This window comes from Shewanella putrefaciens, from assembly GCF_016406305.1.
GTDB classification, from domain to species: domain Bacteria; phylum Pseudomonadota; class Gammaproteobacteria; order Enterobacterales; family Shewanellaceae; genus Shewanella; species Shewanella putrefaciens_C.
In genome coordinates this window covers 1-57,671 of the sequence record NZ_CP066369.1, presented here as the reverse complement: position 1 = coordinate 57,671, position 57,671 = coordinate 1, and the positions used below count along the sequence as shown (strand labels likewise).

Here is a 57,671-nt window from a genome sequence, read left to right as displayed (position 1 = left end):
AGCATGTATGGCATGCCATGGTCCTGATGGTAAAGGCGCAGAGCTTGCTGGCTTCCCCGCTTTAGCTGGCCAACACGCTAACTATATCAAAATCCAACTGACTAAGTTCCGCGATGCGGGCCGTAATAACGATCTCAACGGCATGATGCAAGATGTCGCGAAAAAGTTAAGCGACAGCGACATTGACGCCCTTTCTAAATATCTGTCTAGCTTGAAATAACACTCAGGTGCGTAGCTCAGTCCCTTTTAGTCAAAGAGATTGAGTGAGCACCAGACCCGCAAGGATGGTTTATAGCCTAAACCATCCTTGCGGTCATTTCCCCCTCCCATTCTGCCAGTCCGCTTTGAGTCATATTTATCCGTAAACACGTATCGCTAGCAGTTCTCCCCCCCCTACAACCTTGTACCACCAGCCAAACACCAAAAGTCATTTCATAAATAATCACATGTTTATACCCAAACAACCGAAAGGTGCAGAATTCAGCGTGAACTTAACGCACTTTAAGATAAAGAGTGCTGTACACACCCGATGAAAATTGGGATGTTTTTGCAGAAACGACGGCATTATCATTAGGTTCACACTAGCATGTTTACGTTGACGTAAACTGATTAAGATTCCTGCTTGACATAGATCACAGATTTGGGGTTTAATAAGCCCCGTACCGAGATAAACCCATCTGTTTGTACAAAAAGATTAATAATAACTTGCAGATTTCGGTATAATTAACATTCAAGATATAAGAATAAATATATTCAATAACAATAATATAATTAAGACCACTCTCTAATAATAATAAGAGTCGTGATTTCAAGTTGAAATCCAGGTCAGTACATTTTTGTAAGGGATGGCCGATAACGCCAATTTGCGCTAAGCAAAACGCCTTACACTCAGGGTAACTTGCCCCATCAGGACACAGTTTGAATGATTCAAATTGTAGCAAAGGAAGCTAATAAGCTTAGGATGCACTGGCTGGAAGCTTGTTATCACTGGAAGGTACTTTAAGCAACATGGATGGTTAACTGAACGTCAATGATGACGCTGCTATACAAGATGTGTCTTGAGACCATCTACGGAAACTGTGGTCAGGATGGCGACAGAAAATAAATTAAGTGTCTGGAAGACCGATAACTAAAATGTTGCAGGGAAAGCAGTAAAAAAAAGAAGGATACCGACCGGGAAAGTCGCATAGCAAGTATGGATACTTGGAATCAGGATAAGGTGCTAGATGCACCCTTTGTAAGGCGGCAGTTTAACTGCCGCCTTTTTCTTTATTGTCATTTGCAATCCACAGCTGTGCCGAAAATGTGCACTAATCCAATATAATTGGTACAATCAACGCCTTAATAATCTTTCTAGCTGACTCAATGCGCAGATGCCCCCTTTGTCATAACAGCCAAACTTATATACTCCTTCAGGATAAAAAACGGAGTTTTTATGTTTGTATGACTTGCGGGTTAACCTTTGCAGATGCCAGTAGCCATCTTCCCCCCGCAGCAGAAAAACAAAGATATGGCCGCTCTAGGGTCGCATCTAAACAGCGGCAATTATCACAGTTTATTTTGCCTCTATTAGAACAGCTGCAATATCAGCAAGCCGGCAGCTTATTAGGACTCAATTTTGGCCGCATACTCGATCAAACGAGTCTGGCCACCATCGAATCCGCGGGACATACCCTGAATCAATACGACCCTTTTTTTGCGCCGGATCACGACACCCTAAAACAAGAATATGATTTTATCTGTTGCTACCGAGTTTTTGAGCATTTTCAGTACCCCATCAAAGAATGGAGTCTACTCACTCGTTTACTCCGGCCAGGCGGCTGGTTAGCGATCAGTACGCCTTTATTAGTTGATTTGGAAGGGTTTGCTAAGTGGCACTATAAGAACAATCTTACCCATGTGAGTTTCTACCAAAGGCAAACCTTTGAGCACTTAGCCCAAAATAGTCATTTTGAACTATTATTTGCCGCGAAAGACCTCGTTTTGATGCAAAAAACATCATAATCTGGTATAACACCCGACCTAATTTAGCACCTTGTTGATAGGGTGATTCCATATCTGCAAGGCCACACGTTGTAAACAATTGAGAAAACCATGTCTCGTAGCAAGAAAACACGCAAGGGCGGCGAGAACAGCCCGAAGTTACAGCCAAGAGTGAAGAAGCAAGATCGCGCTGTAGCCACAGGCAAACGTAAAGAATCGGGCAATAAATCAGGCAGTCGTCATAACGAAGGCCTTATCTTGGCTCAAGCGCCCCAGCAAAATGCGGCGCAAAAAAAGGATCCGCGCCATGGCAGTAAAAAGCCTGTGGCTTTAGCGATTCCGGTGGTGGCTGATACAGTTCAGACGGCGAAGGTTAAACAGCCTAAATTAACCGATGAGCAAAAACTGCTGAAACTCGAAGAAGATCCAAGACTGAACCAGTTACTCGATATGCTGGAAGAAGGTCGAGATCTCAACGATGCAGATCAAAAATGGTTAGATCAACAGCTGAATAAGATTGAAGCTCTGATGATTAAGTTAGGTATTAGTGACGATATCGATGATGATGCACCCTCATCATCCTCTAAGTCCTTGTCTGACGATGAGTTATTCGACAAATTCGAATCGGGCGCTGACTTACTAAAAGATTATCAAGACAAGTTCTAAACCTCTCAGTGCTAGGGCATAGGGGTCTCAGTTTTTTAGCTGTGCTCCCTATGCCATTCAGATAAGGAGTCTTTGTGTCTACGGCCATTGTCATTCTCGGTTTTATCATCATAGTAGTGCTAAGTAGCTACGCCACTTACTTACTCTTAAAGTTGCAACGGCAAAAAAAGCGACAGCAAGCAGCCCTTGTGGAACGTGAAGCCGTAGCAAATGCAAAACGCGCCCAAGTTTTAGATGATATTCGCTATATCGCTACAGCTATGATTGAAGACCGCTGTGAGATCTCCGAAGGCGTGGTCAGAATTGGGCGATTATTTGAAATTTTATCCCTGAGTGAACGGGTCGCACCTGAGTTTCCCGCATTATTCCAACACTTTGAGTTAATTAAAGATCATCCTATCATGGAGGCTCGTCAAGCCTTGCCTAAGCAGGAAAGGATGAAATTAGACTTGATCAGAATGAAGTCAGAAGCCGCATTAGAGCAAGGCATTAGTGATGATGCGAAAAAACTGTCGGCGTACCAACCCAAAGCGATGCATTAAACAAATGAATTTCTAGACTTCAAGACCACTTATGCTGTGGTTTTGAAGTCATCTAGACAAAGCTCGTACCAATCTTACGCCCCTCCTCCCGTGAGCCTGCGCACAAAACCGCCAAATACCGACAGACAAGCGTACTTTTTTGATAGATATTGCGTAACTTCTAAAAAGACAGACGTCATTTTTACAACATAGATCAAGGTTATTTACCAAAGAACCTTGCATACTTCGCTTGTTGCTAATTTACCCTCGGAGGACACGCCTTGAAGCAGCCCACTCAGATTAGCTGGGATCAATCGATGATCGAAAAATATAACTACAGCGGTCCCCGTTATACGTCTTACCCAACGGCGCTCGAGTTCGATGACTCATTCACCGAACAGAACCTGCTGACGGCCATTGAAAATAGCAAAAGCGATAAACTGTCGCTGTATATTCATATCCCATTCTGCGCCAAGCTTTGTTATTACTGCGGCTGCAATAAAGTCATCACCCGCCACCAACATAAAGCCGATCAGTACATTGAATATTTAAGCCAAGAAATTATCAAACGTGCGCCCCTGTTTAAACATTACAGCGTGACCCAAATGCATTGGGGCGGCGGCACACCAACCTTCTTAAATCCAGAGCAAATTCTTAAGCTTACCGCTTTAATCAAGGCCAATTTTAACTTTGCCGCTGAAGGTGAGTTTTCGATTGAAGTCGATCCTCGCGAAATTGAACTTTCAATGCTCGACACTTTGAAAGAAGCAGGCTTTAACCGAATTTCTATCGGTGTCCAAGACTTTAATAAAGAAGTGCAAATTGCCGTTAATCGCGAACAAGACGAGCAATTTATCTTCGACTTGATGGCCAAAGCGAAAGCCATGGGCTTTGTGTCGACCAACATAGATTTAATCTATGGCTTGCCACACCAAACGCCAGAAACCTTTGCAGCGACTATGCAGCGTGTTTTAGATTTGTCCCCTGACCGTCTGTCGGTATTTAACTATGCTCACTTACCTGCGCGCTTTGCCGCTCAACGTAAGATCAAAGACGAGCATTTACCTTCACCAAAGCAAAAACTCGAAATGTTGCACCAAACGATCGAGACCTTAACTGGCGCCGGTTACCAATATATCGGCATGGACCACTTTGCTAAACCCGATGACGAGTTAGCCAAGTTACAACGCGAAGGCAAACTGCACCGCAACTTCCAAGGTTATACCACCCAAGAAGAATGTGATTTATTAGGTCTTGGCGTGTCGTCTATCAGTCAAATTGGCGACTGTTACGCGCAAAATCAAAAAGATATCCGTCCTTACTATGAAGCCATAGATAAAGACGGCCATGCTTTGTGGAAAGGTTGTAGCCTGAACCGCGATGATGAAATCCGCCGTGTTGTGATTAAACAGCTGATTTGCCACTTCGATTTAGATATGGCGAAAATGGATGAAAAACTGGGAATTCAGTTTGAAGAATACTTCGCTGAAGACTTGAAACTACTACAAACCTTTATCGACGATAAATTAGTTGAAGTGGTCGACAGAAAAATCACTATCAGCCCAACGGGCCGCCTACTGATCCGTAATATCTGTATGTGCTTCGACCTTTACTACCGTCAAAAAGCGCGTCAGCAACAGTTCTCCCGCGTGATCTAACGCTTAGCGAAAATCCAATAAAAAATCCGACTTAAGGTCGGATTTTTTTATTGCGATTAATTAAACCTTTTACGCTTTAGCGGCATACAGCGCCTTACGCTCACTGTCCGATAAAAATGCCATTTCAACACCGTTACGTTGCACCTGCGCTAACTCAGCATCGGTTAACTTGAGTTCAGATTTGGCGATACGATACTCATGCTTAATATCGATAGCGCTCACACCGGGATCATCGGTATTTAGGCTTATCAACACGCCTGCATCCATAAAGGTTCTGAATGGATGCTCAGCGTAAGAAGCCACAGTAGAAGTATGCAAGTTACTGGTTGGGCAAGATTCGATACCAATACTGTGCTTAGCAAGATATTCCATCAACTTAGGATCGTGAATCGCGTTCACCCCATGACCAATTCGAGTTGCGCCAAGTTCTTGAATCGCTTGCCACATACTTTGTGAACCCGCAGCTTCACCGGCGTGAGCCGTAATCGCAAGGCCAGCATCACGAACACGTTTAAAGTGATCGTTAAATAACTCGCCAGGGAAGCCTAATTCATCACCGGCTAAGTCCATAGCCACGAGATGTTGTTTATGGGCGAGTAAGCCTTCAAGTTCTTGAGTACAAGCGGCTTGACCGAATGAACGTGACAAAATACCAATCAAATTGATCTTCACGTTATAGTCTTTTAAGCCCGCTTTAACGCCGTCAACTACCGCTTCAACTACGCCTTCAATCGGTAACTTATGGTTCATCGCCATATAGTAAGGACTAAAACGTAACTCAGCGTAATCTAAGCCAGACAACGCCGCATCGGCAACATTTTCATAGGCGACGCGTTTAACCGCATCCAAATCTGCGAGTACGGCAACCATCCAATCGAGCTTCTTTAAGAAGGCGACTAGGCTAGTTTCTTTCCCCTGAATTTGCACAAAAGGTGTGAGCGTCTCTAAAGAATCGGCAGGTAGCGCAATGCCGTGTTGGTGTCCTAGTTCCCAAATGGTATTTACCCGCACATTACCGTCTAGGTGACGATGCAGATCCACCAATGGAATGGATGTATCAATCATATTTAACCCCTATTTGAACTACCCAGCCAATGCTTTTGTTATTTGGTCGCGGGCGGACCCTAAGTTTAACACGCATTTTTAGGGGCATTTATGAGTCAAAGGTATTTAAATTCACATTCAGTCACAATTCCGCTTAATATCCATACAAGGATCTGCCTAAATCCTCAGGCATAATGAGTTCAATAACAACGAAAATATCAGAGAATGACCATGCATAAACTCTTAACCCCTAGCCTATTGATTTGTGCTTTAAGCGCCTGCAGCGTCGGCGCTCCTCAGGGACAAAATCCTGCATCAGCAGTCATCGCGACGTCCCCATCTCAAGCCAGTCCAATCTCACCAGCACTACAAGCCATTATTGACCAAAGCTGGCAATTACAGCTCAGTGCCAGCCCAGAGATGGCCTATGGCATGGGAAACAAGAGTGCGGCAGGAAAGCTTCAAGATCTTTCTCCCGAAGCCTTAACCAAACTCAATCAAGGCCAGATTGCGATTTTAAGCCAATTGAAAGCGCTCGATCGCAGCCAACTGAGTAAAGAGGATAAGATTAATGCTCAGATACTCGAAGATCAGATCCAAAACGATGTAGATCTCTATAAATACAAAGATTATTACCTGCCAATCACGGCTGAAAGCGGCTTCCACGCCTATATTTCATCGATTGCACAGGCTCGCTTTAATACCCTAGAAGACTATCAAAATTACATCGACAAGCTAAAAGCCCTACCCACCTACTTTGCCCAGCAGACCCATTGGTTAAAACAAGGCTTAGCCGAAGGTATAACACCGCCTAAAGCCACGTTAACTGGGTTTGAAAACAGTATCAGTGCCTATATAGTTCCCGTTGAAAAAAGTAGTTATTTCAAGCCATTTACTCAATACCCAAGCCATTTTACTGCCGCGCAGAAAGCCCAATTAACGCAAGAAGGCCGAGCTCTAGTCGAAAAGACCGTCTTACCTGTTTATCAGAATTTCTATGACTTTATGACACAGGAATATATGCCCAATACACGGGAGAACATTGCCGCCAGCAGTCTACCCGCAGGGAAAGCGTTTTATGAGAATCGCGTCCGTTACTACACCACCCTCGATATGACATCGGCGCAAGTGCATGAACTTGGCTTAAAAGAAGTGACACGCATCCGCCAAGAGATGGAGCAAATCATCGCATCCGTTGGCTTTAAGGGCAGTTTTGCCGATTTTTTACATTTTCTACGCACCGATCCCCAGTTCTACACCACCAGTGCCGATCAGTTACTCAAAGAGGCCGCATTTATAGCGAAAAAAGCCGATGCCATGCTCCCCAAATATTTTGGTAAACTGCCTCGCCAACCCTATGGAATCGCCCCCGTTCCCGCTGAAATCGCACCTAAATATACCTCTGGCCGCTATTCGGGATCTAACCGCGATGACGAGCCTGGTTATTATTGGGTTAATACCTATGCCCTTGATAAACGACCGCTCTACGAATTAGAAGCCTTAACCCTGCATGAAGCCGTCCCAGGGCATCATCTGCAAATATCACTCAACTCAGAACTCAGCGCATTACCCGATTTTCGCCGCTATGGTTATATCTCAGCCTTTGGTGAAGGTTGGGGTTTATATAGTGAATATTTAGGGTTGGAAGCGGGATTCTACCAAGATCCTTACAGTAACTTTGGCCGCCTCACCTATGAGATGTGGCGTGCAGCGCGTTTAGTCGTAGACACAGGAATGCATGCCCAGGGTTGGAGTCGAGAGCAGGCCATTGATTTTATGGCCAGCAATACCGCCCTATCATTACACAATGTCACCACTGAGATTGACCGCTATATCACTTGGCCAGGGCAAGCATTGTCCTACAAGATTGGTGAATTAACGATCAAGCGGTTACGAGCTAAGGCAGAACAGGAACTCGGCGACAAATTCGATATTCGCGCCTTCCATGATGCCGTGCTCGCAAATGGTTCAGTCCCCATGCGAATACTCGAAGCGCAGATAGATGACTTTATCGCAACTCAAAAAGCCAAGTCATAAAACTAGCTGCATAGGAGTCTGCATTTTCAGACTCCTATAGTTCTCTGTTACACTCTAGCAAACCTTTTTGCCAAGATATGTGCGACAGCGTATGAGCCAAGCTACCCCTGTATTTTCAACCGAACACGATTTAAATACCTCAGAGCAGCAAGCCTTCTGGCAAACCGTAGTCCAAGGAACATTAACAGCAGCCGATGGCATCAGTTTGGCCTATATGGTGGCATTACATCCCAAAGCGCACGCCAGCATAGTCCTTAGCAGTGGCCGAGTTGAATCCTATTTAAAGTATCAAGAACTGGTATTTGACTTGTACCAACAGGGTTATTCTGTTTATGCCATAGATCACCGCGGACAAGGGCTGTCGGCACGCATGACTATCAATCCACACATGGGCCACGTGCGTAGATTTAATGATTATATCGATGACTTTGCGCTGTTTATGCACAAAATCGTACTTAAACAAGCCGCGCAACCTCTGTTCCTACTCGGACATTCTATGGGGGGCGCCATTGGCACTTTATATTTAAAACAGCATCCAGATATTTTCACCGCGGCGGCATTTTCCGCGCCTATGTACGGTATTAAACTGCCAATGCCAAAGGGGTTTGTTCGCTGGTTGGCGAGTAAGTTAGACACTAGCCTTAATGGTGGCGAACCTAATTTTGTGCTCAGTGGGCAAAATTATAAAGCCGTGCCATTTAAAGGAAATGACTTAACCCACAGCCAGGCAAGGTATCAAGCCTATAGGGAATTATATGAAGCAGCCCCTAAACTCCAACTCGGCTCGCCGACCAATCGCTGGCTAACTGAGTCTTTAGATGCGGCGGATTCCTGCGTATTGGCCACGGCACATATCCGCACTCCCATACTGATCCTCCAGGCCAGCGAAGATAAGATTGTTGATAATGCAGCACAAAATCTTGCCGTCAGTTCTCACTGCCAATTAAAAGTGATTGCGGGGGCTGCCCATGAGATTTTTATGGAAAAAGACGCCTATCGAAATCAGGCCTTAAATTATGCGCTCGAGTTCTTTATACGCTACGTAATAAAGGACGAGGACAAACAAGCTGTTTAAAATCAGTGTAATTGAGTGGCCGACTAAAACAATAGCCTTGATATGCACAGCAGCCAAGGGCTGCAAAAACCTGTTGCTGCTTAACTGATTCAATCCCTTTAGCCACTAGTTGTATCTCAAATGCCTGTAGCGACTGGATTAAAGCACTTTGCCACAGCGATGAGGCCATAGCCGCGCAGTTGATATTCAGTTTCACTTCACTTATGGGGTATTTCATTAGGCAACTTAAAGCGCTTTGACCCACACCAAAGCCATCTAAGACAATGGGCACACCTGCAGCGAACAATTTACTAATACGTTCATTCACAAAGGTTTCTTGCATTAAAAATGTCGTTTCAGTGAGTTCAACCCCCAACTGATTCGCACTAAGGGCATAGGTATCAACCAGCGCTAATAAATGCTCAATAAAATCAGCTTGGCAAAATGATAATGAGCTAATGTTGACTGTCATTCGTGGCAACACTAGACCTTGGCCTTTCGCGTGCTGCAGTAACAGGCAGGCTCGTTTAAAGACGCTCAGATCTAAGGCCGCAATCAAACCACTACGCTCAGCCAGATGGATAAATTCAGCCGGTGCAATCACTTCGCCATTAGCTAGATACCAGCGGGATAATATTTCCGCAGAAACAATATCCCCATTCACATCAACAACTGGTTGGAACACCAATGACAACTTATCTTGCTCTATCGCCGTCTTCAACTCTTGCTGCAGGAGTTCATCACGACTTTGACGTTTATCTAAATCCACATGATAGAAAGCACAACCCGCTTGATCCTGTAGCTTGGCAGCTTGCTTAGCGAGTTTTGCGCGATATAACACGGTAGAGGGCTCTAAGGTTTCAACACTATCGAGCAAATAAATCCCCACATTGGCATTCAGTTCGAAATGATGTTCAGCATAATGGAAGGGACGAGCTATGATTTGCCTTAGTTCTATCGCCAAAGCTAAGCCACGGCGCCCCGCCATTTCTGCATCGACACCCAACTCTTTTGCCAACAGAACAAAACGTCCCGCCTCTAAATGGCCAACGATAATATTCTCAGCAAAATAACTCGATAATCGTGCGCCAAGCTGGGCAAATAACCGTTCAAGTTCATGTGGCGTAAGGGAGTCAGCCACCCCAAAGCACTCGACTTCAACAAAGAAAAATCCGCCCCAATGGCCCGAGCTATTCCGTTGAACAAGAAATTGAGACAAACGGTCCATAAATGTCGCGGGTAACATGCGGTGCCCCGCAACAGAATTTTCAACGAGTTGGGCGATTGCAGCATGGTTCTTCTCACTCTCAGAGACGTCCATATGAATGCCTATCATACGTGTCGGACGCCCTTGATGATCCCAATCGACTAGCATGCCGCGATCGAGCACCCAAATATAATGACCATCCCTGTGTTTAAGTCGATGTACACTCTCAAACTCTTTACTCTTACCACTCAAATATTCCTGCAAGCTATCTAAAACCGTTTGCCGGTCCTCAGGGTGTAAACGCGTCTCCCAAATCTGAAAAGAACCCTCAAGTTCATCCGGCGCATAGCCAATCATCTCCTTCCAGCGATCCGAGAGAAACACCTCACCCGTGCCTATATCCCAATCCCAAATTCCATTTCGTGAACCTTCCACGGCAAATAGCCAACGCTGTTCGCTGTCATTCAATTGCTTAACGGCACGACCTAAACGTTCATGAACCTGTTGCAGGCTAGATTGAAGAGATAAAACCTCCGTAGAACTCCAAGGTATTTGAGTCGAAAATGCTGCGGTGCCGACCTGTTTAGCCGTCTCGCTCAAAATTTTAAATGGACGGATCAAAAGGTAATAAAGAATTAACGTAAAACCTATCAATAACAAACCGCCGAGTCCCCAGACACGGATAAAACGTTGCTGTAATTTGGCAGAAGCTTCAGAAACTAGGGGAGCAAGATCGGATTCAAGGTAGATCAACTCCACAGCACCAGGAAATTGCGGCACTACCGGATAATAAGCTTGAATCGTTAACCGTTCGAGATTGACGGATATCTGTTGTAGGGAGGATTGCACAACGGCATGATGTTTCGTTACATCATAGCCATCAATTACTTGGATAGCATTGCTATCACGCCAAACCGTATGATTAGCGAAACGAATCCGACTGTCCGCATCGACTAAAATATACACCATAGTGCTCATATCCAGCGCGGCCAAGGAGACTTCCTGCTCAATACGCTCCACATCCTGTAAAGCTTGTGCCGATTGCACAACCGTCTGCATTCTGAATAATTGCTGCTTAATTTGATTTACCTGACGCTCGGCAAGCTCACCACGAACTTGATCACTCTCATACAGGTACTCACCCACGACTAACACTAAATAAAGTGTCAGCATACACAGTGGGATCAATACCGCGAGAGAAAGTTTACGAAGCATCGGCGCCCGACAACCTTTAATAAAATGAAGAATAGCCCTGTATGCTAACGGGAAAACACCGACTAAGCAAAAAGACTTAATTGAAAACTATAGCAATCCTCAACGAAATATTGAAATTCCGCTGAAACATCAAAATATAAAGGTAGAATAATAAGGGATTTCAGGAAATTGGAGTTCAGATATAAAAATCACAGACGCAAAAAAGCCAGCTTATTCAGCTGGCTTCGTTGCATCTTTACAAGATAATTAGGCGCTTGGCGATGACCTACTCTCTACTATCCCCGAAGGGGATACATGGGGGCGAATCATCATTGCCTAAAATGCGCAGCATTTTGATGATGAGTCGCGCGGAGCAATTTATTGCGTAGCCGGAGAGTCCGCTTAGCGGCGGGTCGACATCGAGGTTGGTTTTCGCGGAGCGTATAAACACAAAAGCCCTAGCGGTTTAGGCTAGGGCTTTTGTGTTTATTTGGATGCTTGGCGATGACCTACTCTCACATGGGGAGACCCCACACTACCATCGGCGCGATTGCGTTTCACTTCTGAGTTCGGGATGGGATCAGGTGGGACCACAATGCTATTGTCACCAAGCAAATTCTTACTGGTTAATTGTCCGTCTGACGGCATTGTCTCCTCGCTACTGTGCTCATGTACTAACGTACACTCCGCGCCTCGCTCGTCACGGCTTTGTCAGCCTAACAATTTCCTGCGTAATTAACCTTTTAATTTTAATTTGAAAAGCTGTTTGTTTTTGAGTTCACACTTCATTAAGTGCATATATTCTGTCTAAGTTCGCTTAGCAAAACCCATCTGGGTTGTATGGTTAAGCCTCTCGAGTCATTAGTACATGTTAGCTCAACGCCTCACAACGCTTACACACCATGCCTATCAACGTCCTAGTCTCGAACGGCTCTTTAGAGGTCTTATAGACCTAGGGATGACTCATCTTGGGGCTCGCTTCCCGCTTAGATGCTTTCAGCGGTTATCGATTCCGAACGTAGCTACCGGGCAATGCCATTGGCATGACAACCCGAACACCAGCGGTTCGTTCACTCCGGTCCTCTCGTACTAGGAGCAACTCCCCTCAATCATCCAACGCCCACGGCAGATAGGGACCGAACTGTCTCACGACGTTCTGAACCCAGCTCGCGTACCACTTTAAATGGCGAACAGCCATACCCTTGGGACCGACTTCAGCCCCAGGATGTGATGAGCCGACATCGAGGTGCCAAACACCGCCGTCGATATGAACTCTTGGGCGGTATCAGCCTGTTATCCCCGGAGTACCTTTTATCCGTTGAGCGATGGCCCTTCCATTCAGAACCACCGGATCACTATGACCTACTTTCGTACCTGCTCGACGTGTCTGTCTCGCAGTTAAGCTGGCTTATGCCATTGCACTAACCGTACGATGTCCGACCGTACTTAGCCAACCTTCGTGCTCCTCCGTTACTCTTTGGGAGGAGACCGCCCCAGTCAAACTACCCACCAGGCACTGTCCCTAACCCCGATAAGGGGTCTAGGTTAGAACATCAAAACTACAAGGGTGGTATTTCAAGGACGACTCCACGAGAACTAGCGTTCCCGCTTCAAAGTCTCCCACCTATCCTACACATGTAGGTTCAATGTTCAGTGCCAAGCTATAGTAAAGGTTCACGGGGTCTTTCCGTCTAGCCGCGGGTATACGGCATCTTCACCGCAATTTCAACTTCACTGAGTCTCGGCTGGAGACAGCGTGGCCATCATTACGCCATTCGTGCAGGTCGGAACTTACCCGACAAGGAATTTCGCTACCTTAGGACCGTTATAGTTACGGCCGCCGTTTACCGGGGCTTCGATCATGAGCTTCTCTTGCGATAACCCAATCAATTAACCTTCCGGCACCGGGCAGGCGTCACACCGTATACTTCCTCTTGCGAGTTTGCACAGTGCTGTGTTTTTGATAAACAGTTGCAGCCACCTGGTATCTGCGACTCCCGTCAGCTTAGAGAGCAAGTCTCATCACCAACAAGAGCGTACCTTCTCCCGAAGTTACGGTACCATTTTGCCTAGTTCCTTCAGCCGAGTTCTCTCAAGCGCCTTGGTATTCTCTACCCGACCACCTGTGTCGGTTTGGGGTACGATTCCCGCTAACCTGAAGCTTAGAAGATTTTCCTGGAAGCATGGCATCAACTACTTCAGTCCCGTAGGACCTCGTCATCAGCTCTCGGCCTTAAGATTTCCCGGATTTGCCTAAGAAATCAGCCTACCACCTTAAACGCGGACTACCAACGCCGCGCTAGCCTAGCCTTCTCCGTCTCTCCATCGCAGTTAGCGGAAGTACAGAAATATTAATCTGTTTCCCATCGATTACGCCTTTCGGCCTCACCTTAGGGGTCGACTCACCCTGCCCCGATTAACGTTGGACAGGAACCCTTGGTCTTTCGGCGAGGGGGTTTTTCACCCCCTTTATCGTTACTCATGTCAGCATTCGCACTTCTGATACCTCCAGCGTGGGTTACCCCTTCACCTTCATCGGCTTACAGAACGCTCCTCTACCGCGCAACCCTAATGGGCTGCACCCGTAGCTTCGGTGGTATGTTTAGCCCCGTTACATCTTCCGCGCAGGCCGACTCGACTAGTGAGCTATTACGCTTTCTTTAAATGATGGCTGCTTCTAAGCCAACATCCTAGCTGTCTAAGCCTTCCCACATCGTTTCCCACTTAACATACACTTTGGGACCTTAGCTGACGGTCTGGGTTGTTTCCCTTTTGACGACGGACGTTAGCACCCGCCGTCTGTCTCCCGAGTAGTACTCATTGGTATTCGGAGTTTGCAAAGGGTTGGTAAGTCGGGATGACCCCCTAGCCTTAACAGTGCTCTACCCCCAATGGTATTCGCTCGAGGCGCTACCTAAATAGCTTTCGAGGAGAACCAGATATCTCCCGGTTTGATTGGCCTTTCACCCCCAGCCACAAGTCATCCGCTAATTTTTCAACATTAGTCGGTTCGGTCCTCCAGTTGATGTTACTCAACCTTCAACCTGCCCATGGCTAGATCACCGGGTTTCGGGTCTACACCTTGCAACTCAACGCGCAGTTAACACTCGGTTTCCCTACGGCTCCGCTATTCGCTTAACCTTGCTACAAAATGTAAGTCGCTGACCCATTATACAAAAGGTACGCAGTCACGGTCTCAAGAACCGCTCCCACTGCTTGTACGTATACGGTTTCAGGTTCTATTTCACTCCCCTCACAGGGGTTCTTTTCGCCTTTCCCTCACGGTACTGGTTCACTATCGGTCAGTCAGGAGTATTTAGCCTTGGAGGATGGTCCCCCCATATTCAAACAGGATGTCACGTGTCCCGCCTTACTCGTTTTCATCAATGGTTAGTTTTCGTGTACGGGGCTATCACCCTGTGCCGCTGCGCTTCCCAACGCATTCCACTAACACCCCACTGACTTAAGGGCTAATCCCCGTTCGCTCGCCGCTACTAGGGGAATCTCGGTTGATTTCTTTTCCTAAGGGTACTTAGATGTTTCAGTTCCCCTCGTTCGCCTCATGTAGCTATGTATTCACCACATGATGACCGCTTATGCGGCCGGGTTCCCCCATTCGGACATCGTTAGCTCAAATGCTTGTTACTAGCTCGCCAACGCTTTTCGCAAGTTACTACGTCCTTCATCGCCTCTGACTGCCAAGGCATCCACCGTATACGCTTAGTCGCTTAACCATACAACCCAAATGGGTTTCACTTGCGTGAGCCACCTGAATTGTTGCGACCAGCTGGTTTTACTTGTCTCACTTCTGACCAAAGAAGTGGACGCGCCTTAGACTTGAATATTCAAGACACTTAATAAAGTGTTTGAGAACTCAATGTTCAATGCTTTCGCATTAAACTTTTTTCGTATCAACACAACGACAGACATCATTGTGTTTAATACTATCAGCTTTCCAAATTGTTAAAGAACAAGCATCGTCGTTAAGACGTGCCACTCGCTCTACAAGAACAAGTTATCTGTGTGAACACTCAAAAACACGGATGTTTTTGTGTCGACTCGGCACGGATGCCATGTTGTCGACCCAACAAGCGTAAGTTAGTCGTATAGGTAAGGAGGTGATCCAGCCCCAGGTTCCCCTAGGGCTACCTTGTTACGACTTCACCCCAGTCATGAACCACAAAGTGGTGAGCGCCCCCCCGAAGGTTAAGCTACCCACTTCTTTTGCAGCCCACTCCCATGGTGTGACGGGCGGTGTGTACAAGGCCCGGGAACGTATTCACCGTGGCATTCTGATCCACGATTACTAGCGATTCCGACTTCATGGAGTCGAGTTGCAGACTCCAATCCGGACTACGACGAGCTTTGTGAGATTAGCTCCACCTCGCGGCTTTGCAACCCTCTGTACTCGCCATTGTAGCACGTGTGTAGCCCTACTCGTAAGGGCCATGATGACTTGACGTCGTCCCCACCTTCCTCCGGTTTATCACCGGCAGTCTCCCTAGAGTTCCCACCATTACGTGCTGGCAAATAAGGATAGGGGTTGCGCTCGTTGCGGGACTTAACCCAACATTTCACAACACGAGCTGACGACAGCCATGCAGCACCTGTCTCACGGTTCCCGAAGGCACAACCGCATCTCTGCAGTCTTCCGTGGATGTCAAGAGTAGGTAAGGTTCTTCGCGTTGCATCGAATTAAACCACATGCTCCACCGCTTGTGCGGGCCCCCGTCAATTCATTTGAGTTTTAACCTTGCGGCCGTACTCCCCAGGCGGTCTACTTAATGCGTTAGCTTGAGAGCCCAGTGTTCAAGACACCAAACTCCGAGTAGACATCGTTTACGGCGTGGACTACCAGGGTATCTAATCCTGTTTGCTCCCCACGCTTTCGTGCATGAGCGTCAGTCTTTGTCCAGGGGGCCGCCTTCGCCACCGGTATTCCTCCAGATCTCTACGCATTTCACCGCTACACCTGGAATTCTACCCCCCTCTACAAGACTCTAGTTCGCCAGTTCGAAATGCTATTCCTAGGTTGAGCCCAGGGCTTTCACATCTCGCTTAACAAACCGCCTGCGCACGCTTTACGCCCAGTAATTCCGATTAACGCTCGGACCCTCCGTATTACCGCGGCTGCTGGCACGGAGTTAGCCGGTCCTTCTTCTGTAGGTAACGTCACAGCTACAGTTTATTAAACTGCAACCTTTCCTCCCTACTGAAAGTGCTTTACAACCCGAAGGCCTTCTTCACACACGCGGCATGGCTGCATCAGGGTTTCCCCCATTGTGCAATATTCCCCACTGCTGCCTCCCGTAGGAGTCTGGGCCGTGTCTCAGTCCCAGTGTGGCTGATCATCCTCTCAGAACAGCTAGGGATCGTCGCCTTGGTGAGCCATTACCTCACCAACTAGCTAATCCCACCTAGGTTCATCCAATCGCGGAAGGCCCGAAGGTCCCCTCCTTTCCCCCGTAGGGCGTATGCGGTATTAGCAGTCGTTTCCAACTGTTATCCCCCTCGACTGGGCAGATCCCTAGGCATTACTCACCCGTCCGCCGCTCGCCACCTCAGGAGTAAACTCCCTTGTGCTGCCGCTCGACTTGCATGTGTTAGGCCTGCCGCCAGCGTTCAATCTGAGCCATGATCAAACTCTTCAATTAAAGTTTTGTTGCTTTCGTCTTGCGACTTCAGCGGCTCAACGAATTCTGTTCGACTCCTATTTATCCGAAAATAAGTAGTAAGTCTTTGTACATATTGCTATGAACACTCATCACTCTCGTGAAAGAATTGGTTGATTTAAATTTTTGACTGCCAACCCGAAGGTTAAGCAGTTTCGATTAACTCAACACCTGTGAGTGTCCACACAGATTTCTTGTTTTATCTTGTTAAAGAGCGTTGACCACATACCGTTGCCGGCGGGTCGCGCTGATGCTTCATCAGCTCAGGGTCGTGCATTTTACGCATTTCCCGTTTCGCGTCAAGGAGTATTTTCAACTTCTTGCTGCGGTTGAATTAAGTGCCATTCTCAACAGAGAGTAAGCCATTCAATTCAATCTAACTCGTCAGCTGGCTTTCGCTGTCTGCCGTGTCAGTGGATGCGCATTATAGGGAGATTGAGAAAGTGCGCAACCCCTATTTTTAAGATAATTGTCATTTTCTCACTGTTCGTTGGATATTTGACCTGACCAGCTAGTTTTTAACCTTTATAATGCAAAAAACCACTCAATTAGGGACTTTTCTATGTCAGGGCCACTCAGAACTTACCAAGGTATTCATCCTCAATTAGGCAATAATGTGTATGTAGATGAAGCTTCGGTGCTTGTTGGCGATATTGCGTTAGATACTGATGCCAGTATTTGGCCTATGGTGGCGGCGCGTGGTGATGTTAACCATATTCGTATTGGTAAGCGCTCGAACGTGCAAGACGGTAGCATATTGCATGTGACGCGTAAGTCAGCTGCTCGTCCCGATGGTCATCCACTGATTATTGGTGATGATGTGACTATTGGTCACAAGGCGATGCTTCACGGTTGCAAAGTCGGTAATCGAGTATTGGTGGGCATGGGCGCGATTATTCTCGACGGTGCGATTTTAGAAGATGATGTGATCTTAGGTGCGGGCTCTTTAGTGCCACCGGGCAAGGTATTACAGAGCGGCTATTTATATGTAGGTAGCCCAGCTAAGCAGGCTCGTCCATTAACACCTGCCGAAATTGCCTTTTTGCCAGAATCTGCCGACAACTATGTCAGACTGAAAAACGAGTACTTAGTTGAGTTACAAAACATCTAGTCACTTAGCGCTAATCTCTTATAGTTAGTCGCTTAGTGTCACTAGAGCGATATAAGAAATGCGGCAGAGACTTATCCCGTCTCTGCCGCCTTTTATATTTGCACTCGATCTAATTTTGGCATCTAACACCGTTTTAACTGGCTATATGGTTAGCGATGCTGCAATAGCAATTAAATCCATTTCAATTAAGCCATCAGTTGTTGCATCGTGTTTATGAGAACCAGTTATTTTCATGTACCCTATCTCTTAAATTCATCTAGCCTAAGTGTACGGCCCCAAACTCATCGAACTCTTCGGCTTCGATTAACTCTTCCGCCATTTCTTCGGCATCAAATCTCACCGCATCAAACAATGCCAGCATTGCGGCGGCTTCATCGGTGCTCGGCTGCTTGGAGAAATCATTCAGCTCGGCTAACTTATTCGCACTGATATAGCATTTGATGTTCATTCCCTGCGACTGCGCGATAAAACAGACTCGCTTGTGGGCGTCGTCCCAATACTGCAGTTCGGGGAAAAGAATACTTTGATTCATGCTTCCTACTTAGGCTCAGCCTTTAATTTGTCCCGCAACAGAGTCAACACTACTTGAGTATCGGGCTCAATACCTCGCCATAGGGTAAAACTTTTAGCCGCTTGTCCAACTAACATACCTAACCCATCAATGACTTTCGCCGCACCTTGGGAGAGCGCCCATTGGTTAAAAGCGGTAACTGAGGCGCCATACATCATGTCATAACAAACCGTTTGCGTGGTGATGATATGCGCTGGCACGGGGGGCAACTCACCCGCAAGGCTAGCCGAGGTTGAGTTAATGACGATATCGAACTCGCCCGCAAGTGCACTCATTTCTACGGCGGAGACTCTATTCGCAAAAGCACCTTCATCAACAGCAGTAAAGATATCGACCAGAAGCTGCGCCTTAGTATGGGTGCGATTGCTAATCGTTAGCTGTGCAATTCCGGTATTTAATAACGGTAGAATACAACCGCGGGCCGCACCACCAGCACCAATAAGTAACACGCGCTTACCTTGCAAACTGTCTAAGTTAGCGATGAGATCGGCCACCAGCCCTAAACCGTCGGTATTATCGCCACGAATAGTGCCGTCGGCCAATACGCTTAAAGTGTTTACCGCGCCGGCAAGCTTGGCCTCAGGGCTGAGACTGTCACACAGTGCAAAAGCTTGCTCCTTAAAAGGTACGGTCACATTCGCCCCTTTGCCGCCCGCATTGAAAAACGCCGTCAATGAGGCTTCAAAACCATCCACTGGAGCAAGAATGGCTTCATAAGTTAATGACTCTTGAGTGGGCGCAGCAAATTGTCCATGGATAAACGGCGATTTACTGTGGCTAATGGGATTACCAAACACTGCGTATCTGTCTGTCATAGCGATATTAAATTTCAGGTTCAATGGCTTTGCAGTCTACCGTGCTTTTGAGCCCACGCAAGCCGAATTATGTTCAACTAAATTTCGCGTAGGGTTTCACGCTATAATGCGCCATCGGCTCAATACTCTCTATTTTAGTGAACGACTATTCCAATGAACTGGCTTAAAAAGATTTTTAGTAAACACACTCCACCACAGGATGATCGCGATCCGAGCCAATCAAACGCCTATGACTTAATTGGCGGCGAAAAAGTGCTCCGCGCTATCGCCAAAAGTTTTTATCGGAAGATGGCAAGTTCGGCCGAAACGACAACACTGTTTGCCATTCATAGGGCGCCAATTGCGGAGTCAGAGCAGAAGTTGTTCGAATTTTTAAGTGGTTGGCTCGGCGGGCCGCAACTCTACCAGCAAAAATATGGTCACCCCGCATTGCGAGCACGACACATGCATTTCGCCGTCGATGAGGCGATGCGCGATCAATGGCTGTTTTGTATGAAGTTTGCGATTGAAGAGAACATTAAAAAGCCAGAGCATCGAGCCGCCATTTATGAGGCGATTTCAACTCTGGCCGATCATATGCGTAATCAATAAAGTGGATGCTGTATCCCCTTTATAAGATTAATGGCTAAACCCAGTCGCGGGGTTTGAGGTAGTTATCGTACAAATCTGCCTCAGGGCTTCCCGCCTCCGGTGTATAGCCATATTGCCAACGCACTAATGGCGGCATCGACATTAAGATAGACTCGGTACGGCCACCCGTCTGCAGGCCAAACAACGTGCCCCTGTCGTAAACTAAGTTGAACTCAACATACCGACCACGACGATAGAGTTGGAACTGGCGCTCACGCTCACCGAATTCAGTATCTTTACGGCGCTCGACAATCGGCGCATAGGCGGTTAAGAAGCCATTACCCACGGCTTGCATAAAGCTAAAGCTTTGATCGAATCCTGCTTGATTCAAGTCATCAAAAAACAGTCCGCCCACGCCGCGGGTTTCATTGCGGTGCGGTAGGAAGAAATACTCATCGCACCACTTCTTATACTTGGGATAAACCTCATCCCCGAAAGGCGCACAAATATCCTTAGACGTTTGATGCCACTCGCGCACATCTTCCTCAAAGGGATAATAAGGTGTTAAGTCAAAACCACCGCCAAACCACCACACGGGATCGGCGCCCTCTTTTTGGGCGATAAAGAAGCGCACATTAGCGTGAGTCGTTGGGATATAAGGATTGTTAGGATGAATAACTAAAGAAACGCCCATAGCTTCAAAACTACGGCCCGCTAACTCAGGGCGATGCGCCGTAGCCGACGCAGGCATAGCAGCGCCAGTCACATGGGAAAAGTTAACCCCAGCTTGCTCGAACACCGCGCCTTGAGTTAATACTCGGCTGGTGCCACCACCGCCTTCGGCACGGGTCCATGAGTCGGCGACAAAGGTCGCCTGGCCATCTAACTTTGCTAAACCTGCACAAATTCGGTTTTGTAGATCGAGTAAAAACGCTTTTACCACCGCAGCATCTGGCACACTCATCTTTTTATGATCCTTACTGTTATTCACTTATTGTCCATTTCGTAAAATTTTGCCGCTACGCGCATCTATGATGGTCGAGGGCTGACGTTGTTCGCCAAGTTCACCTAGCACCAGTGCATCAATTTTACCTTCAAAATCGGCAAGAATTTCAGCGGCAGATAATGCGGGGTCTTCACCCGCGAGGTTAGCACTGGTCGACACTAAGGGTTTATTGAACGCGCGGCACAGGGCTTGAACCCCTGCATGGGCCGATACGCGCACGGCGATAGAGTCAAATTCACCACAGAGGTATTTTGAAACCTGCGCTTTGATTGGCATGACAAAGGTAAAAGGCCCCGGCCACTTGGAAAATGCGAACTCGAGCTGCTCAACCGTTAATTGCGACTCATCAACATAAGCTAAAAGCTGCTGAAAATCACTGGCGACTAAGATCAGTCCCTTTTGCCATGGGCGCTGTTTTACAGCCAATAACTTTTGGATAGCGGTGTCATTATCTGGGTCGCAACCTAGGCCATAAACGGCCTCGGTTGGATAAGCGATAACACCACCGTTAAGCACAATATCTTTTATGTCAGATGGGTGCAGCTGCAACATCTTAGGATCACCTTTTGAGTATTGTCGATTTCAACAATCAAATTATTGGATAAATTCGAATACTGACCGCCCCATCAGCGGTCAACCGAGGATTATACTCAAGCCACTTTCATCGGCCAAATATTAAGATGCAAGTCACACAATAAACTAAAGTGGTCTTTTGTATTTGCAGCTTTTTTGCGGGCATTCTAAGCGCATCCCAGCCGCACCTTTACGCTCGACTAAAATCCCATACCCACAATCAGGGCACACTTCAGCAACCGGTGGATAATTCACAATAAACTTACACTTAGGATAAGCGCTGCAGGCATAAAAACTCTTACCGAAACGACTCGTTCTATGTTCGAGTTTACCCATTTTGCATTCTGGACAAGGGATGTCAGGCTTGTCGCTCGCTTGATCCTGTTTTTCAATATGAGTGCAACTTGGATATTGAGTACAACCGATAAAGATCCCAAAACGCCCTGATTTTACCGCCAATTCATGGCCACATTCAGGGCAGACTGAACCTTCAATCACTTGGGTTTCAATGGATTCGTGTTGTACTAAAGGACGCGTATACTCACAGTTCGGATAGTTATTACAGCCAATAAAACTGCCGTGTTTACTGTGTTTTACCGTTAACTCACTGCCGCACTCGGGGCAAAGTTCGTATTCTTTTTCCAAGGCGTGCTCATGGGCACTAAATAATTGTTCATCGATCTTAGACATAATCATTCACCACCAATCAAAGCGCATAACGCTTGGCCACCAACAAACTCATGGCATCAAAAAAGGAGGTCTTAGCCTCCTTTCTCTCATTATTCATAGTATCGCAACGATTAAGAATGTAGTCGGCCTTCGGGCTGCTCAAAAATTAAATCTTCCATTTGCTCATAGGCGGATTCATGGCCGGGGGCGTTGAATAACACCATCAAGATAACCCACTTTAGATCTTCGAGGACTAAGGTAGGTTCATCAAGCTCCATGACTCTGTCGATCACCATTTCACGGGTTTCGACATTCAGCACTTTCACTTGCTCTAAAAACAGCAAGAAACCACGGCATTCCACATCTAACTTTTCCATTTCGTCTTTAGTGTAAATGCGAAATGAATGTTGATCATGGTTACACAGGTAAGGTTTATCCCCTTCCTGTAGTTCCGCTAGACGTTCCAACCAAGTTAACGCCTTTAAAATTTCGGACTGGTGGAAACCAGCGCGAGTGAGTTCCTTGGTTAACTCGTCTTCATCCACTAATAGTTCAACTTCACTGTGAACATAGTTTTCAAATAGATACATGAGGATATCAAACATGGCTAGCTCCTCTTTACTCTGACGTAACCACCGGGTACTGCAATAACCCAACCTTGCAACTCAAGTTCAAGCATTTGTTCTAACACCAGATCTATCGTTTTTCCACTATGTTCAACTACAGCATCAATTGTTGTAGCTTCATAACCTACACTAGCTAACAGCGACGAAAATGGCAAATGACAAATCTCATCTTGCTGTAACTGTATATGGTGGCATAACGCTAACTCTTCAAGGTGAAAAGCGGTCAAACTTGCCAACTCACCTACTATATCGGCCGCGGTTTCCACAAGTTTTGCGCCATCACGCAATAAATCATGGCAACCTTGATGATAGCCACCGAGGATAGAACCAGGAACGGCAAACACCTCACGTCCTTGCTCCATTGCCAGTCTGGCGGTGATCAAAGAACCGCTTTTACGGCAAGCCTCTACCACTAGCGTACCTAGAGAAAGACCGCTAATAATGCGATTTCGTTTCGGAAAATTACCCGCAAACGGCCCAACATCTGGCCAAAACTCGCTGAGTATACAGCCTTGTTGCTGAATATTCTCATAAAGCTGTCGATGTCTACGGGGATAAATTGTATCAATACCGGTTCCCAGCACTGCAATCGTCCTTTGGCTCCTATCGACACATGCCTTATGGGCGGCACCATCAATCCCCATTGCCATACCACTACAAATACCAAATCCAATGGCGGACATTTCACTCGCTAATTGATAAGCCACCTGTAAACCACCAGGCGATGCATTTCGGCTCCCAACAATGGCGAAATAAGGTAAAACCAATGCCTCTAAGCATCCTTTAACAAATAGCACTGTGGGTGGATCGGATAATTGTTTTAATAAGGGAGGATAAAGGGGATCGGAGAGGCAGATTAAATGATTGAACTCAGATTGTTGTTGCCACTCAAGGGCGGCATCCACTTTTTGATAATCAATAGTAAGGCTATGGAGCCGTTTATCCGATAAAGGTAGGGCTTGTCTTTCATGCTCTAACCTTTGTCTGAGATCGTCCACATCCATGTGTTTTAATAATTGTTGGATCTGGGCGGGTCCAAGCCCAGATACAGCACTAACAACTAACCAATCGACCAAGTGTGCAGAAATTATTGACCTCTATAGGCTAAAGACTCGGGAGCAACAAGCTTATCGTCAACTCGAACTGGACGTTCATTGGCGACAATTAATCCTAAGCTTGCCTTATCAAACACTTTAAAAACTAACAATCTACCATGGTAAATATCAGGCATTTTTATCGCTCGATCCGATGAGATAGATGCGACTATATTGTCATAGGCCGTACGTTCAGTAGCTGGTACGGGTAAACCATCATGGCCGATGACTATCTCTTCACCATCACGATAAATAGAGAACACTTCACCGGGTTCGACGCCATCCTGCTTACCTTTATCTAAGTACACGACATTTAACTTACCCGCTTCGCGCATCTTAGACTCAATGGCTAGCACTGTGGCTGGCGTCTTTAAGTCTGCGGCTTTAGGGGTGAAATAGGCCGACATTAGAGAATCATCTTCCATCGGCAATACTTTAAAACCAGCCTTAGTCTCACGGTAATTACTCAGCAGTTTTATTTTTGAAACTTTCCCAGATTCAATAACTTGCCCGGTTGATGTTAACACCGCTTCCTGCCCTAAGGCTTCACCCGTTTCCTTATTGAAAAATTCACGCCCACGCTCATAGACGCCGTATTTTTTATGCAAAGGTAATTCGCTGTCGATATAAATCACATCACCCAACACATGGTGGCGTGAAGGGCTTTCACCCGCGAGCACCATAGGCTGCTCGGCTAGCCACTGCGAATCAACCACGCGATTTTGAACCAGATAATTCTCAATCAGAGCCAGGTCCACGGCGGGCACTGCGTCACTTTTAGAAATGATACGCCCCTCAGGACTCTTTCTAACATGGGGTTTACCGTCATTGGAACCATTACGGACTAATCTAGGTTGACCATCGATAAAGACTAATGTGAGCAGATCACCGGGATAAATAAGGTGGGGGTTTGCAATCTGTGGGTTAACATCCCATAGACTTGGCCATTTCCACGGATCATTTAAAAAAGTCGCGGAGATATCCCAAAGGGTATCGCCCTTCTTTACCACATATGACTCAGGATGCCCCGCTTTAAGCGTCAGGGTATCTGCGGAAACAAACGTGCAATTGAATGTCATTAACGCGAGTAAAATTAACCGTTTCATGGTGCAGTCCATGTTGTTTGGCTCTTAAATCGAGCTTTTACTGTTATTGATAGGCACTAAAGATTAAAATTAACCCATTAGCCTCAGTCAGTATAACCAACTGGCTGAGATTTGACAGACTTGTTAAGAGTTTAAGTATGGCACTGTTAAAAGTTTTACGTTTTCCCGATGAAAGATTGCGAACTCAAGCGACACCTATCACTGAGTTTAATGCTGAGTTGCAAACTCAAATCGATGATATGTTCGAGACCATGTACCAAGAAAAAGGGATTGGTCTGGCTGCGACTCAAGTCGATTACCATAAACAGCTGATCGTCATGGATTTACAAGACGAGGTCGAACGCCCTAAGGTATTTATCAACCCTGAAATTATTGCCAGTAGCGGTGATTTTTGTAACGAAGAAGGCTGCCTGTCCGTTCCTGGGGTTTATGCCAAGGTCGATCGCGCAGAGTTTGTTACAGTCAAAGCCTTAGATAGGCACGGTAACGAATTTACGATTGAAGCCAATGAACTGTTTGCCATTTGTATCCAGCATGAAATGGATCACCTCAAAGGCAAATTGTTTGTCGACTACCTGTCGCCTTTAAAGCGTCAACGGATCAAACAGAAACTTGAAAAAGCGGCCCGATTGGACGCCAAAGAAGCATAGGATCAGATTTGAAACCACTCAACATCATCTTTGCCGGAACACCGGATTTTGCTGCTCGCCATTTACAGGCGCTACTCGACTCACACCATAATGTGATTGGCGTTTACACTCAGCCCGATAGACCCGCAGGCCGCGGCAAGAAACTAACCGCCAGTCCAGTAAAAGAACTCGCGCTCGCCAATAATATTCCAGTTTACCAACCCGGCTCACTTCGCAAAGAACCCGCACAACAGGAACTGGCCGCACTCAATGCCGATATTATGGTAGTCGTCGCCTACGGTTTGATTCTGCCCAAAGTCGTCCTAGATACACCGCGTTTAGGTTGTATTAACGTGCATGGTTCTATTTTGCCACGCTGGCGCGGCGCGGCGCCGATCCAACGCGCACTCTGGGCGGGCGATAAAACAACCGGCGTCACCGTTATGCAAATGGATGTAGGGCTAGACACTGGCGACATGTTGCTCAAAACGACGCTACCGATTGAAGATGATGACACTTCGGCCAGCCTTTATGAAAAACTCGCAGAGCAAGGTCCCGTCGCCCTATTACAGGCCCTCGAAGGTTTAGCAAACGGCACCTTAGCCGCTGAAAAGCAAGATGAAACCTTAGCGAACTACGCAGAGAAACTCAGTAAAGAAGAAGCCAGACTCGACTGGAATAAATCCGCCAAGCAACTATGGCAGGAAGTTCGCGCCTTTAATCCTTGGCCAGTGAGCTATTTTGAGCACCAAGGCAATACCATCAAAGTGTGGCAGACCCAAGTCAGCCAAGCCACCAGCAATGCAGCGCCAGGCACGATTATCAGTGCGAGCAAGAAAGGCATAGAAGTGGCGACTGGCGATGGTGTGTTAACCCTGCTGAGCATGCAATTGCCCGGGAAGAAACCACTCAGCGTTGCCGATATTCTCAATGCCCGCGGTGAATGGTTTAGCCCTAATACTCGCCTAAACAGCGAGGCACAATAATGATGAACTTGCGCGCGCTGGCGGCGAAAGGCATTTTCGAGGTATTGGAGAAGGGCGTGTCGCTCTCAGTCGCCTTACCCGAACAGCAAAAACACCTTACCAGCGGCAAAGATAAAGCCCTGCTCGCCGAACTCTGCTACGGCGTGATGCGCACTCTGCCACAAATCGAAAAACGCATCAGCGAATGCCTCGAAAAACCATTAAAAGGCAAACAACGGATCATTCATCAGCTATTAATTGTCGGCTGTTATCAGTTGTACTTCACTCGCATCCCTAGCCACGCTGCGATTTCAGAAACCGCCGAGGCCTGCCGCCAACTAAAATTTGAGGGCATGGTCAAAGTGGTTAACGGCGTACTGCGTAATATTCAGCGCCAGTTAACCCCGCTGAGTACCGAGTCGGAAACCTTAAGCTACAACACGCCCGCTTGGTTGATAAAGCGCTTAAAAGCCGCTTATCCCGACAACTGGCAAGTAATTATCCAGCAGAGCCATGAGCGCCCACCGATGTGGCTGCGCAACAACCGCGTATCCCAGAGCCGTAGTGAATACCTCGCCGCCTTAGCCGAACTTGAGATTGAAGCGAGCGAAGGCAGTAGTGCCGATGCCATTCTACTCGCTCACCCCAAGGATGTAGCGATACTGCCGCGTTTCTATGAAGGCGCCGCATCGGTGCAAGATGGCGCAGCCCAATGGGCGGCGACACTGTTAGCACCAAAGGCCAATGAACTCGTTCTCGATGCCTGCGCTGCGCCCGGCGGCAAAAGCTGTCATCTACTCGAACTAGAGCCGAGCATCAAACTCGTCGCCGTCGACTTTGATGCCAAACGCCTCGAGCGCGTGCAACAGAACCTTGACCGTTTGTCATTAAAAGCGGAGCTTATCCATGGGGATGCGGCCAATATTGACTCATGGTGGCAAGGTGGACAATTTGATCGTATCTTACTGGACGCCCCCTGTTCGGCCACAGGCGTGATCCGTCGTCATCCCGATATTAAGTGGTTACGCAAAAATCATGACATAGAAGAACTCGCCGAACTGCAACAGCAAATTCTCGATCATTGCTGGAAATGGCTAAAACCCGGCGGCACGCTTCTTTATGCCACTTGCTCGATTTTGCCGCAGGAAAACCGCGACCAAATCAACGCATTTTTGGCCAGAACCGCAGATGCTAAGCTAGATATACTCACCCAGCAGACTTCAGCCCAAGATATAGGTTGGCAAATCACGCCGGGACAAGACAATATGGATGGGTTTTATTACGCCCGTTTATTAAAAGCGACCCATTAGGAAGTAAGCAAGGCCATGAAAATTATCATATTAGGTGCGGGTCAAGTGGGGGGAACCTTGGCCGAGAATTTGGTCGGTGAGAACAATGACATCACCATAGTCGATAGCGACAAATCCAGATTACGTGCCCTGCAGGATAAATATGACCTTCGTGTCGTGGCGGGACATGGTGCCCACCCCGATGTGCTAAAGGAAGCTGGCGCCGAGGATGCCGACATGCTTATTGCTGTTACCAACAGCGATGAATGCAACATGGTCGCCTGCCAAATGGCCTACAGCCTCTTTGGCACTCCCACTAAAATCGCCCGTATCCGCTCAGAACCCTATCTGGCGATGCGCGATAAACTGTTTATCGACAGTGAAACTAAGAACAGTGAGGGTCGTCCCCGTGGCGGTTTCGTCATTGATGAACTTATCGCGCCTGAACAGTTAGTGACCGCTTACATTCAACGTTTGGTTGAGTATCCGGGCGCACTGCAAGTGCTCGAATTTGCCGAGGGCCGCTTAAGCCTTGTGGCCGTGCGCGCCTATTATGGCGGACCACTGGTGGGAAATGCGTTAGCGGCACTGCGCGAACATATGCCCAATATTGATACCCGAGTGGCAGCTATTTTCCGCCAAGGCCGCCCTATCATGCCCCGCGGTACCACGATTATCGAGGCCGATGATGAAGTCTTCTTCGTCGCCGACAGCCGCCATATTCGCGCTGTGATGAGTGAGATGCAAAAACTCGACAACTCCTACCGCAATATTATGATCGCCGGTGGTGGCAACATAGGTTTAGGACTCGCAAAGCGCCTCGAGCGCACTCATTCAGTCAAGCTTATCGAGCATAAGTTTGAGCGTGCTGAGGCCCTCTCGGAGCAACTTGAAAACACTACGGTATTCTGCGGAGATGCATCGGATCAGGAGTTATTGCTCGAAGAGCATATAGATCAAACCGACGTATTTATTGCGGTGACCAACGACGATGAAGCCAATATCATGTCGGCGTTGTTGGCAAAGCGTATGGGCGCCAAAAAGGTGATGGTGCTTATCCAACGTGAAGCCTATGTGGATATAGTCCAAGAAGCCAATATTGATATCGCTATTTCGCCACAGCAAGCAACGATTTCAGCCCTATTAACCCATATCCGTCAGGGAGATATCTGCAACGTTTACTCCCTACGTCGCGGTGCCGCCGAGGCGATTGAAGCGATTGCCCACGGCGATTCCAGCACTTCTAAGGTGGTGGGTAAGGCGATTGGAGAAATTAAATTACCGCCAGGAACGACCATAGGCGCCATAGTTCGCAACGACGAAGTATTAATGGCCCACGACAAAACCGTGATAGAGCAAGGGGATCATGTGATCTTATTCCTCGTGAATAAGAAGTTTGTCGGCGAAGTCGAAAAACTGTTCCAACCAAGCGCTTTTTTCTTCTAACTGCCTTAGTAAGCTAATGTATGCTGAACTTTAGACCACTATTGTTTATTCTAGGGCTGTTTCTCTCCATGTTGACAGCCTTTATGTTTGTGCCACTCCTCGTCGCCGCTTTCAATGGCGAAGAGACTGTGGGGTCATTCATGCTATCGGCCTTGGCAACAGGGATTTGCGCCAGCCTTTGTCTACATAACGGCCAAAGCAAAGCAATTCACCTCAATATTCGTGATATGTTTTTGCTCACCAGCCTAACCTGGCTGATTGTGAGTCTTTTTGCGGCCATGCCTTTTACCTTGTACCACGGCATTGGTTATACGGACGCTTTTTTCGAGACCATGTCCGGCATTACTACAACTGGCTCCACCGTCCTCTCGGGTTTAGATACTATGGATCACAGTATCTTAATCTGGCGCTCTTTACTGCAATGGCTTGGCGGGATTGGTTTTATCGTGATGGCGGTAGCGATTCTTCCCTTCTTAAACGTCGGTGGTATGCGGCTATTCCGTACTGAGTCTTCAGATTGGAGTGATAAAGCCGTTCCTCGCACCCAAAGCATGGCTAAACACCTGTTTTTTATTTATGTTTTACTCACTGCAATCTGCTGTCTTGCCTATCACCTTGCGGGTATGACTTGGTTCGAAGCCATCAACCATGCGATGACGACCCTATCGACTGGCGGTTATTCCACCTCTGACAGCTCTATGGCGGCTTTTTCAAATTCGGCCCACTGGGTTGGTATCTTCTTTATGGCGGCGGGTGGCTTGCCACTCATCATGTTTGTACAAACCGTACAGCAAAGGGATCTGCGGATTTGGAACGATGCTCAAGTAAAAGGTTTTTTATTTTTCCTGATTTTTGTCTCTTGCTCTATTGGCTTTTGGCTATGGCAAACCCGCGATATTGAGCTGATCGATGCACTGCGTTTATCCAGTTTTAACGTCGTTTCCGTGGTGACAACTACAGGCTATGGTTTAACGGATTACGCAGCTTGGGGGGCTTTTGCCAATATCGCCTTCTTATTTTTAATGTTTGTCGGCAGCTGCTCCGGCTCAACCTCGGGCGGGATTAAAATTTTTCGGTTTCAAATCGCTGGCGCTATTATGCGTGAACAGTTGAAGCAGCAATGTCATCCGAATGGCATTTTTAGGGAGCGTTACAATAATCGCATCATCAGCGACGATATTGTGCGTTCGCTAATCACTTTTATGCTGCTTTTTATGCTGGTTATTGTGGGGTTATCGGTGATTTTAGTGTTGACGGGCCTAGATCCTATGACCAGTTTTACCGGTGCTATCACAGCCGTGACCAACGTGGGGCCAGGATTAGGCCCGATTATTGGCCCTGCGGGCAATTTCTCGACGCTACCCGATGTGGCTAAATGGGCATTGTCCCTCGGTATGCTGCTCGGTCGTTTAGAAATTTTAACCGTGGCGGTGTTATTCCATCCAAGTTTCTGGAAGTACTAATTCAGTAGCGCCAATAGAGCTTAAATCCAAAAATGCGCTTAACCTGTTAAGCGCATTTTTGATTAAGCAGTTGCAGTAACCTCGGTTAGTTCCAACAGATGGTCAGCGTAGACCTTCACATCTTCCCAGTCGGTATAATCGATTACCGCTTTAGGATCGGTTGGGCCTTTGGTTATTTTCATAATCAGCTGGATCATTAATCTGTCGTACCAAGGCCATGATGGATAATCCACCTTCCCCGCAATAATTTTTAAATCCATTGGGGTCCAAGGCGATAGCGCAATAAACTTCTGTAGGTATTTATTGTTCTCGGGAATGCGTTTTTCAGGATTTCTCGCCACTACGTTAACGCAGAAAAAACTGTTCGATAGCGCGGCTAAGGCCTGGGCATGTTGCTCAATAAATTGGAATACGCTCTTATCATAGGTGCCATAGAGGACGCAGGCACCGAAGGCGACCACATCATAATCGGGCCAATTAATGCAAGTAGCGGCAGCACTATTGATATCGATAAGATCGACCTGTGCTCCCCGAGACATTAATTGGTCGGCAATTGCACTGGCAATCTTGGCCGTATGGCCACCGCGGGTAAAATAAAGCACAAGAATCCGTGTCATAGGGTGTTTCCGATCCACTAAAGTCATGTCACCATTGTGGCTATATTCGGTTTAATAAACCTCTAATAGGATCACAAATCGGCGGTATCTCATATTCTGTCATGCAAAAATTGAGATCTACATTACTGAGCAGTATGATTGCGTATATTGAAGTGTTCAATTAGAATTATCTAATCAAAAGCGATGAAGTGAGTGACCTTATGCAAAATGACATAGATGTAGCTGCAATGGTAACTAATGCGGAAAGTGCGGCTAAATGGCTCAAGGCCATAGCGAATCCTTATCGCCTAATGATTTTATGCCTACTGCTGGATAAAGAATTGAGCGTAACTGAGCTTAACGCCACAGTTCCTCTAAGCCAATCGGCATTATCGCAACACTTAGCGGTTTTACGCTCAGAGGATCTGGTCGATACTCGTAAGAGTTCACAGATTGTTTACTACAAACTCAAAAACGAGCAAGTCACCCAAGTCATTTCGATTCTTCACAGCCGCTACTGCGCCGTGTAATAGCAAGATTAGCCTAAAATTAAGCCCCAATGACTGGGGCTTAATTGTTTCTAGCGTTGGCTAAAATGGCTGCCAAAGGCATCAACCTTTGCCCAATCGGTAAACTCGAAGGTACCCTTAATATCGGTCGGCCCCTTAGTCATCCACATGATGAAACGTATCATAGTACGGTCGAATAAACCGTACTTGGGATAGTCAATCTTGCCTGCAAAAACGGCTAACTCCTGTGGTTGCCACAGGGAAAGTTTTAGAAACTTTTGCATATAAGGATTGGTTTCTGGGGTATTTTTTAAGGGTTTACGCGCCACCACATTCACGGTAAAAAAGCCGTTAATTTTAGTGTCTAGCACGGCATGGTGGCGATTAACGAACTGGTAAAGCTCAGGTCTATGCTTACCATAACGAATACTTGCGCCGATCAGTACTTTATCAAAATCCGCTAAACTCAAGGCCTCCGCCTGCTCCAGCGTAACCAGGGACACTTGCTCTCCCACCTGCTCGGCAATCGCCTTCATCTTTTGGCATATTGCCAATGTTTGGCCATCAATCGTCGAATAGATTATTAACGTCTGCATCACTAATTCTTCCAAAAAGTTGGCGTAAACAAAATCAACAAGGTAAACACTTCGAGGCGACCAAACAGCATGGCGACCACAAGCACCCACTTAGCACCATCACCGATACTGGCATAATTACTCGCCACCTCGCCTAAACCAGGGCCAAGGTTGTTTAGGCAAGCCGCGGTAGCACTAAAAGCGGTAATATCATCTAACCCCATAGCCATAAGAGCAAGCATGCAAACCACAAACACCAGCGCATAAGCCGAGAAGAACCCCCACACCGCATCGACAACGCGATCGGGTAAGGCTTTAGAGCCAATGCGGATAGAAAACATCGCCTTGGGATGCACTAAACGCTTAAGCTCACGGGACCCCTGTAACAGCAGCAAAATAACCCGAATCACTTTAATTCCCCCAGCAGTAGAGCCGCCGCAACCGCCGATAAAACTCGAGAAAATTAATAAAATGGGCAAGAATAATGGCCACATGTGAAAACTATCGGTACCAAACCCTGCCGTAGTGGCCACAGAAACTGCTTGGAATAAGGCGTGATCTAAGGTTTCTTCCGGCGAGTCATAAATGCCAGAATTATAAAGTGTTAAAAAACAAATTGCCGTCAAAATAAGCTGAATCGCCACCAGCATCTTAAATTCAGCATCTCTAAAATAGACTTTAACGTTAATCCCGCGACGGGAGAATGCCGCAAAATGCACGCTAAAGTTGACCGCTGAAACGATTAAAAAGAACACGCAAATTAAATTAATGATCGGGCTATCAAAGTACCCCATGCTAGCATCGTGAGTTGAAAAGCCACCGATGGCGATAGTTGAAAACGAATGGCACACGGCATCGAAAACACTCATTCCCGCTAACCAATAGGCCCCAGCGCAGGCAATAGTTAACAGTAAATAGATGTACCACAAAGCCTTAGCTGTCTCGGCAATCCTGGGGGTCATCTTGCTGTCCTTCACAGGCCCGGGGATTTCGGCGCGATAGAGCTGCATTCCCCCTACGCCAAGCACAGGTAAAATGGCCACTGCCAGTACGATGATCCCCATACCACCGAGCCACTGCAGCATATGTCGATAAAACAGAATAGCTTTAGGCAAGTAGTCGAGCCCAACAATCACTGTGGCCCCAGTTGTGGTTAACGCAGAAAAGGATTCGAAGAAGCTATCAGTCCAACTCAGATCTGGCTGACTCGAGAAGATAAACGGCAAGGCACCAATAGAACCCAATACAGTCCAGAACAGCACCACGATCAGAAACCCTTCTCGGGTACGTAATTCCTCTTTACAACGGCGATTGGGATACCAGAGCCAAAAACCAATAAACAGACTCACAAAAAAGGCTTGGATAAATGCCGTGCCACCGCCATCGTTGTACCAAATGGCAATCAAGGCTGGTGGCAGCATAGTGATGGAAAATAAGCCGATTAGCAGGCCTATGATTCTTATTATGGTTTTATATTGCATTAAGCGGGTTCAATAATTCCATTGGCTGTAAAAGTATTTTCAGCATTTGGGCTATTTTGGCATAGTTTACACTGGCATCACAGGTCAAACTCAGCCCTTAGACTACCTTGGCTTAGAGTTGTCAATAATTCGCTAAATTTGGCTCGCTGATGTTTGCCAATTTCAAATTCAATAGCAACCGCTTCAGCAAATTGCTTATTGATAACAACCGCATCCACCTGCTGCAATAGATGCTCTATGTCCCTTAGCTGCGAGTAGTCACACTGTAATCTTGCAGGATAGCGAAGTTGTTTTAGTTGAGTCGCAACTTTAGTTAACCCTTGCCTTAACCCCGAAGTATAGGCCCTAACCAAGCCCCCAACGCCCAGTTTAGTGCCGCCATAGTAACGCACAACGACGGCGGCCACTTCACCAATATTCGCGCCTTGCAACACAGCCAACATAGGTCGGCCAGCACTGCCTGCGGGTTCACCATCATCACTTGAGCCAATCAATACCATGTCGGTTGGTGCGCCAGCGATAAAGGCATAGCAGTAGTGGCTTGCGCCGGGATAATCACGCCTTATGTCAGTAAGCGCTAACTTCAATTTATCTATGCTATCGCAATGGAAGATAAAAGAGATAAAGCGGCTATGCTTTATCTCCTCTTCTAACTGCCAGTTTTCACTGGGGATAAGGTAACTTTCGAGCACCAATTCGTCCTAAACCTTACCCTATGATCCATCAGCTAAACCCAACTCGCGGGTCATATTCTCGTTGCGGTCTTGATGCACAATCACGTTATCTTCGATACGAATTCCACCAAAGGGCCTTAACTCATCCACGGTTTGCCAGTTGATCTGCAGGCCACGGCCATCTTGTTTAAGCTCATTGAGCAGAGTATCTATGATGTATAACCCGGGCTCCATGGTCAGCACTTGGTTTGGCGCTAAAATACGGGTGCAGCGCAAAAATGGGTGGGCATCGGGCGCCGCGATATGGGTACCGCGCTCATCGTGGGAGAAGCCCCCCACATCATGCACTTGTAAACCTAACATGTGGCCTAAACCATGGGGGAAGAAAGCACTGGTAATGCCTTGATCAACCAACCCTTGGGCATCACCCGTGGCTAAATCAAAATCCAATAGCATTTGCGCGACTTTAGCGTGGGTAGCTAAGTGTAAATCAGGGTAACGCACGCCGGGACGCATCATATCGATCAGCTCTAGCTGCGCCCTATTCATCGCAGCGATCAACTCATCGAAACGATTCTTCTCGAAGGCATAGGTTCTGGTGATATCAGAGGCATAGCCAAAGTAACTCGCGCCCGCATCGATAAGAAATGATAAACGTTTCGCAGGGCTTTGGTGTTCAAGTGCGGTGTAATGCAAAATCGCCGCATTTTGGTTAAGGGCGATAATATTGCCGTAGGGCACTTCATTCTCGCTCTGGCCCACGGCAGATAAATAATGCTGTTGGATCTCGAACTCACTCGCACCGTTATAAAAGGCATTTTTAGCCGCCAAATGCCCCTGCACCGCTATTTGGTTGGCGCGGCGCATACATTCCAGCTCATATTCGGTTTTAGTGGTTCGATGATAATGCAGATAACTCATCACAGCATCGGGATTACGACTAGTAAAACCAAGCACTTCGGCCACATCTAAATGCTCACCCACATAAGCCCAATTAACGGTATCTTTGGGTAACACCTCGGCGACCTTATCGGCCTTAGTTAACAGCTTAATATCGAAATGCTCGGTCCAGAACATATCCGGCACATCGGACACTTTGTGCCAAAAATCTACCGGCCGATAAAAAATCAGCTGCGGCTTATCACTGCCATTGACCACTAACCAACAATTCGGATTATCTAAAACAGGCAGCCATGCCTTGAAGTGCGGATTTGCCTTAAAGGGATAATTGATATCATCCAAAAACATCCGATGTGGCTGACCCGAATGGATCACTAAACCGGACAAAGCTTCTCGAGACAAAATCTCAGTAACTCGGCGATTTAGCTCGGCGATATGGGCATGATAGTGATGAGCCAATTGATCCATTTGTCATATCCTGTAATCAATAAAGGGAATAAATAAAACCGAATTTAACTGTGACGACTAACGAATGAATTCCTCAGGGGAAATCTTTAAAGTCATCAGGCTGTTCTACACTCTGTGCAGTGTATCACAAAGGTGAAAAATCACTCTAGCCGACAAGAAATTAAACAGTCGTTTAAATTGGGTGTTGTAATTTATCGAATTTCGAAGCACACTGGCACACAACTGGTCAAATGATGGCCGAAGCTGCTGTGAGATAGAGAGTCGTACTAACACCAACTAATAATGGTGGGTATCACTTTTAAGCCAAAAGGAAGCAAGCAATGATCTACCAAAGTCCTACAATTCAAGTTGAGTTACTCGAGGATAATATTGCCAAGCTGTGCTTTAACGCACCCGGTTCGGTGAACAAATTCGACAGAGAAACCCTCGCCTCGCTCGATGCCGCATTAGACAGCATCAAGCAAAACTCCAATATCAAAGCGTTAGTGCTGACCTCAGGTAAAGATACCTTTATTGTGGGCGCCGACATTACCGAATTTTTAGGCCTGTTCGCACAGGATGACGCAGTCCTGCTCTCTTGGGTTGAACAAGCTAACGCAGTCTTCAATAAACTCGAAGACTTGCCTTTCCCAACCGCATCAGCAATCAAAGGCTTTGCCTTAGGTGGCGGCTGTGAAACCATTCTGGCAACGGATTTTCGTATCGCAGATACCACAGCCAAAATCGGTTTACCTGAAACTAAACTCGGCATTATCCCAGGCTTTGGCGGCACAGTTCGTCTGCCACGTGTGATTGGTGCAGATAACGCACTCGAGTGGATCACCACAGGTAACGACCAACGCGCTGAAGATGCACTGAAAGTCGGTGCTGTGGATGCTGTGGTTGCGCCAGAAGCATTAGAAGCGGCTGCAATTCAAATGCTCAAAGATGCTGTTGCTGAAAAGTTAGATTGGCAAGCGCGTCGTAACCGCAAACTGTCTGCGCTAACACTGCCCAAACTTGAAGCTATGATGTCATTCACCACAACTAAAGGCATGGTGTTTGCGGTTGCGGGTAAACACTACCCAGCACCAATGGCCGCAGTAAGCGTGATTGAGCAAGCATCGACTAAAGGCCGCACCGAAGCACTCCAAATAGAGCATCAAGCCTTTATCAAACTGGCTAAAACTGACGTAGCTAAAGCGCTTATCGGTATTTTCCTTAATGATCAACTTGTTAAGGGTAAAGCGAAAAAGGCGGGTAAGTTAGCCAAAGAAGTGAAAAACGCTGCCGTATTAGGCGCTGGCATTATGGGCGGCGGTATCGCCTACCAAAGCGCCAGCAAAGGCACACCGATTGTCATGAAAGACATTGCCCAGCCAGCATTAGATTTAGGCCTCAATGAAGCCGCCAAACTGCTGTCTGCCCAAGTTGCTCGTGGCCGTTCAACGCCAGAAAAAATGGCCAAAGTGCTGAACAACATCACCCCTGCATTAGAGTATGCGCCAATTAAGCATGCCGATGTCGTCGTTGAAGCCGTTGTTGAACATCCAAAAATTAAAGCTCAGGTTTTAGCCGAAGTTGAAGGCTATGTGAGTGAAGATGCGATTATCGCGTCAAACACTTCAACAATTTCAATCAACTTACTCGCTAAGAGTATGAAGAAACCTGAGCGTTTCTGCGGTATGCATTTCTTCAACCCAGTGCACAAAATGCCGTTGGTCGAAGTTATCCGTGGCGAGCACAGTTCTGAAGAAACCATCGCCTCTGTTGTGGCTTACGCCAGCAAAATGGGTAAAACGCCAATTGTTGTGAATGATTGCCCTGGCTTCTTTGTTAATCGCGTACTATTCCCTTACTTTGCCGGCTTTAACGGCTTACTTGCAGACGGTGGTGACTTTGCCGCAATCGACAAAGTTATGGAAAAACAATTCGGTTGGCCAATGGGCCCTGCTTACCTACTCGACGTAGTGGGTTTAGACACAGGTCATCACGCCCAAGCCGTTATGGCTGAAGGTTTCCCTGATCGCATGGGTAAATCTGGCACTGACGCAATTGATGTAATGTTTGAGAACAAGCGCCTTGGCCAGAAAAATGGCAAAGGTTTCTATGCCTATTCAGTCGATAGCCGCGGCAAACCGAAGAAAGATGTCGACCCAACGAGCTACGGCCTATTGAAAGCAGCCTTTGGCGACTTAAAAGCCTTTGAAGCCGATGAGATTATCGCTCGCACTATGATCCCTATGATCATCGAAACCGTGCGCTGTTTAGAAGAAGGTATTGTTGCATCGCCCGCCGAAGCAGATATGGGCCTAGTTTATGGCTTAGGTTTCCCACCATTCAGAGGCGGCGTGTTCCGTTACTTGGATACTATGGGCGTCGCAAACTTTGTGGCCTTAGCAGACAAATACGCTCACCAGGGCGGTCTGTATCAAGTCACAGATGCCATGCGTACATTAGCAGCCAATAACGGTAGCTACTACCAAGCCTAATTAGCGGGAAAGGAATTTAATCATGAAACAAGCTGTTATCGTAGACTGTATTCGTACTCCGATGGGCCGCTCTAAGGCTGGCGTATTTCGTAATGTACGTGCAGAAACTCTGTCTGCCGAATTAATGAAAGGTCTATTACTGCGCAACCCGCAGCTCGACCCAAACACCATTGAAGATGTGATTTGGGGTTGTGTGCAACAAACCCTAGAACAAGGCTTCAATATTGCCCGTAACGCATCGCTGCTTGCTGGTATACCTAAAACTGCTGGCGCGGTTACCATTAACCGTTTATGCGGTTCATCTATGGAAGCGATTCACCAAGCCGCGCGCGCCATTATGACGGGTATGGGTGATACCTTCTTGATTGGTGGTGTAGAACATATGGGACACGTGCCAATGAGCCACGGTGTCGACTTCCACCCTGGTCTTGCGAATAACGTGGCAAAAGCCTCTGGCATGATGGGCTTAACTGCTGAAATGCTGAGTAAACTGCACGGTATCACCCGTGAACAGCAAGATGCCTTTGCGGTACGTTCTCATCAACGCGCTTATGCAGCCACAGTTGAAGGCCGTTTTGCCAAGGAAATCTATGGTATCGAAGGTCACGATGCTAACGGTGCCTTAATTAAAGTCCTCCAAGACGAAGTGATCCGCCCTGAAACCTCAATGGAATCACTGGCTGCACTGCGCCCGGTATTCGATCCTGTCAACGGTACTGTGACTGCGGGAACTTCTTCTGCACTGTCCGATGGCGCTTCAGCCATGTTGATCATGGAAGAATCTAAAGCGCGCGCTCTTGGCTTGCCAATTCGTGCACGCATTCGCTCTATGGCGGTTGCGGGTTGTGATGCGGCGATCATGGGTTACGGCCCAGTGCCTGCCACACAAAAGGCGCTGGCTCGCGCTGGTATCACAGTTGCCGATTTAGATGTGATTGAACTGAACGAAGCGTTTGCGGCTCAATCTTTACCTTGTGTGAAGGATTTAGGCTTAGCGGATGTGGTTGACGACAAAATCAACCTCAACGGCGGCGCGATTGCACTAGGTCATCCACTGGGTTGTTCGGGTGCGCGTATCTCTACGACGCTGATTAACTTGATGGAAGATAAAGACGCGACCTTAGGTTTAGCGACCATGTGTATTGGTTTGGGCCAAGGTATCGCAACCGTATTCGAACGCGTTTAATTCGTTATTTGAATCATCAACCAAAGCCGGAATTTATTCCGGCTTTTTTATTGCGTCACCCATCTTAAGCTCTGAAATTATAAGATTAATATTCCTCTAAAGCCTAAGCATCGAGTTGATAATTAGTTAGTTATCAACTTAACTTCTAAGGGCATCTTAAAGTATTACATCCATAGTGGGCCTTGGGTCAACATAGAAGAGCAAGGATGCAGTTGTGTCATGCAATTTAAAGGAGAGATGAATGCTTCAAACGGAACAGACCCTTTTCGAACAAATGCGGATCACTGAGCTTGAGATCGAGTTTCGTAAGGCACTCTTCTCTTTTACCCAGGCAGATGTAAAAGCCCTGCTATCTTTTAAACCCATCATCGAAGAAAACATAGATAAAATCGTCGATGATTTTTACGGCCTACAAACGAGCGTATCTGAAATTGCGCTGTTGATTGGTGACTCTGATACCCTTGCCCGCTTACGTACGGCTCAGAGAAGATATGTGCTCGATTTATTCAATGGTGTTTATGACCTCGAGTATGTAAACAATCGTCTGCGGATTGGTTTAGTCCATAAACGCATTGGTGTCGAACCTAAGCTCTATCTTTCAGCGGTACACACATTGAAAGAGCTGATCTACACAGTGATCAACAAGGTGATACAAGATGATATACAAGGTCAACAAATACGCGTAGCCATAGATAAACTGGTGCTTTTCGATGTCACATTGGTATTTGATACCTATATTCGCAGCCTTGTCTCTGAAATAGAAAACGCCAAAGATAAAGCCGAGAAATACGCCCAAAGCATGGAAAGTAAAGTAAAAGAGCGAACCCAGCAACTAGAAGAACTGTCGCAAACCGATCCCTTAACAGGTTTGCTCAATGTCAGGCATCTACAAGAAACTGCAACGCGCATTCTAAGAGCCGCCCAAAGACGTGCCGAGCCCGTAAGCGTGATCTACTTAGATGTAGATGATTTTAAATTATTTAACGATACTCAGGGACATAGATCTGGTGATGACGTTCTCTGTGCCGTTGCGCAGGCAATAAAAGAGAGCACGCGGGCGGAGGACTATAGCTTCCGCTACGGTGGAGATGAGTTTTGTATCATTATGCCTAACTGCCGAGAGGCGCAAGCTGAGGATAATTTTGTGACTCGCTTTAATCAAAAGATTAAGCAGAGCCTTAGTGACATCTCATTGAGCTATGGAATTGTAGATACCGGCCCCTATGACTATGATGATGCGAATAGTCTGATCCATAAGGCAGACCAAAAAATGTATAGCTTTAAACGGGCCTCAAAACTCCAACAACAAAATACTGTTTCAGCCAATCAGATAAGACCTGACAGCTCTCATCAAGCCGAGATCCATTCACTTCAGCCCCAAGTGATAAAGAAAGCCGTTGAATAGAACCTAAACTTAACTGCTGTGATGTTCCACGTGGAACATCACGTAACCTTATCAAAAATCGCTAACCGGTTAATACCCACAACTCCCCTAAACAGCTCACAAATTCCCCTTCCCAACTTGGTTTCTCACAATCACTGGAGTAACATTAGCCAATTCTGTTTAATCGTTCACTAGAGGTAATATGAACGACGCCTTCTCAACCGCTCAACATAAACTCGATGCCCTTGGACTGCGCTGTCCTGAGCCGGTAATGATGGTGCGTAAAACCGTAAGACAAATGGCCGCGGGTGAGACATTACTCATTATTGCCGATGATCCGGCAACAACCCGAGATATACCAAGCTTTTGCGAGTTTATGGACCACACACTTATCGCCAGCGAAACCACACAAACCCCTTACCAATATTTGATCAAAAAAGGACTCTAAGTCGTATCCCTTTAACGACTTAATCATAAAACAAAGGATGTGAGAAACTATGCCAAAGCTACTGGCGATTGCCTATAAAACAGTAAAGTGCGGCCCGATGAATGAGGTTCTCTGTGCCAATGTCACTCAGCTCAGTGGTGTAGAAAAAGATGTTTTTGGTCGCCCAGGTAAACGCCAAGTCACGGTACTTTCCAACCTTCAGTGGCAACAAGCCTGCGATAGCATTGAGGTAAATCTCCCTTGGACGACACGCAGAGCAAACCTGTTGGTTGATGATCTCGTATTTAGCCCTGCTGATGTTGGTAAACATTTACAGATTGGTGAGTTACTGCTTGAAATCACAGGTGAAACAGATCCCTGTAAAAAGATGGAAATAGCCCAGGCAGGTTTAGAAGCCGCTCTCACGCCAGATTGGCGAGGTGGTGTAACCTGCCGAGTATTGAATGATGCCATGATCCATTTAGGTGATGAAATAAGTATCTTCACCCCTCACTAATCGAGTGAATTCCCAGTATTCCAATAGAACCAAGCAACTTGGTTCTATACCCAACTTTTGTCTTCCCCAATCAACTTCCCTTCGCTCGATCATCAATTGAAACAGTATTTACGTTTTCCTTCAGGCCTATTTGTGCGATAACTACGCAAGTATTAACATATTTTTATATTGTAATTAACCCACTCAAACAGTCCAAAAGAACGAAAACAGGAAGTGACATGTTTAAATCCAAACTGACCCCGCTTTATATCGCCCTCACGCTAGGGATGAACACCTTAGCAGCAAACGCCGCAGACACTAAAGAATCGAAATGGGATGTTAACGCACCTGCGAATGCCCCTCTAGAGCAAGTCAAAATAGACGTAAATGAAGGCACTTGGATGAACCTCAGTGTCAGCCCTGATGGCAAATATATCGTCTTCGACTTACTCGGCGATATCTACCAAATTCCAGTAACCGGCGGTGAAGCTAAACCATTAGCCCAAGGTATTGCCTGGCAGATGCAGCCCGTCTATAGCCCAGATGGCAAGCATATCGCTTTTACGTCCGATGCTGATGGTGGTGATAACATTTGGATTATGGATGCCGATGGCAGCAACCCTCGCACTGTCACCCAAGAAACCTTCAGGTTACTCAATAGTCCAGCATGGAGCCCTGACTCCCAGTATCTGGTCGCCCGTAAGCATTTTACTGCCAGCCGCAGTTTGGGCGCGGGGGAAGTCTGGTTATATCACGTAGCGGGTGGCGAAGGTGTCAAACTCACCGAACGCCCGAATGATGAGAAGGATTTAGGTGAACCCGCATACTCACCCGATGGCCGTTATATCTACTTTAGCCAAGATGATACGCCAGGCAAAACCTTCCATTATTCAAAGGATTCAGTCAACGGTATCTATAAAATCAAACGCTATGATACCCAAACTGGTGAGATTGAAGTCTTAATTGAAGGTACTGGTGGTGCAATTCGCCCAACTCCGAGCCCCGATGGCACTAAGCTCGCCTATATCAAACGCGATGATTTTCAGTCATCACTTTATCTGCTCGACCTTAAGTCCGGTGAAACAACAAAACTCTATGGTGAACTAGACCGTGATATGCAAGAGACATGGGCTATCCACGGTGTTTATCCAACTATGGCGTGGACACAAGATAACAAGGATATTTTCTTCTGGGCTAAGGGAAAAATTAACCGCCTGAATGTTGCCAATAAAACACTCACAGATATCCCCTTTAGCGTAAAAACCGAGTTAGCGGTACAGCCCTCGGTGCGCTTTAAACAAGATATAGATAAAGACGTGTTCGATGTAAAAATGCTGCGAATGGCACAGATATCGCCCGATGGCAGCAAAGTTGCCTTCGAAGCACTGGGTAAGATTTGGTTAAAATCATTACCCGATGGCAAAATGTCGCGCTTAACTGAACTCAATGATGAAATTAAAGAACTGTATCCTCAATGGTCCCGTGATGGCAAAAACATTGTTTTCACCACTTGGAATGACCAAGACCAAGGAACAGTACAAGTCATAAGTGCTAAAGGTGGCAAACCGAAACAGCTTACTTCTGAACCCGGAAAATACATCGAACCCACCTTTTCACCCGATGGTGAACTCGTAGTGTATCGCAAAACTCAAGGCGGTAACCTCACCCCAAGAACTTGGTCACAGGAACCCGGGCTATACAGAGTCGATATCAAAGGGAAGCAAAATAAGAAGATCAGTACCGATGGCTACCAAGCTCAATTTGGTGCCAATGCCGAGCGCGTCTTTTTTATGAATAGCAGCGAAGATGACACGCCACAGCTATCATCCATCAACTTAGACGGCTTCGATAAACGAGTTCATTACAGCAGCAAACATGCAACTGAATTTAGGATTTCGCCCGATGGTGAGCAGCTCGCCTTCGCCGAGCGCTTTAAGGTTTGGGTAACGCCTTTTGCTAAACATGGTGAAACTATCGAAATTGGCCCCAGTGCCAGCAATCTGCCCGTAAGCCAATTGAGCACCCGCGCGGGTGAAAGTATCAGTTGGAACAGTCAAAGCAACCAACTGTATTGGACGCTTGGCCCTGAACTTTATCAAGCCAAAGTCGATACACAATATCTCAATAAAGATGAGAAGGCTCAGCCGAGTATCATCAATTTAGGCTTTACCGAAAAAGCCGATGTTCCACGTGGAACAATCGCCTTCGTCGGTGGCAAAGTGATTACGATGGAAAATGACCAAGTGATTGATAATGGCGTGGTCATAGTCAAAGACAATCATATTATCGCCGTAGGCGATGCCAATATTGCGATTCCCAAGGATGCACAGATCATCGATATCAAAGGCAAATCCATTATGCCAGGACTATTCGATGCCCACGCCCATGGACCGCAGGCGGATGACGAAATCGTGCCACAACAGAATTGGGCGCTCTACTCTGGATTATCATTGGGCGTGACTACGATTCACGACCCATCAAACGATACGACAGAAATCTTTGCCGCATCTGAGCAACAAAAAGCGGGCAATATTGTCGGCCCACGCATATTCTCCACAGGCACTATACTCTATGGTGCCAATGCGCCTGGCTACACTTCGCATATCGACTCTCTCGATGATGCCAAGTTCCATCTGGAACGCCTGAAAAAAGTCGGAGCATTTAGCGTAAAAAGTTACAACCAACCTCGCCGAAATCAGAGACAGCAAGTCATAGCCGCCGCGCGAGAACTTGAAATGATGGTAGTTCCTGAAGGTGGTAGCTTACTACAACACAATCTAAGCATGGTCGCCGATGGCCATACCACGATTGAGCACTCACTACCCGCCGGTTCAATCTATAACGATATCAAACAGTTTTGGAGCCAAACTAAGGTCGGTTACACACCAACCTTAGTAGTCGCCTATGGCGGCATTTCAGGTGAAAACTACTGGTATGATAAAACTGACGTATGGGCGCATCCACGCCTGTCGATGTATGTGCCAGCCGATATATTACAGGCGAGATCTATGCGACGCCCACATGCCCCAGATAGCCACTACAATCATTTCAACGTTGCTAAGGTCGCTAACGAACTCAATAAGTTAGGTGTTCACCCTAATATTGGTGCCCATGGTCAGCGTGAAGGTTTAGCGGCACATTGGGAAATGTGGATGTTCGCCCAAGGCGGTATGAGTAATATGGAAGTTTTAAAAACGGCGACTATCAATCCAGCGACGACCTTTGGCATGGAGCAACAGCTAGGTTCGATTAAAGAAGGTAAGCTCGCAGACTTGATCGTTATTGATGGTGATCCATTAACTGACATTCGGGTCACAGATAGAGTCACTCATACTATGGTCAACGGTAAGTTATTTGATGCAGAGACTATGAATGAACTTAATGGGGATAAAGAACAGCGTAAGCCGTTTTTCTTTGAGAAAATCTAAACACTAATTCAGGGTTAGAATCGTTTTTCTTAAAATATCTAAGCTCTAATTAGCATAGCACCTCCAAAATACAAAAAGCATGTTCCACGTGGAACATGCTTTTTTTCTCTGGCTTCAAATATCACGCAAGTCCCAACAAGCTCTACTTCAGTATCAGCAAGTTCAGCGATTGATGTTATTTGTGGTTATGCGCATGACCGGAATCAACACAGGCCTGATAAGCAATGCACTCAACAAGGTGATCGTTCACCATGCCCACAGCTTGCATAAAGGCATAGCAAATTGTTGGGCCAACGAAGTTAAATCCAAGCTTCTTTAACGCCTTTGACATAGCTTCTGATTCTGGCGTTTGTGCAGGTACTTGTGACATTGACATAACCTGATTGACCATAGGTTTGCCACCCACAAAACTCCATAAAAATGCAGAGAAATCCTTCCCATCGGAAGTATAGGCTAAATAACCTTTAGCATTTTTGATGATAGAATTCACCTTTAAACGATTACGCACTATGCCGGGATTCTGCATTAGCTCCTCCACTTTTGCCTCATCGAAGGTGGCAATAATGGCGGGTTCGAAATTCGCAAAAGCCTGCTCATAATTCTTTTGTTTCTTAAGGATGGTTATCCAAGATAAGCCCGCCTGTTGTCCGTCTAAACATAACTTAGCAAACAGTTCCTTTGGATCATAAACCGGACGCCCCCATACATTATCGTGGTAATCACGATATAGAGGATCATCACTCACCCAGCCACAGCGGATCTCTTCCATGTTACACAAACCTTAACTTAACGTTTTAACTAAGAAGGTAAAAAATAACCTACATAAGCAGAGATCTACAAGGTATAATCGAAACCATTTTCTATTCAGGCTGACGGCAGTAGACAAGTAGACATGACGACGAAACACGACGTAAAAACATTTCAGGGTTTCATTCTAACCCTACAGGAATATTGGGCACAGCAAGGTTGTGCAATCGTTCAACCTCTAGATATGGAAGTCGGCGCTGGTACATTCCACCCGCAAACTTTCCTGCGTTCTTTAGGGCCAGAACCAATGAGCAGTGCCTACGTGCAGCCATCGCGCCGCCCGACAGACGGACGTTACGGTGAAAACCCTAACCGCCTTCAGCACTACTACCAATTCCAAGTCGTGTTAAAACCGTCTCCGGACAATATCCAAGAACTCTATTTAGGTTCTCTGCAGGCCCTTGGCATTGATACTCAAATCCACGATATCCGCTTTGTTGAGGATAACTGGGAATCACCAACACTTGGAGCTTGGGGCTTAGGTTGGGAAGTCTGGCTAAACGGCATGGAAGTGACTCAGTTTACTTACTTCCAACAGGTTGGCGGCTTAGAATGCAGCCCTGTCACGGGTGAAATCACCTACGGCCTAGAGCGTCTAGCCATGTATATTCAAGGCGTTGATAGTGTTTACGATCTCGTTTGGACCGATGGTCCACTGGGCCGCATCACCTATGGCGATGTGTTCCACCAAAACGAAGTCGAGCAATCGACCTATAACTTCGAACACGCCGATGTGGACTTTATGTTCACCCTGTTCGATCAGTGCGAAAAAATGTGTCAGCATTTATTGTCGCTAGAAAAACCTTTACCTCTACCCGCCTACGAGCAAGTGATGAAAGCGTCACACGCCTTCAACTTACTCGATGCACGCCACGCCATTTCGGTCACTGAACGTCAGCGTTACATCCTACGCGTCCGTACTATGGCTAAGGCTGTTGCTGAATCCTATTATCAGGCACGCGAAGCGCTTGGCTTCCCAATGTGTAAGTAGAGGTAAACACATGAATTTTGAAAACTTACTCATAGAGTTAGGCACGGAAGAATTACCCCCTAAGTCACTGCGTAAACTAGCTGAATCCTTTTTAGCTAACTTTACCGAAGAACTGACTAAAGCCGATTTAGCCTTTAAATCAGCCGTTTGGTACGCAGCGCCACGTCGTCTGGCGATAAACGTCACTGAACTTGCCCTTGCACAAGCCGACAAAATCGTTGAAAAACGCGGCCCAGCCGTGAGTTCAGCCTTCGATGCCGAAGGGAAACCGACTAAAGCCGCCGAAGGTTGGGCACGGGGTAATTGCATTACTGTCGAGCAAGCAGAGCGTTTAGTCACAGATAAAGGCGAATGGCTCGTTTATAACGCCAAAGTTGAAGGCGTTGAAACCAAAAGCTTAATTGCTGATATGGCGCAACGGGCGCTGGATAAATTACCCATTCCTAAGCCAATGCGCTGGGGTAATAATAAAACCCAATTTATTCGCCCCGTACATACCGCCACTATGCTGTTAGGCAGTGAACTAGTAGAAGGCGAATTACTCGGCATTAAATCGGCTCGTAACATTCGCGGTCACCGCTTTATGGGTACAGGCTTCGAGCTTGACCATGCGGACAACTACCTGACGCTACTGAAAGAAAAAGGTAAAGTCATTGCCGATTACGAAAGCCGTAAAGCCTTAATCAAAGCCGATGCCGAAAAAGCAGCGGCTAAGATTGGTGGCACAGCTGATATCGAAGAAAGCCTGCTTGAAGAAGTCGCATCACTGGTTGAATGGCCAGTGGTATTGACCGCCAGCTTCGAAGAAAAATTCTTAAGTGTACCGTCTGAAGCTTTGGTCTATACCATGAAGGGCGACCAAAAATACTTCCCAGTATTCGATGATGCGGGCAAGTTACTGCCAAACTTTATCTTTGTCGCCAACATAGAATCTAAAGATCCCGCGCAAATTATCTCTGGTAACGAGAAAGTCGTTCGCCCACGTTTGGCCGACGCCGAGTTCTTTTTTAATACCGATAAAAAACACACGCTGGAATCACGTTTACCTAGTCTTGAGACAGTGTTGTTCCAACAACAGCTTGGTACCTTAAAAGACAAAGTCACTCGTATTTCTGCCCTCGCCGCCTTTATTGCCGGACAAACTGGCGCGAATGCGGTCGATGCAGCCCGTGCAGGTTTGTTATCTAAAACCGATTTGATGACCAATATGGTGATGGAGTTTACCGACACTCAAGGCACTATGGGCATGCACTACGCCCGCCTCGATGGTGAAACCGAAGCCGTTGCAGTTGCGATGGAAGAGCAATACAAGCCTAAGTTCTCTGGTGATACTGTGCCAAGTGCCGGCGTATCTTGCGCAGTCGCATTAGCAGACAAGCTCGACACCTTAGTCGGCATCTTTGGTATTGGCCAAGCACCAAAAGGCGCTGCCGATCCCTTTGCCCTACGCCGTGCCGCCATCGGCGTGCTGCGTATTATCGTTGAGAACAAACTGCCACTGGACTTAGTAACGCTGATTGCTAAAGCTCAGGAACTCCATGGTACTAACTTAAGCAACGCAAACGCTGCAGAGGAAGTGCTTGAATTCTTAATGGCTCGCTTCCGCGCTTGGTATCAAGATAAAGGCATTGGTGTTGATGTGATCTTAGCCGTGCTAGCACGTCGCCCAACACGCCCTGCTGATTTTGATAGTCGTATCAATGCGGTATCACACTTTAGAAGCCTAGAAGCTTCTAGCGCACTTGCGGCAGCGAACAAACGGGTATCCAACATTCTGGCTAAAGTTGAAGGCGCTTTACCGACAACCATTAATGCGAGTTTGTTAACCGAAACCGCAGAGCAAGCATTAGCGGCCAAGTTGAACGAGCTGCAACCGCAGTTGGCGCCTTTATTTGCCAATGCCGATTACCAACAAGCCTTAACTTTGTTAGCTGGCCTGCGTGAAAGCGTGGATCAATTCTTCGAAGATGTAATGGTGATGGCGGATGATGAAGCTTTGAAAAACAATCGCTTAGCATTATTGAATAATCTACGCGAGCAGTTCCTGCACGTAGCGGATATCTCACTACTGCAATAATGTGCCGCTAAGCACCATTAAAAAACGCGCTTAAAAGCGCGTTTTTTTATTCGCTTAATTCAAACAAATTAAAACTGCTGTAGCTTTTGATGTAGTTCATCAAACTGCGTTTTATCTAGCATCACTTGGGCTAATAAATCCGAGAGCATTTCCGCGGATAACTTTCCCGCTTGATGTAACATAGATATTTCACTGATCACATTCGCCCGCCACACAATCGCAGCGAGACCCGATCTTGGCCGCGAATTGATATTGGCAAGCTTATCTAACTCAGTTTCGAAGGTACTGGGCAATTGCCAATATTTAGCAAGCAGCGCGCTTAAGGTGAGCGATTTGGCCGTCATCACTTGTCTAAATAACCATGAATTAGGTTGCTCGCTAGGTTCGGCCTGGACAAATGCATCGAGTAATATCTTAAAAATCGCAAGTTTGCCCACATCATGCAATAAACCAAGCAAGAAGGCTGTGTCTCTATCCTCTTCACTGAGTTCACTCGTCAAAAAAGCCACTTGCATTGAGTGACGCCAAATCTCGGCCCCAAAACGTCGAAAATAAATGGGCTTAATATCTAACATTTCACGCACTAAGCAACTAGTAACAAAATACCTTAACTGTTCACGACCTAATTGCACTAAGGCTTGCTGAAGGCTAGTAATATCTTTGCCTGCACGCTTAAAAGCGGGGGAATTACAGAGTTTAAGGACTTCCACACTGAGCAGGGGATCTTGCTCTATCAGTGAAAGTAAATCCTTAGTTTCAAACAGTGGATCGGCAAGCTTACGGTCTAACTCCAGTACCTTTGACGGCAGTTTTAACACCTTTTCAGCGATAACTTGGGGCGATGCTAATGCCTGCTCGATTTCAAGCATAACCCGACGCTCTAGATTATTTGCAACACCACCAGTGTCTTTGGTGCGAGCAGAAAATAATAAGCTATAAAACAGCGCATCTAAGTCAACACAGACCGCCATATTGTACTCAGTCTCCGCCTGTTTAGGAGATGCAGCGCTGATTGGCTTACCAAGATCTACCTTAGTAAAACTCTTAGGTCGCTCAAGGCTTGATTCTTCGCGAATATTAAATATTTTGTTAAAAAATGACTTGATCAAAAAATACCAACCTAGGATAAATAGACAGTTAATAACAATAAAAAGGCATCCACTGCAATTTATAGGCTCAACCATAACGTCCCGTAGCTGGCAAAAGAAGCATAACATATCGGCATAGCTGGAACGGCTTATTCTTTACTGAATAGCACGACAGAGAATAGAAAGGTAAAAAAATGGATCTTTATATAGGCAATAAAAATTACTCTAGCTGGTCACTGCGGGCTTGGTTAATGGCTGCAAAATCAGGCGTGCAGTTCAACGAAGTATTACTGCAACTCGATACCGACAGCTTCTATCAAAGGCTTAAAACAGTCTCCCCAACCTTAAAAGTCCCTACTCTGGTTGACGGTACTATCACAGTCTGGGATTCGCTGTCGATTTGCGAATACATCAATGATACTTATCTGTCAGGAACGGCTTGGCCACAGGATCCCAAGCAAAAAGCCAAAGCCAGATCCCTCGCCTGTGAAATGCATTCTGGCTTTAGCGCGGTACGTAATGCCTTACCTATGAATATACGCGCCAGCCGTTATGTTGAACTTACCGATGCTGTCCGTAAAGACATTGAGCGTATTGATGCGATTTGGTCAGCACAAATGGCCGAGTTTGCCCCATCAAATACAGAAGGTACTTGGTTATTCGGCGCTTGGTCGATTGCCGATATGATGTTTGCCCCAGTGGTGATGCGCTTTATCACCTACGGCATTGAAGTATCACAGGCAAGCCGCGCTTATATGCAGCATGTGCTCAGTTGCCCAGAAATGCAGGCTTGGATTATTGCGGCTAAAGCAGAGACTGAAATTGTCGAGGCCGATGAAGCGGGCATTGATAGATAAACAGATAAATCATGGAGATAAAAAAGGAAAGCCTTGGCTTTCCCTTAATCATTAACTTACTCACGAGTCACTAAACGTCTAATATTAAACGTCTAAGTTAGCCACGTTCAAGGCGTTCGCCTCGATAAACTCACGGCGAGGTTCAACTTGATCACCCATCAAACAAGTGAACAATTGATCGGCCCCAACGGCATCATCAATCGTGACTTGTAACATGCGGCGTGATTCAGGATCCATTGTGGTTTCCCACAATTGCTCAGGGTTCATCTCACCCAATCCTTTATAGCGCTGGATGTACAAGCCGCGTTTAGCCTCAGAAATAGTCCAATCTAATGCTTCGAGGAAGCTGCCCACCTCTTTCACGCGTTCACCACGTTGCACATAACCACCCTCTTCAATCATGCCTTCTAATGCGGCACCTAACTTACCAATACGTTGGTAGTCAGTAGATTGGAAGAAGTCATAGGTAAACAGGTAGTTGGTATCGATACCGTGTTTACGAATGGTGATCTTAGGCAGATACACTTTACGTTCAGGATCGAGAATTGGCTCGCCAGAATACAGCACGCCGCTGCTTTCTAATTCCACCAGCTCGTGGATAAAGGCATCGATCCAGTCCTTCATCTTGCCTTCATCGGCTAACATCTCGTTAGTGATCATTGGGTGGTAAAGCATACGGTTAGTAATGTGTGTTGGATAACGTTGCTCTAAACGGGCAACAATCGCTTCCACTTCACGGTACTGAGTCACTAAACGCTCTAACGGCTCACCCGACATACCCGGTGCACCTTGAGTTGGATACACAATAGTGCCATCCAAAGCTTGGGTGGTGAGGTATTGAGTCAATGCTGGCTCGTCTTTCAAATACTGTTCTTGCTTGCCCTTTTTCACTTTGAATAGTGGGGGTTGGGCAATATACACATAACCACGTTCAATCAATTCAGGCATTTGACGGAAGAAGAAGGTCAACAGCAATGTACGAATATGCGAGCCGTCGACGTCAGCATCCGTCATGATGATGATGTTGTGATAACGGGTCTTATCAGGATTGTATTCGTCACGACCAATACCACAACCGAGTGCGGTGATCAGTGTGGCAACCTCTTGAGAAGACAGCATCTTATCGAAGCGCGCTTTCTCAACGTTTAAGATTTTACCCTTCAGTGGCAGAATCGCTTGGTTCTTACGGTTACGTCCCTGCTTGGCGCTACCACCAGCAGAGTCACCTTCCACTATGTAAATTTCTGAAAGACCAGGGTCTTTCTCTTGGCAATCGGCCAGCTTACCAGGCAAACCACCTAAATCGAGTGCGCCTTTACGGCGGGTCATTTCACGGGCTTTACGCGCCGCTTCACGGGCGCGGGCCGCATCGACAATCTTACCGACAATCAGCTTTGCATCGGCTGGATTTTCCAGCAGATAATCGTTCAGCTTCTCGCCCATGGTTTGTTCAACCGCGGTTTTCACTTCACTAGACACTAGCTTGTCTTTGGTTTGCGAGCTGAACTTAGGATCCGGCACTTTAACAGAAATAACCGCAGTTAAACCTTCACGGGCATCATCGCCGGTCGCGTTAGTCTTACCTTTCTTGTTATAGCCTTCGTTTTCCATGTAGTTGTTGAGGTTACGCGTCAACGCACTACGGAAACCGACTAAGTGAGTACCACCATCACGCTGGGGAATGTTGTTGGTAAAACAGAAGATGTTTTCCTGATAACCGTCGTTCCACTGCATCGCCACTTCAACGGTAATACCGTCGTCACGCTCTTGCATAAAGTGGAATACGTCTTTGTTGACGGGCGTTTTATTGCGGTTTAGATAATCGACGAACGCGCTAATACCGCCTTCGTATTTGAAGAATTCGTTTTTATTGTCGCGCTCATCAACCAAACGAATACCGACGCCTGAGTTAAGGAATGACAGTTCACGCACACGTTTAGCCAGAATTTCAAAATGAAATTCAACATCACTAAAGGTTTCTTCGCTCGGCCAGAAACGGATTTCAGTCCCGGTTTTAGTCGCATCGCCGATCACTTTAATCGGGGCATCGGGCACACCGTGGGTGTAGAACTGCTCATGCACTTTGCCTTCGCGGCGAATCGTTAGTTGCAGCTTTTTAGAGAGGGCGTTAACCACAGACACACCCACACCGTGCAGACCGCCAGACACTTTGTAAGAGTTATCATCGAACTTACCACCGGCATGCAATACCGTCATGATAACTTCAGCCGCCGAGACACCTTCTTCCTTATGGATAGAAACCGGGATACCACGGCCGTCATCTCGAACAGAAACCGAGCCATCCACATGGATAGTAATAGTGATATCGCTACAGTGGCCGGCTAAGGCTTCATCGATAGAGTTATCGACTACTTCGAACACCATATGATGTAGACCCGTACCGTCGTCGGTGTCACCAATATACATCCCAGGTCTCTTACGTACTGCATCAAGGCCTTTTAGGACCTTAATACTCGAAGAATCGTAACTATTCTCTGACATATTATTCTCTCAATGGTTATTCAATTACCGTTACACGTCCCTGTTCCACATGAAACATCCTACTGGGAGGCGTGTGTAACGAATCGACTATTGCAGCAGGATCGATGGCGGTCACAAACACTTGTGCTCCGGTATCCGTTAACTGCTTAAGCAATAGCTGCCTATGCTGTGCATCCAACTCGGATGGAAGATCATCCACCAGATAAATACTGTGTTTATCTGTTTGTTGTTTGAGCAACTTTCCCTGTGCAATACGCAGTGCACAGACTAATAATTTCAATTGACCACGGGACAGGGCATCCTGCGCCGGCAAAGTGCCTACACGAAGTCTAAGGTCAGCTTTATGGGGACCGCTGACGGTATGACCTGTGGCCAAATCTCTGGGATATTGGGTTGCGAGTAATTCCGCAAAATCCGTTTTGCTATCCCAACCGCGGGTAAATGAAACCTTCACATCTACACTTGGTAAAAACTCCCCGATTATACCCTTAAGTAGCTCATTTAACGAGTCTACATAACGGTTTCGTATTTCGGTAACCTGCTCAGTATAACGGACAAACTCTCGGTCCCAATATTGGATACTATCATAGGCCGAACCGTTTCTAAGCAACTGATTTCGCTGCTTAAGAACTCGCCTGACATTCATCCAAGCACCATAGAATTGCGGGTCGGAATGAAACGCTCCCCAATCAATAAACTGCCTACGGGATTTTGGCCCCTCAAACAGTAAAGAAAAGCTTTCGGGCGTAATGACTTGGATGGGCAAAGTTTCGGCTAATGTCGATAAGCGCTTCACCTTATCACCGTCGATTTTGACTTCAGTCTCGCCGCTCCGAAACCGCCGTAAACCGATTTTACTGTCACCTCGGGGTAAATTTAACGTGGCGAATAAGGTCAACTTATCTTCGTTGTTATTGATCACTCGCTGGGATAAATGGCTGCGAAAGGAGCGTCCCATACCAAGGAAATAAATCGCCTCCAAAATACTGGTTTTGCCGCTGCCATTCTGGCCATAAATGACGTTAATACCAGCACTTGGGCTCAATTGCGCCAATTGAATATTGCGAAAAGCTTCGATATTAAGACGGGTCAGGCTCATGCATTACTCATAACACCGAGTAAACGGCTCAGGCAAAAACGTATAGGACTCATCATACCGCAACTCCACCGTTCAACAATGGAAAGCATAACTGAGGCATTTTAAGGGCATCTACACCGCCCCAGGGCGATGTAGATAACAAAGATAAACCGGTAAACACAGGCTGGTTGATATGGGCTATAGGCGCATTGGCATAACCACATACATGGAATCTTCTTCCAAGTGGTTTTCAATCAAGGCGCTAGAATTGCCATCAATTAGGGTAATGCGCACATCATCGGATTTAAGGTTGTTGAGTACGTCCAACAAATAGCTGACGTTAAAACCAATCTCAAGTGGCTGATTGTTGTAATCTACATCGATGATTTCTTCCGCCTCTTCCTGTTCTGGATTGTTGGCGGTGATCTTTAACAGACCATTTTCAAGCTGAATACGCACACCACGGAATTTTTCATTGGATAAAATCGAAGCCCGCGTCAGTGCTTGTTTCAAATGATTGCGGCTCGCGATAACGATTTTATCGCCGCCTTTAGGTAACACGCGGCGGTAATCGGGGAAGCGACCATCGACTAATTTACTGGTAAAGACAGTGCTAGCGGTCGTGGCACGAATGGCGTTATCACCGATGGCAATCGCGATATCGAGATCATCCGATTCCAATAAACGTGCCATTTCCATCACACCCTTACGGGGAACAATAACTTGTTTTTCAGGCAATTGGGCATCGATAACCCGGTGACTTAAGGCTAAACGGTGGCCATCGGTCGCAATAGCACGCAACACATTACCTTCAGTCTCAAACAATAAACCGTTGAGGTAATAACGCACATCTTGGTTCGCCATCGAAAATTGTGTCGAGTCGATAATTGACTTAAGCACGCCCTGCTTCAAGCTAAATTCGATTTCAGCTTGGAAGGCTTCGACATTGGGATATTCTTCAGCGGGCAAAGTCGCTAAGGAAAAACGGCTACGACCTGAACGCAGCAACCACTTATTATCCTGTTGCTCGACTTTCAGTTCGCTTTGTTCTGGCAAAGATTTAACGATATCCAGCAACTTCTTAGCAGGAACCGTAGTACGACCTTCTTCTATATCACCATGAACCACAGCTTGGCCAACCAGTTCGACTTCTAAATCTGTGCCCGTCAACTTAAGTGAGTGACCACTTACTTCAACAAGGAGATTAGCCAAAATGGGCAAGTTATGGCGTCTTTCTACCGCACCACACACTAATTGCAACGGCTTTAATAGGGCATCCCTATCAATTGAAAATTTCATAGTGTCCAATTCCTTGATTTTAAGAAGATAAAGTTCTAATCAAGTTAGCGTAATCTTCTTTAATGTCGTGACTCTCTTCCCGTAGCTGAGCAATCTTACGACAGGCATGCAACACTGTGGTGTGATCTCTACCACCAAAGGCATCACCAATTTCCGGCAAGCTCTGGTTAGTTAATTCTTTGGATAACGCCATGGCAACTTGTCTAGGGCGCGCAACACTGCGCGAACGACGCTTAGACAACATATCAGCCATCTTAATTTTGTAGTATTCAGCTACGGTTTTCTGAATGTTGTCTATAGTGACTAATTTTTCCTGCAGTGCCAATAGGTCACGCAGTGCTTCACGCACAAAATCAATCGTTATTGGACGACCGGTAAAGTTAGCGTTCGCAATCACACGGTTTAACGCCCCTTCTAACTCACGGACGTTAGAACGTAATCGCTTAGCAATAAAGAAGGCCACTTCATCGGGTAAGTTGATACCGCTTTCCTGCGCTTTACGCATCAAAATCGCCACTCGAGTTTCTAACTCTGGCGGCTCAATAGCCACAGTTAACCCCCAACCGAAACGGGATTTCAATCTGTCTTCAACTCCGTCGATCTCTTTTGGATAACGATCTGAAGTCAAAATAATTTGGTGATTACCCTCAAGCAGCGCGTTAAAGGTATGGAAGAATTCTTCTTGGGATCTGTCTTTATTGGCAAAGAATTGAATATCGTCGATAAACAAGGCATCGACACTGCGGTAGTAACGCTTAAATTCTTCGATCGCATTGTTTTGCAATGCCTTAACCATATCCTGCACAAAACGCTCGGAATGCATATAAACCACTTTTGCATTGGGATTGTTTTTGATGATCCCGTTGCCAACGGCGTGCAAAAGGTGAGTTTTACCTAGACCCGTTCCGCCATATAAGAATAATGGGTTGTATGCGCCACCTGGATTTTCAGCCACTTGCAACGCTGCAGCTTTACCTAATTGGTTTGATTTACCTTCAACGAAGTTATCAAACTGATAGGTTGGGTTGATATTGCTGCGATGGTTGGCATTCGCGATAGGCTCAGCTTGGGTATTAAAAGAGGTCCCTACTGTCGCTTTAGTCTGAGGATTAGGCACTCGAGTTGTCGCTATCGGAGCCACAGGCTCCGGCTTTTTCGCCGATGGACGGCTGCCAATATCGAAGCGTAACTTAGGTGCATCACTGCCCATTTGCTCAGTAAAAAACTGATTAATGATATTGATGTATTTATCTCTGACCCAATCGAGCACGAAGCGGTTGGGCGCATAAAGCACCAAAGTATCTCCATCCATTTCGGCTTGTAACGGTCTGATCCACATACTGAACTGCTGAGCAGAAAGCTCATCCTGCAGTCGTCCGATACATTGTTGCCAAAGTGAAACAGCCAC

General features: G+C 46.6%; 45 protein-coding genes and 3 rRNA genes (1 of these 48 running past the window's edge). 24 read left to right on the top strand and 24 right to left on the bottom strand.

Translation table 11 applies throughout. From position 1 onward, the window contains the following. From JFT56_RS00240 to hemN, 5 genes are all read left to right on the top strand, one after another. Positions 1 to 220: the final stretch of a c-type cytochrome gene (locus tag JFT56_RS00240; protein ID WP_198781799.1), read on the top strand. It extends 404 nt beyond the left edge of the window; 220 of the gene's 624 nt are visible here — the last part of the coding sequence; its start codon lies off the left edge, out of view; it ends in the stop codon at positions 218 to 220. A 1,145-nt stretch (positions 221 to 1,365) separates the two neighbouring features. Beyond that, positions 1,366 to 2,004 carry a class I SAM-dependent methyltransferase gene (locus tag JFT56_RS00235; RefSeq protein WP_198781798.1) on the top strand — a complete coding sequence of 213 codons (639 nt, stop codon included), beginning with the start codon at positions 1,366 to 1,368 and terminating at the stop codon, positions 2,002 to 2,004. A gap of 90 nt (positions 2,005 to 2,094) precedes the next feature. After that, positions 2,095 to 2,649 (top strand): Der GTPase-activating protein YihI, encoded by a 555-nt coding sequence (gene yihI / locus JFT56_RS00230; protein ID WP_198781796.1) that lies wholly within the window; start codon positions 2,095 to 2,097, stop codon positions 2,647 to 2,649. 74 nt (positions 2,650 to 2,723) lie between these two features. Continuing rightward, a complete protein-coding gene (locus JFT56_RS00225) occupies positions 2,724 to 3,191 on the top strand; it encodes a DUF2489 domain-containing protein (RefSeq protein WP_198781794.1) in 468 nt (155 codons plus the stop codon). Between the two features lie 296 nt (positions 3,192 to 3,487). After that, entirely contained in the window at positions 3,488 to 4,828 is a 1,341-nt protein-coding gene (gene hemN / locus JFT56_RS00220; protein WP_233095556.1) for an oxygen-independent coproporphyrinogen III oxidase, read from the top strand. A gap of 69 nt (positions 4,829 to 4,897) precedes the next feature. On the opposite strand, the gene add is transcribed toward hemN, so the two are convergent. Beyond that, a complete protein-coding gene (gene add / locus JFT56_RS00215) occupies positions 4,898 to 5,893 on the bottom strand; it encodes an adenosine deaminase (protein WP_198781790.1) in 996 nt (331 codons plus the stop codon). A 210-nt stretch (positions 5,894 to 6,103) separates the two neighbouring features. Between add and JFT56_RS00210 the strand changes: the two genes are divergently transcribed. Beyond that, on the top strand, positions 6,104 to 7,909 hold the full coding sequence (locus JFT56_RS00210; protein WP_198781788.1) for a DUF885 domain-containing protein: 1,806 nt from the start codon (positions 6,104 to 6,106) through the stop codon (positions 7,907 to 7,909). Between the two features lie 91 nt (positions 7,910 to 8,000). After that, entirely contained in the window at positions 8,001 to 8,984 is a 984-nt protein-coding gene (locus tag JFT56_RS00205) for an alpha/beta fold hydrolase (RefSeq protein WP_198781785.1), read from the top strand. Here the strand turns inward: JFT56_RS00205 and JFT56_RS00200 are convergent. The 4 genes from JFT56_RS00200 to JFT56_RS00185 all read right to left on the bottom strand — a co-directional run bounded on the left by JFT56_RS00200 (position 8,941) and on the right by JFT56_RS00185 (position 17,018). Continuing rightward, on the bottom strand, positions 8,941 to 11,385 hold the full coding sequence (locus JFT56_RS00200) for an EAL domain-containing protein (RefSeq protein WP_198781783.1): 2,445 nt from the start codon (positions 11,383 to 11,385) through the stop codon (positions 8,941 to 8,943). The two genes, JFT56_RS00205 and JFT56_RS00200, sit on opposite strands and share 44 nt — an antisense overlap. A gap of 475 nt (positions 11,386 to 11,860) precedes the next feature. Then, positions 11,861 to 11,976: ribosomal RNA gene (rrf, locus tag JFT56_RS00195) — 5S ribosomal RNA — on the bottom strand. Between the two features lie 228 nt (positions 11,977 to 12,204). Beyond that, positions 12,205 to 15,098: ribosomal RNA gene (locus JFT56_RS00190) — 23S ribosomal RNA — on the bottom strand. 377 nt (positions 15,099 to 15,475) lie between these two features. Continuing rightward, positions 15,476 to 17,018, bottom strand: a 16S ribosomal RNA gene (locus JFT56_RS00185). The 16S, 23S and 5S rRNA genes sit together here, the layout of an rRNA operon. A gap of 580 nt (positions 17,019 to 17,598) precedes the next feature. Between JFT56_RS00185 and JFT56_RS00180 the strand changes: the two genes are divergently transcribed. After that, complete coding sequence (locus JFT56_RS00180; protein WP_012586351.1) at positions 17,599 to 18,147, top strand: gamma carbonic anhydrase family protein; 549 nt, start codon at positions 17,599 to 17,601, stop codon at positions 18,145 to 18,147. 256 nt (positions 18,148 to 18,403) lie between these two features. Here JFT56_RS00180 and JFT56_RS00175 read toward each other — a convergent pair whose 3' ends face one another. After that, on the bottom strand, positions 18,404 to 18,679 hold the full coding sequence (locus JFT56_RS00175) for a DUF1488 domain-containing protein (protein ID WP_198781781.1): 276 nt from the start codon (positions 18,677 to 18,679) through the stop codon (positions 18,404 to 18,406). Positions 18,680 to 18,684: 5 nt separating this feature from the next. Then, positions 18,685 to 19,533 (bottom strand): shikimate dehydrogenase, encoded by an 849-nt coding sequence (aroE, locus tag JFT56_RS00170; RefSeq protein ID WP_198783463.1) that lies wholly within the window; start codon positions 19,531 to 19,533, stop codon positions 18,685 to 18,687. A 153-nt stretch (positions 19,534 to 19,686) separates the two neighbouring features. On the opposite strand from aroE, the gene JFT56_RS00165 reads away from it, so the two are divergent. After that, positions 19,687 to 20,124: a group II truncated hemoglobin gene (locus JFT56_RS00165; RefSeq protein WP_198781779.1), complete on the top strand. Its 438-nt coding sequence runs from the start codon at positions 19,687 to 19,689 to the stop codon at positions 20,122 to 20,124. Between the two features lie 34 nt (positions 20,125 to 20,158). Here JFT56_RS00165 and hemF read toward each other — a convergent pair whose 3' ends face one another. The 6 genes from hemF to JFT56_RS00135 form a co-directional block, all read right to left on the bottom strand. Next, complete coding sequence (gene hemF, locus JFT56_RS00160) at positions 20,159 to 21,067, bottom strand: oxygen-dependent coproporphyrinogen oxidase (RefSeq protein ID WP_198783462.1); 909 nt, start codon at positions 21,065 to 21,067, stop codon at positions 20,159 to 20,161. Positions 21,068 to 21,094: 27 nt separating this feature from the next. Then, the gene (locus JFT56_RS00155) at positions 21,095 to 21,661 is read right to left on the bottom strand and encodes an L-threonylcarbamoyladenylate synthase (RefSeq protein ID WP_198781777.1); all 567 of its coding nucleotides are present in this window, start codon (positions 21,659 to 21,661) and stop codon (positions 21,095 to 21,097) included. Between the two features lie 147 nt (positions 21,662 to 21,808). Further along, positions 21,809 to 22,372 carry a type I DNA topoisomerase gene (locus JFT56_RS00150; RefSeq protein WP_198781775.1) on the bottom strand — a complete coding sequence of 188 codons (564 nt, stop codon included), beginning with the start codon at positions 22,370 to 22,372 and terminating at the stop codon, positions 21,809 to 21,811. A 110-nt stretch (positions 22,373 to 22,482) separates the two neighbouring features. Next, entirely contained in the window at positions 22,483 to 22,956 is a 474-nt protein-coding gene (locus JFT56_RS00145) for a DUF494 family protein (RefSeq protein WP_198781773.1), read from the bottom strand. 2 nt (positions 22,957 to 22,958) lie between these two features. Next, positions 22,959 to 23,981, bottom strand: coding sequence for a DNA-processing protein DprA (gene dprA / locus JFT56_RS00140; RefSeq protein ID WP_198783461.1), 1,023 nt, complete (start codon positions 23,979 to 23,981; stop codon positions 22,959 to 22,961). Between the two features lie 83 nt (positions 23,982 to 24,064). Beyond that, positions 24,065 to 25,189: a LysM peptidoglycan-binding domain-containing protein gene (locus JFT56_RS00135; RefSeq protein WP_198781771.1), complete on the bottom strand. Its 1,125-nt coding sequence runs from the start codon at positions 25,187 to 25,189 to the stop codon at positions 24,065 to 24,067. Between the two features lie 125 nt (positions 25,190 to 25,314). Between JFT56_RS00135 and def the strand changes: the two genes are divergently transcribed. The 5 genes from def to JFT56_RS00110 are packed head-to-tail and all read left to right on the top strand — an operon-like array spanning position 25,315 to position 30,969. After that, the gene (gene def / locus JFT56_RS00130; RefSeq protein WP_233095555.1) at positions 25,315 to 25,827 is read left to right on the top strand and encodes a peptide deformylase; all 513 of its coding nucleotides are present in this window, start codon (positions 25,315 to 25,317) and stop codon (positions 25,825 to 25,827) included. An 8-nt stretch (positions 25,828 to 25,835) separates the two neighbouring features. Continuing rightward, a complete protein-coding gene (gene fmt / locus JFT56_RS00125; protein WP_198781769.1) occupies positions 25,836 to 26,792 on the top strand; it encodes a methionyl-tRNA formyltransferase in 957 nt (318 codons plus the stop codon). Positions 26,793 to 26,794: 2 nt separating this feature from the next. Beyond that, entirely contained in the window at positions 26,795 to 28,081 is a 1,287-nt protein-coding gene (gene rsmB, locus JFT56_RS00120; protein ID WP_198783459.1) for a 16S rRNA (cytosine(967)-C(5))-methyltransferase RsmB, read from the top strand. A gap of 15 nt (positions 28,082 to 28,096) precedes the next feature. Next, positions 28,097 to 29,506, top strand: a complete 1,410-nt coding sequence (gene trkA, locus JFT56_RS00115) for a Trk system potassium transporter TrkA (RefSeq protein WP_198781767.1) — start codon at positions 28,097 to 28,099, stop codon at positions 29,504 to 29,506. A gap of 20 nt (positions 29,507 to 29,526) precedes the next feature. Further along, entirely contained in the window at positions 29,527 to 30,969 is a 1,443-nt protein-coding gene (locus JFT56_RS00110; RefSeq protein ID WP_198781765.1) for a TrkH family potassium uptake protein, read from the top strand. 62 nt (positions 30,970 to 31,031) lie between these two features. Here the strand turns inward: JFT56_RS00110 and hemG (JFT56_RS00105) are convergent, their stop codons facing one another. Then, entirely contained in the window at positions 31,032 to 31,586 is a 555-nt protein-coding gene (gene hemG / locus JFT56_RS00105) for a menaquinone-dependent protoporphyrinogen IX dehydrogenase (RefSeq protein ID WP_198781763.1), read from the bottom strand. Between the two features lie 200 nt (positions 31,587 to 31,786). Between hemG (JFT56_RS00105) and JFT56_RS00100 the strand changes: the two genes are divergently transcribed. Then, positions 31,787 to 32,095 carry an ArsR/SmtB family transcription factor gene (locus JFT56_RS00100; RefSeq protein ID WP_115335901.1) on the top strand — a complete coding sequence of 103 codons (309 nt, stop codon included), beginning with the start codon at positions 31,787 to 31,789 and terminating at the stop codon, positions 32,093 to 32,095. Between the two features lie 50 nt (positions 32,096 to 32,145). Here the strand turns inward: JFT56_RS00100 and hemG (JFT56_RS00095) are convergent, their stop codons facing one another. The 4 genes from hemG (JFT56_RS00095) to pepQ form a co-directional block, all read right to left on the bottom strand. Further along, positions 32,146 to 32,670 (bottom strand): menaquinone-dependent protoporphyrinogen IX dehydrogenase, encoded by a 525-nt coding sequence (hemG, locus tag JFT56_RS00095; RefSeq protein ID WP_198781761.1) that lies wholly within the window; start codon positions 32,668 to 32,670, stop codon positions 32,146 to 32,148. 2 nt (positions 32,671 to 32,672) lie between these two features. Then, the gene (locus tag JFT56_RS00090) at positions 32,673 to 34,130 is read right to left on the bottom strand and encodes a TrkH family potassium uptake protein (RefSeq protein ID WP_198781759.1); all 1,458 of its coding nucleotides are present in this window, start codon (positions 34,128 to 34,130) and stop codon (positions 32,673 to 32,675) included. Positions 34,131 to 34,207: 77 nt separating this feature from the next. Continuing rightward, positions 34,208 to 34,822 carry a YigZ family protein gene (locus tag JFT56_RS00085; RefSeq protein WP_198781757.1) on the bottom strand — a complete coding sequence of 205 codons (615 nt, stop codon included), beginning with the start codon at positions 34,820 to 34,822 and terminating at the stop codon, positions 34,208 to 34,210. 21 nt (positions 34,823 to 34,843) lie between these two features. Beyond that, positions 34,844 to 36,172 carry a Xaa-Pro dipeptidase gene (gene pepQ, locus JFT56_RS00080; RefSeq protein WP_198781755.1) on the bottom strand — a complete coding sequence of 443 codons (1,329 nt, stop codon included), beginning with the start codon at positions 36,170 to 36,172 and terminating at the stop codon, positions 34,844 to 34,846. 320 nt (positions 36,173 to 36,492) lie between these two features. On the opposite strand from pepQ, the gene fadB reads away from it, so the two are divergent. The 6 genes from fadB to JFT56_RS00050 all read left to right on the top strand — a co-directional run bounded on the left by fadB (position 36,493) and on the right by JFT56_RS00050 (position 45,564). Then, positions 36,493 to 38,643 (top strand): fatty acid oxidation complex subunit alpha FadB, encoded by a 2,151-nt coding sequence (gene fadB / locus JFT56_RS00075; RefSeq protein ID WP_198781753.1) that lies wholly within the window; start codon positions 36,493 to 36,495, stop codon positions 38,641 to 38,643. A 22-nt stretch (positions 38,644 to 38,665) separates the two neighbouring features. Then, positions 38,666 to 39,829 carry an acetyl-CoA C-acyltransferase FadA gene (gene fadA / locus JFT56_RS00070; protein ID WP_198781751.1) on the top strand — a complete coding sequence of 388 codons (1,164 nt, stop codon included), beginning with the start codon at positions 38,666 to 38,668 and terminating at the stop codon, positions 39,827 to 39,829. Between the two features lie 241 nt (positions 39,830 to 40,070). Beyond that, positions 40,071 to 41,234: a diguanylate cyclase domain-containing protein gene (locus JFT56_RS00065; RefSeq protein WP_198781744.1), complete on the top strand. Its 1,164-nt coding sequence runs from the start codon at positions 40,071 to 40,073 to the stop codon at positions 41,232 to 41,234. Positions 41,235 to 41,415: 181 nt separating this feature from the next. Beyond that, on the top strand, positions 41,416 to 41,661 hold the full coding sequence (tusA, locus tag JFT56_RS00060; RefSeq protein WP_198781736.1) for a sulfurtransferase TusA: 246 nt from the start codon (positions 41,416 to 41,418) through the stop codon (positions 41,659 to 41,661). Between the two features lie 49 nt (positions 41,662 to 41,710). Then, the gene (locus JFT56_RS00055; RefSeq protein WP_198781734.1) at positions 41,711 to 42,157 is read left to right on the top strand and encodes an MOSC domain-containing protein; all 447 of its coding nucleotides are present in this window, start codon (positions 41,711 to 41,713) and stop codon (positions 42,155 to 42,157) included. 218 nt (positions 42,158 to 42,375) lie between these two features. After that, positions 42,376 to 45,564, top strand: coding sequence for an amidohydrolase family protein (locus JFT56_RS00050; RefSeq protein WP_198781733.1), 3,189 nt, complete (start codon positions 42,376 to 42,378; stop codon positions 45,562 to 45,564). 175 nt (positions 45,565 to 45,739) lie between these two features. Here the strand turns inward: JFT56_RS00050 and JFT56_RS00045 are convergent, their stop codons facing one another. Continuing rightward, complete coding sequence (locus tag JFT56_RS00045; RefSeq protein ID WP_198781731.1) at positions 45,740 to 46,333, bottom strand: DNA-3-methyladenine glycosylase I; 594 nt, start codon at positions 46,331 to 46,333, stop codon at positions 45,740 to 45,742. Positions 46,334 to 46,456: 123 nt separating this feature from the next. Between JFT56_RS00045 and glyQ the strand changes: the two genes are divergently transcribed. Next, entirely contained in the window at positions 46,457 to 47,362 is a 906-nt protein-coding gene (glyQ, locus tag JFT56_RS00040; RefSeq protein ID WP_198781729.1) for a glycine--tRNA ligase subunit alpha, read from the top strand. 10 nt (positions 47,363 to 47,372) lie between these two features. After that, positions 47,373 to 49,439 (top strand): glycine--tRNA ligase subunit beta, encoded by a 2,067-nt coding sequence (glyS, locus tag JFT56_RS00035; protein WP_198781727.1) that lies wholly within the window; start codon positions 47,373 to 47,375, stop codon positions 49,437 to 49,439. A gap of 68 nt (positions 49,440 to 49,507) precedes the next feature. Here glyS and JFT56_RS00030 read toward each other — a convergent pair whose 3' ends face one another. Beyond that, positions 49,508 to 50,548 carry an HDOD domain-containing protein gene (locus JFT56_RS00030; RefSeq protein WP_198781726.1) on the bottom strand — a complete coding sequence of 347 codons (1,041 nt, stop codon included), beginning with the start codon at positions 50,546 to 50,548 and terminating at the stop codon, positions 49,508 to 49,510. A gap of 173 nt (positions 50,549 to 50,721) precedes the next feature. Here JFT56_RS00030 and JFT56_RS00025 point away from each other — a divergent pair, with 173 nt between their 5' ends. Further along, complete coding sequence (locus JFT56_RS00025) at positions 50,722 to 51,384, top strand: glutathione S-transferase family protein (protein WP_198781724.1); 663 nt, start codon at positions 50,722 to 50,724, stop codon at positions 51,382 to 51,384. 84 nt (positions 51,385 to 51,468) lie between these two features. On the opposite strand, the gene gyrB is transcribed toward JFT56_RS00025, so the two are convergent. The 4 genes from gyrB to dnaA form a co-directional block, all read right to left on the bottom strand. Further along, positions 51,469 to 53,886, bottom strand: coding sequence for a DNA topoisomerase (ATP-hydrolyzing) subunit B (gyrB, locus tag JFT56_RS00020; protein WP_198781722.1), 2,418 nt, complete (start codon positions 53,884 to 53,886; stop codon positions 51,469 to 51,471). A 16-nt stretch (positions 53,887 to 53,902) separates the two neighbouring features. Next, entirely contained in the window at positions 53,903 to 54,985 is a 1,083-nt protein-coding gene (gene recF, locus JFT56_RS00015) for a DNA replication/repair protein RecF (protein ID WP_198781721.1), read from the bottom strand. 177 nt (positions 54,986 to 55,162) lie between these two features. Beyond that, on the bottom strand, positions 55,163 to 56,263 hold the full coding sequence (dnaN, locus tag JFT56_RS00010) for a DNA polymerase III subunit beta (RefSeq protein ID WP_198781719.1): 1,101 nt from the start codon (positions 56,261 to 56,263) through the stop codon (positions 55,163 to 55,165). A 19-nt stretch (positions 56,264 to 56,282) separates the two neighbouring features. Continuing rightward, positions 56,283 to 57,671, bottom strand: a complete 1,389-nt coding sequence (gene dnaA, locus JFT56_RS00005; RefSeq protein ID WP_198781718.1) for a chromosomal replication initiator protein DnaA — start codon at positions 57,669 to 57,671, stop codon at positions 56,283 to 56,285.

Excerpts from the sequence above, each read along its gene's own strand:
- JFT56_RS00045 (WP_198781731.1), bottom strand. The coding sequence starts at position 46,333 with ATGGAAGAGATCCGCTGTGGCTGGGTGAGTGATGATCCTCTATATCGT.
- recF (WP_198781721.1), bottom strand. The coding sequence starts at position 54,985 with ATGAGCCTGACCCGTCTTAATATCGAAGCTTTTCGCAATATTCAATTG.
- JFT56_RS00235 (WP_198781798.1), top strand. The coding sequence starts at position 1,366 with ATGCGCAGATGCCCCCTTTGTCATAACAGCCAAACTTATATACTCCTT.
- JFT56_RS00145 (WP_198781773.1), bottom strand. The coding sequence starts at position 22,956 with ATGTTTGATATCCTCATGTATCTATTTGAAAACTATGTTCACAGTGAA.
- hemG (WP_198781763.1), bottom strand. The coding sequence starts at position 31,586 with ATGACACGGATTCTTGTGCTTTATTTTACCCGCGGTGGCCATACGGCC.
- JFT56_RS00090 (WP_198781759.1), bottom strand. The coding sequence starts at position 34,130 with ATGCAATATAAAACCATAATAAGAATCATAGGCCTGCTAATCGGCTTA.
- tusA (WP_198781736.1), top strand. The coding sequence starts at position 41,416 with ATGAACGACGCCTTCTCAACCGCTCAACATAAACTCGATGCCCTTGGA.
- JFT56_RS00065 (WP_198781744.1), top strand. The coding sequence starts at position 40,071 with ATGCTTCAAACGGAACAGACCCTTTTCGAACAAATGCGGATCACTGAG.
- JFT56_RS00050 (WP_198781733.1), top strand. The coding sequence starts at position 42,376 with ATGTTTAAATCCAAACTGACCCCGCTTTATATCGCCCTCACGCTAGGG.
- dprA (WP_198783461.1), bottom strand. The coding sequence starts at position 23,981 with ATGGATGTGGACGATCTCAGACAAAGGTTAGAGCATGAAAGACAAGCC.
- JFT56_RS00210 (WP_198781788.1), top strand. The coding sequence starts at position 6,104 with ATGCATAAACTCTTAACCCCTAGCCTATTGATTTGTGCTTTAAGCGCC.
- pepQ (WP_198781755.1), bottom strand. The coding sequence starts at position 36,172 with ATGGATCAATTGGCTCATCACTATCATGCCCATATCGCCGAGCTAAAT.
- JFT56_RS00205 (WP_198781785.1), top strand. The coding sequence starts at position 8,001 with ATGAGCCAAGCTACCCCTGTATTTTCAACCGAACACGATTTAAATACC.
- def (WP_233095555.1), top strand. The coding sequence starts at position 25,315 with ATGGCACTGTTAAAAGTTTTACGTTTTCCCGATGAAAGATTGCGAACT.
- glyS (WP_198781727.1), top strand. The coding sequence starts at position 47,373 with ATGAATTTTGAAAACTTACTCATAGAGTTAGGCACGGAAGAATTACCC.
- fadB (WP_198781753.1), top strand. The coding sequence starts at position 36,493 with ATGATCTACCAAAGTCCTACAATTCAAGTTGAGTTACTCGAGGATAAT.
- JFT56_RS00055 (WP_198781734.1), top strand. The coding sequence starts at position 41,711 with ATGCCAAAGCTACTGGCGATTGCCTATAAAACAGTAAAGTGCGGCCCG.
- gyrB (WP_198781722.1), bottom strand. The coding sequence starts at position 53,886 with ATGTCAGAGAATAGTTACGATTCTTCGAGTATTAAGGTCCTAAAAGGC.
- JFT56_RS00025 (WP_198781724.1), top strand. The coding sequence starts at position 50,722 with ATGGATCTTTATATAGGCAATAAAAATTACTCTAGCTGGTCACTGCGG.
- hemG (WP_198781761.1), bottom strand. The coding sequence starts at position 32,670 with ATGCAGACGTTAATAATCTATTCGACGATTGATGGCCAAACATTGGCA.
- JFT56_RS00200 (WP_198781783.1), bottom strand. The coding sequence starts at position 11,385 with ATGCTTCGTAAACTTTCTCTCGCGGTATTGATCCCACTGTGTATGCTG.
- hemF (WP_198783462.1), bottom strand. The coding sequence starts at position 21,067 with ATGAGTGTGCCAGATGCTGCGGTGGTAAAAGCGTTTTTACTCGATCTA.
- dnaN (WP_198781719.1), bottom strand. The coding sequence starts at position 56,263 with ATGAAATTTTCAATTGATAGGGATGCCCTATTAAAGCCGTTGCAATTA.
- aroE (WP_198783463.1), bottom strand. The coding sequence starts at position 19,533 with ATGACAGACAGATACGCAGTGTTTGGTAATCCCATTAGCCACAGTAAA.
- fadA (WP_198781751.1), top strand. The coding sequence starts at position 38,666 with ATGAAACAAGCTGTTATCGTAGACTGTATTCGTACTCCGATGGGCCGC.
- glyQ (WP_198781729.1), top strand. The coding sequence starts at position 46,457 with ATGACGACGAAACACGACGTAAAAACATTTCAGGGTTTCATTCTAACC.
- add (WP_198781790.1), bottom strand. The coding sequence starts at position 5,893 with ATGATTGATACATCCATTCCATTGGTGGATCTGCATCGTCACCTAGAC.
- JFT56_RS00175 (WP_198781781.1), bottom strand. The coding sequence starts at position 18,679 with ATGAATCAAAGTATTCTTTTCCCCGAACTGCAGTATTGGGACGACGCC.
- JFT56_RS00155 (WP_198781777.1), bottom strand. The coding sequence starts at position 21,661 with ATGTTGCAGCTGCACCCATCTGACATAAAAGATATTGTGCTTAACGGT.
- JFT56_RS00150 (WP_198781775.1), bottom strand. The coding sequence starts at position 22,372 with ATGTCTAAGATCGATGAACAATTATTTAGTGCCCATGAGCACGCCTTG.
- trkA (WP_198781767.1), top strand. The coding sequence starts at position 28,097 with ATGAAAATTATCATATTAGGTGCGGGTCAAGTGGGGGGAACCTTGGCC.
- JFT56_RS00100 (WP_115335901.1), top strand. The coding sequence starts at position 31,787 with ATGCAAAATGACATAGATGTAGCTGCAATGGTAACTAATGCGGAAAGT.
- JFT56_RS00180 (WP_012586351.1), top strand. The coding sequence starts at position 17,599 with ATGTCAGGGCCACTCAGAACTTACCAAGGTATTCATCCTCAATTAGGC.
- JFT56_RS00165 (WP_198781779.1), top strand. The coding sequence starts at position 19,687 with ATGAACTGGCTTAAAAAGATTTTTAGTAAACACACTCCACCACAGGAT.
- JFT56_RS00110 (WP_198781765.1), top strand. The coding sequence starts at position 29,527 with ATGCTGAACTTTAGACCACTATTGTTTATTCTAGGGCTGTTTCTCTCC.
- yihI (WP_198781796.1), top strand. The coding sequence starts at position 2,095 with ATGTCTCGTAGCAAGAAAACACGCAAGGGCGGCGAGAACAGCCCGAAG.
- rsmB (WP_198783459.1), top strand. The coding sequence starts at position 26,795 with ATGAACTTGCGCGCGCTGGCGGCGAAAGGCATTTTCGAGGTATTGGAG.
- JFT56_RS00135 (WP_198781771.1), bottom strand. The coding sequence starts at position 25,189 with ATGGACTGCACCATGAAACGGTTAATTTTACTCGCGTTAATGACATTC.
- hemN (WP_233095556.1), top strand. The coding sequence starts at position 3,488 with ATGATCGAAAAATATAACTACAGCGGTCCCCGTTATACGTCTTACCCA.